This is a genomic window from Williamsia sp. M5A3_1d (genome assembly GCF_053345315.1).
The window spans coordinates 628,569-684,180 of record NZ_JBKEZX010000003.1; the positions used below are offsets into that span (position 1 = coordinate 628,569).

55 protein-coding genes (2 of these 55 only partly in view) are annotated in these 55,612 nt (G+C 69.3%); 30 read left to right on the forward strand and 25 right to left on the reverse strand.

The genetic code is table 11. The annotated features are described in order from the left end of the window. Window positions 1-573 carry the 3' portion of a class 1b ribonucleoside-diphosphate reductase subunit beta gene (nrdF, locus tag ACLBW1_RS15185; protein ID WP_447812638.1) on the forward strand. 432 nt of this gene lie to the left of the window's left edge, so only the last 573 of its 1,005 coding nucleotides appear in the window; the start codon falls outside the window, past its left edge; its stop codon occupies window positions 571-573. An 87-nt stretch (window positions 574-660) separates the two neighbouring features. Here the strand turns inward: nrdF and ACLBW1_RS15190 are convergent, their stop codons facing one another. Further along, a complete protein-coding gene (locus ACLBW1_RS15190; protein ID WP_447812639.1) occupies window positions 661-1,401 on the reverse strand; it encodes an SDR family oxidoreductase in 741 nt (246 codons plus the stop codon). 62 nt (window positions 1,402-1,463) lie between these two features. Here ACLBW1_RS15190 and ACLBW1_RS15195 point away from each other — a divergent pair, with 62 nt between their 5' ends. After that, a complete protein-coding gene (locus ACLBW1_RS15195) occupies window positions 1,464-1,904 on the forward strand; it encodes a MarR family winged helix-turn-helix transcriptional regulator (RefSeq protein ID WP_447812640.1) in 441 nt (146 codons plus the stop codon). Window positions 1,905-1,991: 87 nt separating this feature from the next. Here the strand turns inward: ACLBW1_RS15195 and ACLBW1_RS15200 are convergent, their stop codons facing one another. Continuing rightward, complete coding sequence (locus ACLBW1_RS15200) at window positions 1,992-2,483, reverse strand: beta-class carbonic anhydrase (RefSeq protein ID WP_447812641.1); 492 nt, start codon at window positions 2,481-2,483, stop codon at window positions 1,992-1,994. 100 nt (window positions 2,484-2,583) lie between these two features. Beyond that, window positions 2,584-3,564 (reverse strand): ABC transporter substrate-binding protein, encoded by a 981-nt coding sequence (locus ACLBW1_RS15205; protein ID WP_447812642.1) that lies wholly within the window; start codon window positions 3,562-3,564, stop codon window positions 2,584-2,586. Window positions 3,565-3,782: 218 nt separating this feature from the next. On the opposite strand from ACLBW1_RS15205, the gene ctaD reads away from it, so the two are divergent. From ctaD to ACLBW1_RS15235, 6 genes are all read left to right on the forward strand, one after another. After that, window positions 3,783-5,549 (forward strand): aa3-type cytochrome oxidase subunit I, encoded by a 1,767-nt coding sequence (gene ctaD / locus ACLBW1_RS15210; protein ID WP_447812643.1) that lies wholly within the window; start codon window positions 3,783-3,785, stop codon window positions 5,547-5,549. A 43-nt stretch (window positions 5,550-5,592) separates the two neighbouring features. Continuing rightward, complete coding sequence (serB, locus tag ACLBW1_RS15215) at window positions 5,593-6,816, forward strand: phosphoserine phosphatase SerB (RefSeq protein ID WP_447812644.1); 1,224 nt, start codon at window positions 5,593-5,595, stop codon at window positions 6,814-6,816. A gap of 19 nt (window positions 6,817-6,835) precedes the next feature. After that, window positions 6,836-7,606 carry an aminoacyl-tRNA hydrolase gene (locus ACLBW1_RS15220; RefSeq protein WP_447812645.1) on the forward strand — a complete coding sequence of 257 codons (771 nt, stop codon included), beginning with the start codon at window positions 6,836-6,838 and terminating at the stop codon, window positions 7,604-7,606. A gap of 13 nt (window positions 7,607-7,619) precedes the next feature. Continuing rightward, complete coding sequence (locus ACLBW1_RS15225; RefSeq protein WP_447812646.1) at window positions 7,620-8,078, forward strand: cupin domain-containing protein; 459 nt, start codon at window positions 7,620-7,622, stop codon at window positions 8,076-8,078. Window positions 8,079-8,152: 74 nt separating this feature from the next. Beyond that, window positions 8,153-9,028 carry an ABC transporter ATP-binding protein gene (locus tag ACLBW1_RS15230; protein ID WP_447812647.1) on the forward strand — a complete coding sequence of 292 codons (876 nt, stop codon included), beginning with the start codon at window positions 8,153-8,155 and terminating at the stop codon, window positions 9,026-9,028. Continuing rightward, a complete protein-coding gene (locus ACLBW1_RS15235; protein WP_447812648.1) occupies window positions 9,025-9,852 on the forward strand; it encodes an NUDIX hydrolase in 828 nt (275 codons plus the stop codon). Before ACLBW1_RS15230 ends, ACLBW1_RS15235 begins: the two co-directional genes overlap by 4 nt. A gap of 13 nt (window positions 9,853-9,865) precedes the next feature. Here ACLBW1_RS15235 and ACLBW1_RS15240 read toward each other — a convergent pair whose 3' ends face one another. The 3 genes from ACLBW1_RS15240 to ACLBW1_RS15250 form a co-directional block, all read right to left on the reverse strand. Continuing rightward, window positions 9,866-11,941 carry a M13 family metallopeptidase gene (locus ACLBW1_RS15240; RefSeq protein ID WP_447812984.1) on the reverse strand — a complete coding sequence of 692 codons (2,076 nt, stop codon included), beginning with the start codon at window positions 11,939-11,941 and terminating at the stop codon, window positions 9,866-9,868. Window positions 11,942-11,960: 19 nt separating this feature from the next. After that, on the reverse strand, window positions 11,961-12,962 hold the full coding sequence (ligD, locus tag ACLBW1_RS15245) for a non-homologous end-joining DNA ligase (RefSeq protein WP_447812649.1): 1,002 nt from the start codon (window positions 12,960-12,962) through the stop codon (window positions 11,961-11,963). A gap of 65 nt (window positions 12,963-13,027) precedes the next feature. Beyond that, window positions 13,028-13,930, reverse strand: coding sequence for an alpha/beta hydrolase (locus tag ACLBW1_RS15250; protein WP_447812650.1), 903 nt, complete (start codon window positions 13,928-13,930; stop codon window positions 13,028-13,030). 120 nt (window positions 13,931-14,050) lie between these two features. Between ACLBW1_RS15250 and ACLBW1_RS15255 the strand changes: the two genes are divergently transcribed. Both ACLBW1_RS15255 and ACLBW1_RS15260 read left to right on the forward strand, forming a co-directional pair. After that, complete coding sequence (locus ACLBW1_RS15255) at window positions 14,051-14,839, forward strand: enoyl-CoA hydratase/isomerase family protein (RefSeq protein WP_447812651.1); 789 nt, start codon at window positions 14,051-14,053, stop codon at window positions 14,837-14,839. 9 nt (window positions 14,840-14,848) lie between these two features. Further along, complete coding sequence (locus tag ACLBW1_RS15260; RefSeq protein ID WP_447812652.1) at window positions 14,849-15,814, forward strand: class I SAM-dependent methyltransferase; 966 nt, start codon at window positions 14,849-14,851, stop codon at window positions 15,812-15,814. Between the two features lie 86 nt (window positions 15,815-15,900). Here ACLBW1_RS15260 and ACLBW1_RS15265 read toward each other — a convergent pair whose 3' ends face one another. Continuing rightward, a complete protein-coding gene (locus ACLBW1_RS15265; RefSeq protein WP_447812653.1) occupies window positions 15,901-17,226 on the reverse strand; it encodes a PQQ-binding-like beta-propeller repeat protein in 1,326 nt (441 codons plus the stop codon). Between the two features lie 97 nt (window positions 17,227-17,323). Here ACLBW1_RS15265 and ACLBW1_RS15270 point away from each other — a divergent pair, with 97 nt between their 5' ends. Further along, entirely contained in the window at window positions 17,324-18,070 is a 747-nt protein-coding gene (locus tag ACLBW1_RS15270) for an acyltransferase (RefSeq protein WP_447812654.1), read from the forward strand. A gap of 28 nt (window positions 18,071-18,098) precedes the next feature. Here the strand turns inward: ACLBW1_RS15270 and ACLBW1_RS15275 are convergent, their stop codons facing one another. The 4 genes from ACLBW1_RS15275 to ACLBW1_RS15290 are packed head-to-tail and all read right to left on the reverse strand — an operon-like array spanning window position 18,099 to window position 22,776. Beyond that, window positions 18,099-19,160 carry an NAD-dependent epimerase/dehydratase family protein gene (locus ACLBW1_RS15275; protein ID WP_447812655.1) on the reverse strand — a complete coding sequence of 354 codons (1,062 nt, stop codon included), beginning with the start codon at window positions 19,158-19,160 and terminating at the stop codon, window positions 18,099-18,101. A gap of 34 nt (window positions 19,161-19,194) precedes the next feature. Further along, the gene (locus ACLBW1_RS15280; RefSeq protein ID WP_447812656.1) at window positions 19,195-20,451 is read right to left on the reverse strand and encodes a glycosyltransferase family 4 protein; all 1,257 of its coding nucleotides are present in this window, start codon (window positions 20,449-20,451) and stop codon (window positions 19,195-19,197) included. 13 nt (window positions 20,452-20,464) lie between these two features. After that, complete coding sequence (locus tag ACLBW1_RS15285; protein ID WP_447812657.1) at window positions 20,465-21,994, reverse strand: 1,4-alpha-glucan branching protein domain-containing protein; 1,530 nt, start codon at window positions 21,992-21,994, stop codon at window positions 20,465-20,467. Beyond that, window positions 21,991-22,776, reverse strand: coding sequence for a class I SAM-dependent methyltransferase (locus ACLBW1_RS15290; RefSeq protein WP_447812658.1), 786 nt, complete (start codon window positions 22,774-22,776; stop codon window positions 21,991-21,993). Before ACLBW1_RS15290 ends, ACLBW1_RS15285 begins: the two co-directional genes overlap by 4 nt. A 213-nt stretch (window positions 22,777-22,989) precedes the next feature. Between ACLBW1_RS15290 and ACLBW1_RS15295 the strand changes: the two genes are divergently transcribed. The 7 genes from ACLBW1_RS15295 (at window position 22,990) to ACLBW1_RS15325 (ending at window position 30,093) form a co-directional block, all read left to right on the forward strand. Continuing rightward, the gene (locus tag ACLBW1_RS15295) at window positions 22,990-23,775 is read left to right on the forward strand and encodes an electron transfer flavoprotein subunit beta/FixA family protein (RefSeq protein WP_434217487.1); all 786 of its coding nucleotides are present in this window, start codon (window positions 22,990-22,992) and stop codon (window positions 23,773-23,775) included. 36 nt (window positions 23,776-23,811) lie between these two features. Further along, a complete protein-coding gene (locus tag ACLBW1_RS15300) occupies window positions 23,812-24,768 on the forward strand; it encodes an electron transfer flavoprotein subunit alpha/FixB family protein (protein ID WP_447812659.1) in 957 nt (318 codons plus the stop codon). 161 nt (window positions 24,769-24,929) lie between these two features. Then, window positions 24,930-25,760 (forward strand): GNAT family N-acetyltransferase, encoded by an 831-nt coding sequence (locus ACLBW1_RS15305; protein WP_447812660.1) that lies wholly within the window; start codon window positions 24,930-24,932, stop codon window positions 25,758-25,760. A 14-nt stretch (window positions 25,761-25,774) separates the two neighbouring features. Next, window positions 25,775-26,689, forward strand: coding sequence for a lysophospholipid acyltransferase family protein (locus tag ACLBW1_RS15310; protein WP_447812661.1), 915 nt, complete (start codon window positions 25,775-25,777; stop codon window positions 26,687-26,689). Between the two features lie 88 nt (window positions 26,690-26,777). Then, on the forward strand, window positions 26,778-27,983 hold the full coding sequence (locus ACLBW1_RS15315) for a cysteine desulfurase family protein (protein WP_447812662.1): 1,206 nt from the start codon (window positions 26,778-26,780) through the stop codon (window positions 27,981-27,983). Then, on the forward strand, window positions 27,983-29,065 hold the full coding sequence (gene mnmA / locus ACLBW1_RS15320) for a tRNA 2-thiouridine(34) synthase MnmA (RefSeq protein ID WP_447812663.1): 1,083 nt from the start codon (window positions 27,983-27,985) through the stop codon (window positions 29,063-29,065). Before ACLBW1_RS15315 ends, mnmA begins: the two co-directional genes overlap by 1 nt. Next, window positions 29,062-30,093 (forward strand): vitamin-B12 independent methionine synthase, encoded by a 1,032-nt coding sequence (locus ACLBW1_RS15325; RefSeq protein ID WP_447812664.1) that lies wholly within the window; start codon window positions 29,062-29,064, stop codon window positions 30,091-30,093. The genes mnmA and ACLBW1_RS15325 overlap by 4 nt, the downstream gene beginning before the upstream one ends. A 24-nt stretch (window positions 30,094-30,117) precedes the next feature. On the opposite strand, the gene ACLBW1_RS15330 is transcribed toward ACLBW1_RS15325, so the two are convergent. Then, on the reverse strand, window positions 30,118-30,729 hold the full coding sequence (locus ACLBW1_RS15330) for a L,D-transpeptidase (protein ID WP_447812665.1): 612 nt from the start codon (window positions 30,727-30,729) through the stop codon (window positions 30,118-30,120). A gap of 36 nt (window positions 30,730-30,765) precedes the next feature. Further along, window positions 30,766-31,170 carry an MmcQ/YjbR family DNA-binding protein gene (locus ACLBW1_RS15335; RefSeq protein ID WP_447812666.1) on the reverse strand — a complete coding sequence of 135 codons (405 nt, stop codon included), beginning with the start codon at window positions 31,168-31,170 and terminating at the stop codon, window positions 30,766-30,768. A 10-nt stretch (window positions 31,171-31,180) separates the two neighbouring features. Here ACLBW1_RS15335 and ligA point away from each other — a divergent pair, with 10 nt between their 5' ends. After that, on the forward strand, window positions 31,181-33,406 hold the full coding sequence (gene ligA, locus ACLBW1_RS15340; protein ID WP_447812667.1) for an NAD-dependent DNA ligase LigA: 2,226 nt from the start codon (window positions 31,181-31,183) through the stop codon (window positions 33,404-33,406). On the opposite strand, the gene ACLBW1_RS15345 is transcribed toward ligA, so the two are convergent. Then, window positions 33,403-34,086, reverse strand: a complete 684-nt coding sequence (locus ACLBW1_RS15345; RefSeq protein WP_447812668.1) for an amino acid-binding protein — start codon at window positions 34,084-34,086, stop codon at window positions 33,403-33,405. The two genes, ligA and ACLBW1_RS15345, sit on opposite strands and share 4 nt — an antisense overlap. A gap of 43 nt (window positions 34,087-34,129) precedes the next feature. Then, entirely contained in the window at window positions 34,130-34,483 is a 354-nt protein-coding gene (locus tag ACLBW1_RS15350) for a YbjQ family protein (protein WP_434217135.1), read from the reverse strand. 38 nt (window positions 34,484-34,521) lie between these two features. Between ACLBW1_RS15350 and ACLBW1_RS15355 the strand changes: the two genes are divergently transcribed. From ACLBW1_RS15355 to gatA, 3 genes are all read left to right on the forward strand, one after another. Further along, window positions 34,522-35,118, forward strand: coding sequence for an antibiotic biosynthesis monooxygenase (locus ACLBW1_RS15355; RefSeq protein WP_447812669.1), 597 nt, complete (start codon window positions 34,522-34,524; stop codon window positions 35,116-35,118). A 70-nt stretch (window positions 35,119-35,188) separates the two neighbouring features. Next, entirely contained in the window at window positions 35,189-35,488 is a 300-nt protein-coding gene (gene gatC / locus ACLBW1_RS15360) for an Asp-tRNA(Asn)/Glu-tRNA(Gln) amidotransferase subunit GatC (protein WP_447812670.1), read from the forward strand. Continuing rightward, entirely contained in the window at window positions 35,485-36,975 is a 1,491-nt protein-coding gene (gene gatA, locus ACLBW1_RS15365) for an Asp-tRNA(Asn)/Glu-tRNA(Gln) amidotransferase subunit GatA (protein ID WP_447812671.1), read from the forward strand. The genes gatC and gatA overlap by 4 nt, the downstream gene beginning before the upstream one ends. Window positions 36,976-36,999: 24 nt before the next feature. Here gatA and ACLBW1_RS15370 read toward each other — a convergent pair whose 3' ends face one another. The 3 genes from ACLBW1_RS15370 to ACLBW1_RS15380 all read right to left on the reverse strand — a co-directional run bounded on the left by ACLBW1_RS15370 (window position 37,000) and on the right by ACLBW1_RS15380 (window position 39,892). Beyond that, entirely contained in the window at window positions 37,000-37,731 is a 732-nt protein-coding gene (locus tag ACLBW1_RS15370; RefSeq protein WP_447812672.1) for an SDR family oxidoreductase, read from the reverse strand. A 12-nt stretch (window positions 37,732-37,743) separates the two neighbouring features. Continuing rightward, window positions 37,744-38,859: an NAD(P)H-dependent amine dehydrogenase family protein gene (locus tag ACLBW1_RS15375; RefSeq protein WP_447812673.1), complete on the reverse strand. Its 1,116-nt coding sequence runs from the start codon at window positions 38,857-38,859 to the stop codon at window positions 37,744-37,746. A 166-nt stretch (window positions 38,860-39,025) separates the two neighbouring features. Further along, complete coding sequence (locus ACLBW1_RS15380; protein ID WP_447812674.1) at window positions 39,026-39,892, reverse strand: hypothetical protein; 867 nt, start codon at window positions 39,890-39,892, stop codon at window positions 39,026-39,028. A gap of 179 nt (window positions 39,893-40,071) precedes the next feature. Here ACLBW1_RS15380 and ACLBW1_RS15385 point away from each other — a divergent pair, with 179 nt between their 5' ends. Further along, the gene (locus tag ACLBW1_RS15385; RefSeq protein ID WP_447812675.1) at window positions 40,072-41,100 is read left to right on the forward strand and encodes a 6-phosphofructokinase; all 1,029 of its coding nucleotides are present in this window, start codon (window positions 40,072-40,074) and stop codon (window positions 41,098-41,100) included. A gap of 39 nt (window positions 41,101-41,139) precedes the next feature. Beyond that, on the forward strand, window positions 41,140-41,772 hold the full coding sequence (locus ACLBW1_RS15390) for a maleylpyruvate isomerase family mycothiol-dependent enzyme (RefSeq protein WP_447812676.1): 633 nt from the start codon (window positions 41,140-41,142) through the stop codon (window positions 41,770-41,772). Here the strand turns inward: ACLBW1_RS15390 and ACLBW1_RS15395 are convergent. Then, a complete protein-coding gene (locus ACLBW1_RS15395; protein ID WP_447812677.1) occupies window positions 41,756-41,965 on the reverse strand; it encodes a PspC domain-containing protein in 210 nt (69 codons plus the stop codon). The two genes, ACLBW1_RS15390 and ACLBW1_RS15395, sit on opposite strands and share 17 nt — an antisense overlap. Window positions 41,966-42,106: 141 nt before the next feature. Here ACLBW1_RS15395 and gatB point away from each other — a divergent pair, with 141 nt between their 5' ends. After that, on the forward strand, window positions 42,107-43,609 hold the full coding sequence (gene gatB / locus ACLBW1_RS15400) for an Asp-tRNA(Asn)/Glu-tRNA(Gln) amidotransferase subunit GatB (RefSeq protein WP_447812678.1): 1,503 nt from the start codon (window positions 42,107-42,109) through the stop codon (window positions 43,607-43,609). On the opposite strand, the gene ACLBW1_RS15405 is transcribed toward gatB, so the two are convergent. Next, the gene (locus ACLBW1_RS15405) at window positions 43,606-44,805 is read right to left on the reverse strand and encodes an MFS transporter (protein ID WP_447812679.1); all 1,200 of its coding nucleotides are present in this window, start codon (window positions 44,803-44,805) and stop codon (window positions 43,606-43,608) included. The two genes, gatB and ACLBW1_RS15405, sit on opposite strands and share 4 nt — an antisense overlap. Continuing rightward, complete coding sequence (locus ACLBW1_RS15410; protein WP_447812680.1) at window positions 44,802-45,590, reverse strand: alpha/beta fold hydrolase; 789 nt, start codon at window positions 45,588-45,590, stop codon at window positions 44,802-44,804. Before ACLBW1_RS15410 ends, ACLBW1_RS15405 begins: the two co-directional genes overlap by 4 nt. A gap of 101 nt (window positions 45,591-45,691) precedes the next feature. On the opposite strand from ACLBW1_RS15410, the gene ACLBW1_RS15415 reads away from it, so the two are divergent. Further along, window positions 45,692-46,042, forward strand: a complete 351-nt coding sequence (locus tag ACLBW1_RS15415) for a MerR family transcriptional regulator (protein WP_447812681.1) — start codon at window positions 45,692-45,694, stop codon at window positions 46,040-46,042. Window positions 46,043-46,068: 26 nt separating this feature from the next. Here the strand turns inward: ACLBW1_RS15415 and ACLBW1_RS15420 are convergent, their stop codons facing one another. Then, entirely contained in the window at window positions 46,069-47,208 is a 1,140-nt protein-coding gene (locus ACLBW1_RS15420; protein WP_447812682.1) for a PQQ-dependent sugar dehydrogenase, read from the reverse strand. A gap of 81 nt (window positions 47,209-47,289) precedes the next feature. Between ACLBW1_RS15420 and ACLBW1_RS15425 the strand changes: the two genes are divergently transcribed. Continuing rightward, window positions 47,290-48,408, forward strand: coding sequence for a DoxX family protein (locus ACLBW1_RS15425; RefSeq protein WP_447812683.1), 1,119 nt, complete (start codon window positions 47,290-47,292; stop codon window positions 48,406-48,408). Between the two features lie 9 nt (window positions 48,409-48,417). Further along, entirely contained in the window at window positions 48,418-49,110 is a 693-nt protein-coding gene (locus tag ACLBW1_RS15430) for a hypothetical protein (RefSeq protein ID WP_447812684.1), read from the forward strand. Between the two features lie 26 nt (window positions 49,111-49,136). On the opposite strand, the gene ACLBW1_RS15435 is transcribed toward ACLBW1_RS15430, so the two are convergent. Together ACLBW1_RS15435 and ACLBW1_RS15440 are read right to left on the reverse strand one after the other, a co-directional pair. Continuing rightward, the gene (locus ACLBW1_RS15435) at window positions 49,137-49,958 is read right to left on the reverse strand and encodes a crotonase/enoyl-CoA hydratase family protein (RefSeq protein WP_447812685.1); all 822 of its coding nucleotides are present in this window, start codon (window positions 49,956-49,958) and stop codon (window positions 49,137-49,139) included. Window positions 49,959-49,992: 34 nt separating this feature from the next. Further along, window positions 49,993-51,003, reverse strand: coding sequence for a zinc-binding alcohol dehydrogenase family protein (locus ACLBW1_RS15440; protein ID WP_447812686.1), 1,011 nt, complete (start codon window positions 51,001-51,003; stop codon window positions 49,993-49,995). 102 nt (window positions 51,004-51,105) lie between these two features. Between ACLBW1_RS15440 and ACLBW1_RS15445 the strand changes: the two genes are divergently transcribed. After that, window positions 51,106-52,464 (forward strand): LLM class flavin-dependent oxidoreductase, encoded by a 1,359-nt coding sequence (locus ACLBW1_RS15445; RefSeq protein ID WP_447812687.1) that lies wholly within the window; start codon window positions 51,106-51,108, stop codon window positions 52,462-52,464. Window positions 52,465-52,526: 62 nt separating this feature from the next. On the opposite strand, the gene ACLBW1_RS15450 is transcribed toward ACLBW1_RS15445, so the two are convergent. Continuing rightward, on the reverse strand, window positions 52,527-54,206 hold the full coding sequence (locus ACLBW1_RS15450; protein ID WP_447812688.1) for a GMC oxidoreductase: 1,680 nt from the start codon (window positions 54,204-54,206) through the stop codon (window positions 52,527-52,529). Between the two features lie 242 nt (window positions 54,207-54,448). Here ACLBW1_RS15450 and ACLBW1_RS15455 point away from each other — a divergent pair, with 242 nt between their 5' ends. Then, on the forward strand, window positions 54,449-55,612 hold the 5' portion of the coding sequence (locus ACLBW1_RS15455) for a family 1 glycosylhydrolase (RefSeq protein ID WP_447812689.1). 168 nt of this gene lie beyond the right edge of the window; only the first 1,164 of its 1,332 coding nucleotides appear in the window; it begins with the start codon at window positions 54,449-54,451; the stop codon falls past the right edge of the window.

The window sequence follows — 55,612 nt, forward strand, 5'->3', positions numbered from 1 at the left end:
AACGTCCAGCGCAAGGCCAACATCGTCATGGACTACTACCGTGGCGACGACCCGCTCAAGCGCAAGGTCGCCTCGACGCTGCTCGAGTCGTTCCTGTTCTACTCGGGCTTCTACCTGCCGATGTACTGGTCGAGCCGCGCAAAGCTCACCAACACAGCCGATCTCATCCGACTGATCATCCGCGACGAGGCCGTGCACGGGTACTACATCGGCTACAAGTACCAGCGTGCGCTGGAGGTGTGCACCCCCGAGCGTCGCCAGGAGCTCAAGGACTACACCTTCGAGCTGCTGTTCGAGCTGTACGACAACGAGACCGACTACACCGAGACCCTCTACGACGAGGTCGGGCTCACCGAGGACGTCAAGAAGTTCCTGCGCTACAACGCCAACAAGGCCCTGATGAACCTGGGCTACGAGGCGATGTTCCCGCGTGACGAGACCGACGTGAACCCGGCGATCCTCTCGGCGCTGTCACCCAACGCCGACGAGAACCACGACTTCTTCTCCGGGTCGGGCAGCTCGTACGTCATCGGCAAGGCCGTCAACACCGAAGACGACGACTGGGACTTCTGAGTTTCTACGACAAACGCTCCACTTCTGAAGAGACGCTCCGCTTGTAAGCGGAGCGTCTCTTCGTAACCGGAGCGTGTGTGACGCATTTCAGGCGACGCCACCGTTCACGCGGATGATCTGTCCACTGATCCAGCTCGCCTCCGGTGAGGTGAGCAGGGCGACGGCGTCGGCGATCTCGCCCACCTCGCCGAGTCGACCTGCGGGGGAGGCCTTCTCGATCGCCGCGAGCTGTTCGGGGGTCTTGCCGTCGGCGAACATCTCCGACCGCACGAGGCCCGGCGCCACCGCGTTGACGGTGATCCCGCGTGGGGCGAACTCTTTCGCCGCGACCCGGGTGAACGTCTCCACCGCGGCCTTCGCCGCCAGGTAGACGCCCATCCGCGGCGTGGTGACGGCGACGGCGGTGCTCGAGAGATTCACGATCCGGCCGCCGTCGGCGAGATGGCGGGCCGCCGAGCGCAACCCGGTGTAGGTACCGCGTGCGCTGACGTCGAAGACACGGTCGTAGGCGTCGTCGTCGAGGTCGGACAGCTCGCCCAGGACGCTGACACCGGCGTTGTTGACCAGGATCCCCACCTCGCCGAATTCCGTTCGTGCCGTGGCGAACAACTCCTCGGTGTCCGCGGCCGACGCGACGTCGCCCCGCGCCGCGATCGCCCTGCCGCCGGCCTCGACGATCGATCGCACCGTCTCGTGCGCTCCGGCCGCGTCGCGGGAGTAGTTCACCACCACCGGGTGTCCGTCACGGGCGAGGCGCTCGGCGATGGCGCGGCCGATCGATCGGGATGCTCCGGTGACTATGGCAGAGGTTGCAGGAGGGGTTGTCATGACAACCACAGTAGGCTCCGCGCGGTTGTCATGACAACCTACGGGCCGATACGGTGGCTCGTATGACGTCGCGCGCCCGCCTCACCACGGCCGAACTCGCACTGTGGCATCAGTTCAAGCTGGTGGGGGAGAAGGTGAACGCCGCGGTCGAGCGCGACATCCTCGCCGCATCCGACCTCACCGGACCGGAGTTCGGGGTGCTGACGCGTCTCGTCGATCTCGGCGACGGGACACTGCGTCAGTTTGAGCTCGCCACGTCGATGCGGTGGAACAAGAGCCGCCTGTCGCATCAGATCACCCGCATGGAGAAGCGGGGCCTGGTGACGCGGGGCACGGCCGAGGCGGCAACGGTCGCTGTCAGCATCACCGATGCCGGTCAGCGCGCCCTGGTACCGGCCCGACCGGCGCACGCGGAGTCGATCCGGTCGAACCTCACCGACAAGGTGACCGCGGATCAGCGCGCGGCACTCGCCTCGGCGTTCGAGTCACTCCTGGCCGAGTGAACGACAAGCGCTCCACCTATGCGGAGGCGCTCCGCTTGTAAGCGGAGCGCCTCAGCGGAAGTGGAGCGTCTGTGACGCGAGATGCGACTACGCGGTGACCTCGTTCAGCTTGCCCGTGGCGACGTCGAAGACGAACCCGCGTACCGAGTCCTTCTTCGGGATGAACGGGTTGGCCTTGATGCGGGCGATCGACTGGCGGACGTCCTCGTCGGCGTCGGGGAACGCCTCGGCCGACCATGCCGGTCGCAGGCCCGTGTCCTCGAGGATCGACTGCTTGAAGCTGTCGTCGGTGAACGTCACCATTCCGCAGTCGGTGTGGTGGATGAGGATGATCTCGCTCGTGCCCAGTAGTCGCTGGCTGATGGCGAGCGAACGGATCTCGTCCTCGGTGACCACGCCGCCGGCGTTGCGGATCACGTGGGCCTCGCCCTCGTTCAGGCCGAGGATGCGGTAGATGTCGAGCCGGGCATCCATGCAGGCGACGACGGCGACACCCTTGCTCGGCGGGAGGGGGAGGGGGCCGGAGAAGCCGGCGGCGTAGTCGGCGTTGTTGTTCAGCAGGTCATCGGTGACGGTCATGAGCTCATGCTGATGTGTGCATGTGTTCTGCGACACCCTTGGGCCCACCCGGGGTCAAAGGGTGTTCCAGCGCGTCACGCGCGCGAAGTGCGGTCTGCGTTCAGCTCGAGGAGTTCAGCGAGCGGGTCACATCGCCCAGCACGACCGCGGCCGCGGCGAGCCCGCCGGTGCCGAACCAGATGTCGTCGTCGACCACGAGGACACGGTTGTAGCCGGGAGCGCCCATGTCGAGCCACCGGTCGCTGCGCAGCACCGACGTGCCGTGTTCCTGCGCGGCCTTCGACCGGAAGCTCACGTAGATGAGGTCGGCGTCGGCGTCGGTGAAGTTGTCGTCGTTCACCGTGATGGCACCCGCGCCGCGTTGCGTCGCGGGCCGTTGGACACCCATCGCCGAGAGGATGGTGCCGGCGAACGACCCGGTGCCCTCGATGGTCTCGTCGTTCTCGCCGAAGCGGACCAGTCCGACCTGCGAGTGCGAGGCGTCGACACGGAGTCCGGCGCGTCGGGCCTGTTGGGCGAAGGTGTCGAGGCGTCGCTGTCCGGTCTCACCGCGGCCCAGGCCGTCGGCCACGGCGGCGAACTGTTCGCGCCAGCCCAGGTTGCGGTCGATGGTGACCGCCCGACCGCCGAACTCGGTCGCGCGCGCGGCGTCGTACCCGAGGACGACGTCGGCATCTGCGGCGCGCGCCGCGGCAGGGGTCGGATTCGTGCCGATGGTCGGCAGCGACAACACCGTGGGGCCGAGATTCCGCGCGATGGAACCGCGCTCGGCGGCGACGGCCACCACCTTCGATGCGATCCCGAGGGCGCAGACGGCGTCGAGGAGGGCCGGATCGGTCACCGCGATGCGGGCGACATCGGCCTGTCCGGCGTCGGGTGTCGACGGCGCACCGCAGGCGTTGTCGAAGTTGCGTTCGGGGGCGACGAGGAACGCGTTGGCGATCTTGGTGGTCGTGGTGGTGACATTGCCCTCGCCGGGCGGGGTACCGGTGTCGCCGCACGCCGTGACCGTCAGGGCTGCCGCGGTCGCGAGCGCAAGTGCCGACACGATCGTCGATCGACGCTTCAAAGTACCGTTCACCTGCAGTCTTCCGCTCCGGGCCCGAGGGTCGACCACCCCCATGTCGCCGCTCACGCTAGCACCGTGTCCGGATCGCTCCGTCGCTTCGCCACGCGGGTCACCGTCGTAGTACGACAGAACGTAGGACCCGCTCGGCTCAGAGGGGTCTGAGGGTTTACGATCAATCCAGTGCACTTTGTTGTCGCGGGCTCTCGGGCCGCGCGCAGGCAGGAGGATCTGTGACCGCCGTAGACCAGCCCACCCACGTGGCTCCGGTTAGGGCCTACCCCGACCGCACGGGTGCCAAGGGGTCGTTCATCTACAAGATGATCACGACGACCGACCACAAGGTGCTCGGCATCATGTACCTCGTCACGTGTTTCGCGTTCTTCCTGATCGGTGGCCTCATGGCCCTGCTGATCCGTGGCGAGCTGGCCCACCCGGGCATGCAGTTCCTCTCCACCGAGCAGTACAACCAGCTCTTCACCATGCACGGCACGATCATGCTGCTGCTGTACGCGACCCCCATCGTCATCGGCTTCGCGAACGTGGTGCTGCCGCTGCAGATCGGTGCGCCCGATGTCGCGTTCCCCCGTCTGAACGCCTTCAGCTACTGGCTGTTCCTCTTCGGTGGTCTCATCGTGCTGGCCGGCTTCATCACCCCCGGTGGTGCCGCCGACTTCGGGTGGACCGCCTACACCCCGCTGACCGACGCCATCCACTCCCCGGGTGCCGGTGCGGACCTGTGGATCATGGGCCTCGCCGTCGGCGGTCTCGGCACCATCCTCGGTGCGGTCAACATGGTCACCACCGTGGTCTGCCTCCGTGCACCCGGCATGACGATGTTCCGCATGCCGATCTTCACCTGGAACATCCTGGTGACCAGCGTCCTGATCCTGCTCGCGTTCCCGCTGCTCACCGCCGCGCTGATGGGCCTGGAGGTCGACCGACAGTTCGGCGCCCACCTCTACGACCCCGCCAACGGTGGCGTGATCCTGTGGCAGCACCTGTTCTGGTTCTTCGGTCACCCGGAGGTCTACATCATCGCGCTGCCGTTCTTCGGCATCGTGTCGGAGATCTTCCCGGTGTTCTCGCGCAAGCCGATCTTCGGCTACTCCACGCTGATCTACGCGACGCTCGCCATCGCGGCCCTGTCGGTCGCCGTGTGGGCACACCACATGTACGCCACCGGTGCGGTGTTGCTGCCGTTCTTCGCCTTCATGACGTTCGTGATCGCGGTGCCGACGGGCGTCAAGTTCTTCAACTGGATAGGCACGATGTGGAAGGGGCATCTCACGTTCGAGACACCGATGCTCTTCTCGGTCGGCTTCCTCGTGACCTTCCTCTTCGGTGGACTCACCGGTGTGCTGCTCGCCAGCCCGCCGCTGGACTTCCACCTGTCCGACAGCTACTTCGTGGTGGCGCACTTCCACTACGTCCTCTTCGGCACCATCGTGTTCGCCACCTACGCGGGCATCTACTTCTGGTTCCCGAAGATGACCGGCCGCATGATGGACGAGAAGCTGGGCAAGATCCACTTCTGGCTCACCTTCATCGGCTTCCACGCGACCTTCCTGGTGCAGCACTGGCTGGGCAACGAGGGTATGCCGCGTCGCTACGCCGACTACCTGCCGTCGGACGGGTTCACGACGCTCAACGTCGTGTCCACGGTCGGTGCCTTCATCCTCGGTCTGTCGACACTGCCGTTCCTGTGGAACGTGTTCCGCAGCTACCGCTACGGCGAGGTCGTGACCGTCGACGACCCGTGGGGCTTCGGCAACTCGCTCGAGTGGGCCACCAGCTGCCCGCCGCCGCGCCACAACTTCACCGAGCTGCCCCGGATCCGTTCGGAGCGTCCGGCGTTCGAGCTGCACTACCCGCACATGATCGAGCGGATGCACGCCGAGGCGCACGTCGGCCAGGTGAGCAAGCACATGGAAGAGGCCAAGCGCGATCCGGTCACCGTGGGCTCGCACGAGTCGTCCGCGGATTCCGACCCGACCTGACATGTCACCCGACCTCGCGTCGGGTGCCGATGGAGACACTTCGATGACGTCGCCGGGTACGGCCGTGCTCATCACCGTGACCGGTCCGGACCGCCGGGGCGTGACCTCGGTGCTGCTCGGAGCGCTGTCCCGCCACGGCGTCGACCTCCTCGACGTCGAGCAGGTCGTCATCCGCGGTCGGCTCACCCTGGGGGTGTTGGTGCTGTGCTCCGGCGATCCGGAGAGCCTGCAGGACACCGTCGAACAGGCGATGAGCTCGATCGACATGGATGTCAGCGTCGATGTCGGTGCTGATCCGGGCGTCCGGACGGTGTCGTCGCACGCGGTGGTGATGCTGGGCAACCCGGTGACCGCCAAGGCGTTCAGCGCCGTGGCCACCGATCTCGCCGCCCAGGGCGGGAACATCGACTCGATCCGCGGCATCGCCGACTACCCGCTGACCGGCCTGGAACTGCTCATCAGTGTCAGCCGCGACGACGTCGCCGCCGATGCAGCCCTGCGCAAGGGACTGGCCAAGATCGCCACGCGCCACGGCATCGACGTCGCCGTGGAACGCGCCGGACTGGCGCGGCGCGCCAAACGCCTCATCGTGTTCGATGTCGACTCGACCCTCATCCAGGGCGAGGTCATCGAGATGCTCGCCGCGAAGGCCGGTCGTGAGGCCGAGGTCGCCGCGGTCACCGAGGCGGCCATGCGCGGTGAACTCGACTTCGCCGAGTCCCTGCACCAGCGGGTGGCCGCCCTCGCCGGGCTCGACGCCGCGGTGATCGACGAGGTGGCGGCATCGCTGGAACTCACCCCGGGCGCACGGACCACCATCCGCACGCTGCATCGCCTCGGCTACCACTGCGGTGTGGTCTCGGGTGGGTTCCGTCAGGTGATAGACCCGCTGGCCCACGATCTCGAACTCGACTTCGTGCGTGCGAACACCCTCGAGATCGTCGGCGGCAAGCTCACCGGCCGGGTGGTCGGCGAGATCATCGACCGACCGGGCAAGGCCATCGCGTTGCGTGCGTTCGCCGATCAGGTCGGTGTCCCGATGGAGCAGACCGTCGCCGTCGGCGACGGGGCCAACGACATCGACATGCTGACCGTCGCCGGCCTCGGCATCGCCTTCAACGCCAAACCCGCGCTGCAGGAGGTCGCCGACGCCGCACTGTCGCACCCGTTCCTCGACGCCGTCCTGTTCATCCTCGGTGTCACCCGCGACGAGATCGAGGCCGCCGACGCCCTCGACGGCATGCTCCGCCGCGTCCCGCTCGCCTGAAACCGGACCCCTCGCCCCGATGAGCTTCGCCGACCGGTACCGCCTGGTGTCCCGACGGCATGGTGGCGCACCCGACCCCGCCGATCCGAGCCGGGTACTCGCGATGCCGATCGTGCTGCGCATCGAGAAGGGTGATCCGCCGCCTCGCCGCGACCTGCTCATCGCGGCCGCCCGGGCGAGCGTGCTGCTCTGCCTCGACGAACGCGTCGACCCGGCGTGGGATGCCGACGGCGACATCGGTCCCGGTCCGTGGCACGATCCCGTCGCCTCCTGGTGTGGGGCGAGGATCCGCAAGATCGCCCGTCGAGCGCGCGGCGCGCACTGGGTCGCGGCGCAGGAGGTCGACGGGTTGACCGTCACCGCCGGTACCGCGCAGGCCCGTGCGATCGTGCCGGGGCCCGTCGGCGATCTCGACCGCCGCATCGCGCGGTTGCAGATCGGTGGCACCGATGTCGACGGCGATCTCGTGTCGGGCACCACCGACGCCGAGGACCTCGTGCTCTGGGTCAACCCGCACCTCGACATGACCGTCGGCAAGCTCGCCGCGCAGGTGGGCCACGGTGCGATGCTCGCCGCCGCGCTGTACCTGGTGGAGGAATGCGAGCTGTGGTGGCGCGCGGGATGCCCGCTCACGGTCGCCGTCGCCCCGCCTGCCGACTGGTCTCGTGTCCTGCACGCCGACGGCCGCGACACCATCGCGGTCCGCGACGCCGGGTTCACCGAGGTCGAGCCCGGATCGGTCACGGTCGTCGCCGCGCGCCGCGATCGCGCCCTGACCCCAGCGGGATGAGAGGGTTCGGGGCATGAGCGAACTCCCCGACTGGGCCCAACACCTCGATCTGCAGCCCCACCCCGAGGGCGGCTGGTTCCACGAGACGTGGCGCAGCGACCTCGTGGTGCCCGAATCGGTCCTGGCCGCGGCCACCGGTCCCGGGGGATATGTCGGTGACCGCGCGGCCGGCACCGCGATCCTGTTCCTGCTGCCCGCGGGCGTGGAGTCTGCCTGGCACACGGTGCGCGGCGCTGAGATCTGGCTGCATCATCGGGGGGCGCCGGTCGAACTGGTGCTCGGTGGTGCGGGTGACGCGCCGGGGGATGCGACGGCCATCGTCCTCGGCCCCGACATCATCGGCGGGCAGACCCCGCAGTCCGTGGTCCCCCCGGGCGTCTGGCAGCGGGCGCGGTCCACCGACGACGAGGCCTCGCTGGTGAGCTGCATCGTGGTGCCCGGATTCGATTTCGCCGACTTCGCCCTCGCCTGACGCTTCCTGGGCGAAACCGTCGCCGATCCGAGTCGGAACCCGACACACGCGCCGCGGTGCGGCACGATGGGAACGTGTCAGACCCCGATGTGTCCGTGCCCGATCCCGATAGGCCCGATCCCGACAGGCCCGATCCCGATCTGCTCGTCGACTTCACCGACGTCACGCTCGTCCGTGGCGGGACGACGCTGGTCGGACCCATCACCTGGCAGGTGGAACTCGACGAACGATGGGTCGTCCTGGGCCCCAACGGCGCCGGGAAGACGTCGCTGATGCGGATGGCGGCCGCCGAGACCCACCCGACCTCGGGCACCGCGAACCTGCTCGGCGAACGCCTCGGCCGCACCGACATCCGCGACCTTTCGACCCGGATCGGTGTGACGTCGTCGATGCTGGCCGAACGCATCCCCGACGCCGAGGTCGTCACCGATCTGGTGATCTCGGCCGGCTACTCGGTCCTCGGCCGGTGGCGTGAGGACTACGAGGACGTCGACCGCTCGCAGGCCGTGGAGACCCTGGAGTCGATGGGCGCCGAGCACCTCGCCGACCGACGCTTCGGCACGCTGTCGGAGGGGGAGCGCAAACGGGTGCTCATCGCCCGGGCCCTGATGACCGATCCGGAGTTGTTGCTCCTCGACGAGCCGGCCGCGGGACTCGACCTCGGTGGACGCGAGGAACTCGTCGCCCGCCTCGGTGTCCTCGCCGCCGATCCCGACGCGCCCGCGACCGTCCTGATCACCCACCACGTGGAGGAGATCCCCGAGGGGTTCACCCACGCGATGCTGCTGTCGCAGGGCTCGGTGGTGGCGCAGGGACTGCTCGACGACGTGCTGACGGCGGAGAACCTCACCGCCGCCTTCAGCCAGACCATCGCCCTCGACCGCATCGACGGCCGATGGTTCGCGCGCCGCGCCCGGCGCGCCGGAGGTCATCGGCGGGCACGCGAATGAGCGGCACCGGCGACTTCCGACCCGTCGACGACCCCGAGTCGGTCCCGGTGCGCGACGCCGCGACCGTGGTCCTCGTCCGCGATGCGCCGGCCGACGACAGCCACGGACCCGGCATCGAGGTGTTCCTGATCCAGCGCGTGGCGCAGATGGCGTTCGCCGGCGGGATGACGGTGTTCCCAGGTGGTGGGGTCGACCCGCGCGACGCCGAGGCCGACATCGCGTGGACCGGGCCCCGACCCTACTGGTGGGCACAGCAATTCGGCTCCGACGACACCGAGCCGTTGGCGCAGTCGCTCGTGTGTGCCGCGGTACGCGAGACGTTCGAGGAGTGCGGTGTGCTGCTCGCCGGGTCGGGCGCGCACGACGTGCTGTCGGACACCTCCGCCCACGATCCGGCCCGCGCCGACCTGGTCGACAAGTCGATCTCGCTGGCGGGTTTCCTGCGGGACAACGGCCTCGTGCTCCGGGCCGATCTCCTCGCCCCCCTGGCGCACTGGATCACCCCGCTGGGGGAGCGGCGCCGCTACGACACCCGATTCTTCCTCGCCGCGCTGCCGCAGGGCCAGGTGGCCGACGACCACACCACCGAGGCGGCCTCGGCCGGATGGCACCGCATCGATGCCGTCATGGCGAGATGGCGTGCCCGCGAGGCATTCCTGCTGCCGCCCACGTGGGCCCAACTCGACCACCTCGCGGGTTTCGACACCGTCGACGATCTCATGGCCGCACCCCGCACGATCGAGACCATCACGCCGACCCTCATCTCCGACGGTACCGCGGTTCGTATCGAGTTCGACGGGTCGGACCGCTACGGCGACCTGTGACGCCGCGTGCGGCTCACCAGATCCGAACCCGCTGCGCCTCGGGCAGATACAGCGCGTCGTTCGGGTTCACGCCGAACGTGGAGTAGAAATCGGGGAGGTTGCGCACCACCTGGTTGCAGCGGAACTCCCCGGGTGAGTGCGGGTCGGTGGCGAGCTGTTCGGCCAATGCCGCGGGCCGGTCCTTGCTCCGCCAGATACGTGCCCACGACAGGAACACGTCGGTGCGGTCGAAGTTCTTCTCACCGCCCTTCTCCGCGGCGATCGACGCCGCCGACAACGCGATCGACAACCCGCCGAGATCGGCGAGGTTCTCACCGACGGTCAGGGCGCCGTCGACATGCTGATCGGGTTTCAGTCCCTGGGGCACCAGCACGTTGTACTGGGCGATCAGGGCATCGGACTTCTTGGTGAACGCCGCGCGATCGGCGGCGGTCCACCAGTCACGCAGGTTGCCGTCGCCGTCGTACTGCGAGCCCTGGTCGTCGAAACCGTGTCCGATCTCGTGTCCGATGACCGCGCCGATGCCGCCGTAGTTGACCGCGATCTCGGCGTCGGGACTGAAGAACGGGGACTGCAGGATCGCCGCGGGGAACACGATCTCGTTGAACGTCGGGTCGTAGTAGGCGTTGACGGTCTGCGGCGTCATCTGCCAGTCGTCCTTGTTGACCGTGGTCCCGAGCTTGGCCACCTGACGCTTCGATTCGAAGGCGTAGCCCTCGCGGTAGTTGGCGATGATGTCGGTGCGGCTGATGGTGACGTCGGAGTAGTCGCGCCACTTGTCGGGGTAGCCGATCTTGACGTTGATCTTGCCCAGCTTGGTCAGCGCCTCCTTGCGGGTCGCGTCGCTGAACCAGTCGATCTTCTCGAAACTGCGCTTGTAGGCCTCGAGCAGGTTGCCGACCAGCTCCTTGGCGTCGGATTTCGCGGTCGACGAGAAGTGTTGCTTCACATACTTCTTGCCCAATGCCTCGCCGAGGAGGCTGTCGACCACGGTCACGCCGCGCTTCCAGCGCTCGGGTTGCTGCTCGACGCCGTTGAGTGTCTTGCTGAAGAAGTCGAACGACGCGTCGGCGAACGCCGGCGACAGGTAGCGGGCGTAGCTGCGCAGCACGATCATGCGGATGTAGTCGCGCAGGGTGTCGATGGGGGTGTCGCGCCACACCGTGCCGACCGTCGCACTGACCTTGTTCCCCGTCAGCACGACGCGCGAGAACTGCTGCTCGGTGGCACCGAGTCCCGAACGCCACGCTTCCCAGTCCATCCCGGGCGCCTCGGCGGTGAACTGCGCCCACGTCTTCGGGTTGTAGGTCGCCTTCGCGTCGCGGCTCTCGACGGTCGTGAGATGTCCCTTCGCGACCGCGGTCTCGACGGACATGGCGCGGGTGGCGACGCCACCGGGATCGGACAGCCCGGCCTCGCGGGCGAGGGTGGTGAGGAACTCGACATACTGCGTGCGGGTCTGGGCGTAGCTGTCCTCGCGGTAGTACGACTCGTCGGGTAGTCCGATGCCGGACTGGACGATGTTGGCGACGTAGCGGGTGGCGTTCTCCTGGTCGGGCGCAACGTAGAAGTCGATGATCCCGGACCCGCCGGCGGTCGACAGGGAAGCGAGTCCCTGTGTCAGTTGCGTCTTGGTCTGCGCCGCGGAGACCGCATCGAGCAGTGGCCGTACAGGCCTCACCCCGGCCGCGGTGATGGTCGCGGTGTCCATGTAGCTGGCGTAGAGGTCACGCACCTTCGCGTCCTCGCCGGTGGCCGAGGCGGGGATCTTCTCGATGATGGCGCGCAGCTGTTCCCGCGCGGTGTCGTCGAGTTCGGTGAACGTCGCGAAACCCGCTTTGTCGGCGGGGATCTGGTAGGTCTTCAGCCAGCTGCCGTTGACATGGCGATAAAGATCGTTCTGGACGCGCACGGCGTTGTCGGCGCCGGACAGGTCCGGGGTGATCTTCGGACGTGGCGCGGGGTCGTCACCGCACGCGGCCAGGAAGCCCGCGGCCACCACGCCGCCCACGGAGGCGAGGAAAGCCCTGCGTCCCAACAGCAACGGGTCGTGCAGGGGTGTGGGCGATCGGTCGGCGCGGGGGTGCATCACGGGTGGTGTTCTCCGTTCACTTGGACGTGCTGTCGGATGGATCCGGTTCTGCATCGGGGTCGCCGGACGACGGCGAATCGGCCGTGACGCCGTCGCGGTCGGCCCACTCGAGGAGCGTGTCGAGGCGATGGGCGACGTCGTCGATCTCGGCATGCAGGTCACCGAGACGTCCGAACCTCTCCGGCACGGTGGCGATGGTGAAGTCCCGCGGGTCGACATCGTCGACCTCCGACCACTCGATGGGCGTCGAGACCGTCGCGTCGGGGTTCCCCCGCACCGAGTAGGCGGCGGCGATGGTGTGGTCGCGGGTGTTCTGGTTGTAGTCGACGAACACCGCGGTCGGGTCGCGGTCCTTGCGCCACCAGGTGGTGGTGATGTCGGTGGGGTTGCGGCGCTCCACCTCTCGGGCGAAAGCGAGGGCGGCGCGGCGGACGTCGGTGAACGACCACTGCGGTTCGATCCGGACGTAGATGTGCAGTCCCGACCCGCCCGAGGTCTTGGGGAACCCCCGGATGCCGAGTTCGTCGAGGACCTCGTGGGCGACATGCGCGGTGCGACGGACTCTGTCGAAGTCGCAGTCGGGCATGGGGTCGAGATCGATCCGCCATTCGTCGGGCTTCTCGGTGTCGAACCGGCGTGAGTTCCAGGGATGGAACTCCACGGTCGACATCTGCACGGCCCAGGCGACGCTCGCGAGTTCGGTGACGCACACCTCGTCGGCGGTCCGGCCGAAGCGCGGGAAGTAGATCTCGACCGTCTCGAGCCAGTCGGGAGCGCCGGCCGGGATGCGCTTCTGGTGCACCTTCGGCCCCGCGACGCCCTTCGGGTAGCGGTGCAGCATGCATGGACGGTCACGAAGGGAGCGGACGATCCCGTCACCCACCGACAGGTAATACATGACGAGATCCAGCTTGGTCTCGCCGCGGGTGGGGAAGTAGACGCGGTCGGGGCTCGAGACACGCACCGTGCGGTCACCCACGGTGAGCTCGACGGGAGAGCCGGCGGATTCGGCTGCCATGGATCGACCCTAGGCGACCGCGACGAGCGCCGAGGGGCGACGCGCGAGATCGTGACCGTCCCGAACTACCCCAGTACCCGACGCACGGCCGCGATCTGGGAATCGACGAACGCGCGCGCGACCGCGGTGCGGGCCCCGACGACGTCGAAGGCGTGGAACGCACCGGGGACGACCTCGGTCTCCACCGGGACCCCCGCATCGGCGAGGCGGCGGGCGTAGGCGAGGTCCTCGTCGTGGAACAGGTCGTGGGTGCCGACGCCGATCCACGTGGGCGGCAGGCCGATGAGGTCGGGGCGACGGGCCGGTACCGCCGCGGCTCGGTCGGCGTCGCCGAGGTAGGCCGACCAACCGAAGACGTTGCTGCGCGCGCTCCACAGGTGATGCGAGCTCGCGTGTTCGGGCGGGCAGTCGACGGTGCGGTCGTCGAGCATCGGGTAGACGAGGAGTTGGAACGCCGGGGCGACCTCACCCCGGTCGTGGGCCAGATTCGTCAGTGCGGCCGCGAGACCGCCGCCGGCACTCGCCCCGGCGATGACGATGCGTGTGGGATCCACGGTCGGTTGCCCGGCCAGCCACGTGAGCGCGGCGTAACAGTCCTCGAGACCCGCGGGGTAAGGGTTGTCGGGCGCCAGCCGGTACTCCACCGACGCCACCAGCGCCCCGAGGCGCTCGGCGTACGTGCGGCAGATCGTGTCGTCCTGACGCGCCGTGCCGATCACGTAGCCACCGCCGTGCATCCACACCAGGGCAGGGGTGGTCGTCCCCGGGGTGCGCGCGCCGAACAGTCGCACCGATGCGGTCTCCGACACCGCAACGGTCTCCACGTGGCGGTCCGGGATGAGCTTGACGAGCCCTGTCGCGGCACGGATGAGGCGGCTCGACGTCGGCCCGATCGGGTTGGCGGGCAACACGCGCGTCCACCGGGGCAGATCGGGGTGCGTGGAGGTGGTCTGCGAGGGGTTCGACATCGGGCCATCATCGCTGCTGGGGCGCCGTCTCGGGTCGGGTTCGGCGACGTGCCGTCGCGACGTCGGTGGGCGCGCCACCCGACCACGTCGAACCGGTTGCACTACCGGTAGCCTGCGTCCATGCCTGAATTCGTCACCCTCGAGACCAGCGCCGATCACCCGGGAGTCGGGACGATCCTGCTCAACCGGCCGCCGATGAACGCACTCAACCGGCAGGTCCAGCAGGAGCTCGCCGACGCCGCGCTCGCCGCTACCGAGGACGACGCGATCAAGGCCGTCGTCGTGTACGGCGGCCCGAAGGTGCTCGCCGCCGGCGCCGACATCAAAGAGATGAACGACATGACGTTCGCCGAGATGAGCAAGGTCGCCGGGCGGTTGCAGGCGGGCCTCGGGGCGATCGCCTCGATCCCGAAGCCGACGGTCGCCGCCATCACGGGCTACGCCCTCGGCGGTGGACTCGAGGTCGCCCTCGGCGCCGACCGTCGCATCGCCGGCGACAACGCCAAGCTCGGCGTCCCCGAGATCCTGCTCGGAGTGATCCCGGGTGGCGGCGGCACACAGCGCCTCGCGCGTCTCATCGGTGCGCCCCGCGCCAAGGACATGGTGTTCACCGGACGCTTCGTCGGTGCCGAGGAGGCGCTGCAGATCGGTCTGGTCGACGAGGTCGTCGCGCCCGACGAGGTCTACAACGCCGCGCTCGCATGGGCGTCGAAGTTCTCCGGTGGTGCCAGTGTCGCGCTGGCCGCGGCGAAGGCCGCCATCGACGAGGGCCTCGACACCGACCTCGACACGGGCCTGAAGATCGAGGCGCACCTCTTCGCCTCGTTGTTCGCGACCGATGACCGTGCGATCGGCATGAAGTCGTTCGTCGACAACGGGCCCGGCAAGGCCGAATTCACCGGGAAGTGAGCTGACCCCATGACCGCATCTCCGATCGACCCCGCGCCCAACCCACACGCCTCCGAGGCCGAGGTGAAGGCGGCGTTGCAGGACACGAAACTCGCCCAGGTGCTCTACCACGACTGGGAGGCCGAGACCTACGACGACAAGTGGTCGATCTCCTACGACGAGCGCTGCATCGACTACGCCCGTGGGCGGTTCGACGCCGCCGGCGCCACCGAGTCCCTGCCGTATGGCCGTGCCCTCGAACTCGGTTGCGGCACCGGCTTCTTCCTGTTGAACCTCATGCAGTCGGGGGTCGCCGAACGCGGTTCGGTGACCGACCTCTCGCCGGGCATGGTCAAGGTGGCCCTGCGCAACGGCAAGAATCTCGGTCTCGATGTCGACGGCCGTGTCGCCGACGCCGAGACCATCCCGTACGAGGACGACACCTTCGACCTCGTGGTCGGACACGCTGTACTGCACCACATCCCCGACGTCGAGAAGGCGCTGCGCGAGGTGCTCCGCGTGCTCAAGCCGGGTGGTCGCTTCATCTTCGCCGGCGAGCCGTCGACCATCGGTGACTTCTACGCGCGCTGGCTCAGCCGGGCCACCTGGGCGGCGACGACCACCGTCACCAAGTTGGGGCCACTGCAGGCGTGGCGACGCCCGCAGGCCGAACTCGACGAGTCCTCGCGCGCCGCGGCACTCGAGGCCGTCGTCGACATCCACACCTTCGATCCGGCAGCGCTGGAGTCGATCTCACGCAGCGCGGGCGCCGTGGAGGTCTCGACCACCACCGAGGAGTTCGCCGCGGCGATGCTCGGCTGGCCGGTGCGCACCTTCGAGGCCGCTGTACCGCCGGAGAAGTTGGGGTGGGGCTGGGCGCGGTTCGCCTTCGGTGGCTGGAAACGCCTCACCTGGCTCGACGAGAACGTGCTCCGCAAGGTCGTTCCCCCGAAGTTCTTCTACAACATCGTCATCACCGGTCGGAAGCCTTCGTAGCTGCGACGAAACCGCGCACACTCGACGAAGGTTTTTGGCACGGTCGGCGGTGGTGGAGGCCGAGCACCTCGGCGGCGTGAGAGAACTCAGCCCTTGGGTGCGTCGAAGAAGTAGACCTCGCCGAGGTTGGTGGCCGTGGCCACGCGACCTGACGACGACACCGCGACACCGGTCGCGAACCCGACCGCCTGCGGGAGATCGAGTGTCCGCTTCGTGGTGCCGTCGGTCGCGGACACCTCGAGGAGCTTCAGGGCCTTGTCGTCCCCGGCGCGGACCACCGTCCAGAGCGTCTTCGCCGACGTCAACGCAGACAGGCTCACGGTCTGCAGATCGTTGCGCTGCCATGCGGCCTCGGCCCGATCACCACGGTCACGGATGGCCCGCAGCGGCGACCCGATCACCCCGGTGGGCACGATGGTCCCGTCGGGCGACACCGTCATCGTCCCGAAGCCGTACCCACCGATGAAGTAGTCCCACTTGCGTTTCCCGGTCGCGGCATCGAGGGCATAGACACTGCCCAGTCGGTCGAACACGTACAGCGTCTTGCGATCGGACGACAGCGTGGGTGTGCCGATCACGCCGCTGGGGATCTGCGTCGTCCACGCATCCCGCAGCGCGCGGTCGCCGTTGACCTCGCTGTAGCTCAGCGACCGCACCTCCGAGGCGATCGCGCCCTGCGGCCAGAAATTGAGATAGAACCGCTGCGCCTGTTCGTCGACCGCGGGACTGGCCCCGATCGCACAGTTCGGGCCGGCCGAGACGCAGTCGCCGAGACCGAACGACGGCTGCGACGCGTCGGCGTCGGGCCGCAACGACACCCCCGGCGCCACCGCCTGGCCGGTCTGCGAATCCAGCAGCAGCACCTGTCCCTGGGTCGTCGTCACCAGCACGGTGCCGGGCCCGGCGAACTTCGCCGACACGGGCACCCCGACGGTGGGGAAGCGCCACCGGATCCCGCCGCTGCCGGTGTAGGCCAGGAACAGCCCGGCCTCACCGAGGTACACGTTGTCGTACTGGTCGACGAGCATCGAGTTCAGCTCGACCCCGGCGGTCATCCGCTTGCAGAAGTTCTTCCGACCGGCGCGTGAATCGAGCACGAAGACATTGCAGCCGTTGTCGGTTCGCGACGTGACACCGACGTTCTGGCGACCCGAGATGGTCAGCGGCGCCGAGATCGGGCCCCCGGTCGGGCGGGTCCACGACAACTCGAGATCGTTTGGCGACGTCGGGTAGGCGAAGTTGGAGTTCGACGCGTTGCCGCCGTAACTCGACCACCCTGCGCTCGGGATCGACCGCACGTCGTCGGTACCGTCGGAACAGGAGCTGACGGCGACCGCTGCGATCGCGAGCACGGCTGCGACGCGGGCCACTGCTGCGGTCCGGACGGGCCGTCGCGTTCGGGTGCGTCGCATGGTGCTCCTTTGCGGTGATCGATCGACGGTGAGCCTATCGCGAGGTGGGTCGGCCCCGGCTCAGGCGGTGACGCGGCTGGAGTTAGGGTGTGAGCCCATGACGAGCATGTGGAACGCCTCGCTGCGTTCGCGGCGACGCGCCGCCCGTCGTCGCGACCCTGCTCAGACGCGATTCGTCACCCTCGATTCACTGCGCTGGGTGATCACACACCGCGCATGGACGCCCTGGTACCTGGTGCGATACGTCCGCCTGTGGCGTTTCCGGATGGCCAACCCGCACATCGTGTTGCGCGGCATGGTGTTCCTCGGCCGCAACGTGGAGATCCATGCGACGCCGGAGCTGTCGCGGATGGAGATCGGTCGGTGGGTGCACATCGGCGACGGCAACTCCATCCGCTGCCACGAGGGATCGCTCCGCATCGGCGACAAGGCCGTGTTCGGCGCGAACAACGTCGTCAACGCCTATCTCGATGTCGAGATCGGCGCGTCGACGCTGATCGCCGACTGGTGCTACATCTGCGACTTCGACCACCGCATGGACGACATCACCGTCCCCATCAAGGATCAGGGCATCGTGAAGGGCCCGGTTCGCATCGGCCCCGACACGTGGATCGCGGCGAAGGTGTCGGTCCTGCGCAACACCATCGTCGGCCGCGGCTGCGTCCTCGGTTCGCACGCCGTGGTCCGCGGTGTGGTCCCCGACTTCTCGATCGCGGTCGGTGCACCGGCGAAGGTGGTGCGCAACCGCGCCGAGGCGTGGGAGCAGGGAGCGCAGCAGCGCGCCGAGCTCGAACGCGCACTCGCCGACATCGAACGCAAGAAGGCTGCCGCCCGCTCCTCCTAGGCGCGCAGGCTCTCGGTCCGTCGATCGCTCAACGGAGCAGCTTGATCTGACCGGCGTCGAGCATCGATCCGAACATCTCCTCCAACGATTCCCGCATCGGCCGGTACGAGATCCCCAGCGCGGTGCGACTCTTCGAGCTGTCGAGGCGCAGCGGGCGCCCCGAGCAGCGCTTCACGAAACGTCGATCGCGACCCACGAACGGTGCGACGGCCACCAGCACCGGGATCGGCAGCGGGAAGCGGGGGAGCGGACGGCGGCGACCGAAACGGGGCAGCAACGCCTTGCCCATCTCGAGCAGGTCGGTGTCGGCGGCCGACAGGATGTGACGACCCTTCGCCTCGGGCGCGAACGCGGCGCGCACGTGTGCCGTGGCGACCTCGCGGACGTCGACGACACCGATCTTGATGCGCGGCGCCCCCAAGGCCATCATCCCGTTGCCGAGCTGGCTGACGATCGCGAAACTCTCCGACGTCGGGTTCGGTCCGATCGCGGGCCCGATCACCAACGACGGGTTGATCACCACCAGGTCCCATCGCGACTGCGCCTCGGCGATCTCCCACGCCTTCTTCTCGGCGAGGGTCTTCGACAGGTTGTACGGCTCGTAGTCGAGCGTCGCCGAGGTGTTCCAGTCGTCCTCGGTGAGGGTCCCGCCGGCGCGCTCGCAGTCGACGGCGTCGGTGTAGATCGCGGCCACCGAACTGGTGAGCACCACCCGACGGACCGACTCGGTGCGGTTGGCCGACTCGAGCACGGTGCGCGTGCCCTCCACCGCCGGGTCGACGAGTTCGCGCTGCGGGTCCTTCACATCGGTGGTGAACGGCGACGCGGTGTGGAACACGACGGCACATCCGGCCATCGCCTCGTCATAGGAGCCGTCCCGCAGCAGATCGGAGGCGAAGAAACGGATCTCGCCGGGTGCGTTGTCGGCCAGTCGCCGCAGGTGCGCGGTCTTGCGCTCGTTGTCCGGATCACGGACCGCGGCGTGCACGGTGACCCCGGCGTCGAGCAGATCGGAGATCAGCCACCCGGCGACATATCCGGTGGCCCCGGTGACCAGAACGGGCGAGGTGGTGTCGATGTCGAGTTCCATGCGTGCAGGCTAACCGCCCGTGGTGGACCGACGACTACGGCTTCTCGACATCCCGATCGGGTAAGGGACGTTCCACAATCGTCGGACGGCCCAGGTTGTGACGGATCCGGCGCTTGGCCCCGGTCAACACCTCCGCGGTGCGCTCGGCGATCAGCGGCCACGAGAACTCCTCGGTGAGCCGATCGCGCGCGTTGCGGGCCCGCCGCTGCGCCGCGACCGGGTCGTCGAGCACCGCGCGTACCGCCGCCGCCAACCCGGCGATGTCGCCCGGTCGGAAACTCGAACCGGTGAGGCCGTCGGCGACGGCCTCACCGAGCCCGCCCGCGGTCGATGTCACCAGTGGAGCGCCGGTCGCCGCGGCCTCGAGCGCAACGATCCCGAACGGCTCGTAACGGCTCGGCAGGACGATGGCGTCGCACGCCTGCATCAGCGTGATCAGACCGTCGTGGCCGACCGGACCCGCGAACGACACCGCGCGAGAGATACGGTGGCGACGTGTCAGATCCCGCAGCCACGCCTCCTGGGTGCCGTCGCCGGCGATGGTCAGCGTGGTCCCCGGATGCGTGCGCCGGATGCGTGGCATCGCCGCGATGAGGTCCTGTATTCCCTTCTCGTATTCGAGGCGCCCGGCGAAGAGCAGCGTCGGGGGACCTCCGCCGGGTCTGCGCGGTGCGAACGGCCACGTGGTGATGTCGATGCCGTTGTGGATGGTGTGGATCTCGGCGAGGTCGGGCCCGAACAGTCGCGTCACCTCGTCGTGCATCGACGCCGAGCAGGTGATGAGTGCGTCGGATTCCCGTGCGAGCCACCACTCCACCGAGTGCACCTGACGGTTGATGGTGCCGCTGACCCATCCGCTGTGGCGACCGGCCTCGGTGGCGTGCACGGTAGCCACGAGCGGGACGTCGAAGAACTCGGCGAGGGCGATCGCGGGGTGCGCGACGAGCCAGTCGTGGGCGTGTACGACATCGGGCCGCCAGGCCTCTCCGTCGCGAGACCGGATCCGCAACCCGGCGCGGATCATGCTGTGGCCCATGGCCAGTGTCCAGGCCATCATGTCGTCGGCGAAGTCGAAGGCGGGTGGGTCCTCGGCGGTGGCGATCACGCGCACGCCCTCGGCCCACACATCGGTGGGCGGGTGGCTGACCGCGTCCGAGCCGGTCGGGCGCCGCGTCAGCACGACGACGTCGTGACCGGCGGCGGCCAACGCGACACTGAGCTGGTGGACATGGCGTCCCAGCCCGCCGACCACCACCGGCGGGTACTCCCACGAGACGACCAGGATCCTCATCGCGGCCCCGTGGTCATCGGGTCAACCGCCGTGCGTCGAGACCGCCGAACAGGCTGTCGGCGCGGTGCCAGTCGTCGGCCAGGCGTGCGGCGAGCCGTTCGCGCCCGGTCGCCGCCGCGCGGGCGATCTCCCGGGTCGCGTGGGCGTGCTTGTGCGCGCGGTCGCGGGCGTAGTCGGCGGCGGAATCCTTCGACACCATGAACGCCCAGTCCGAGGCCACCGTCATCAACGCCTCACGCAGGATCTGATCCGACACCCGGTCGCGGGTTCCGCGGGAGGCGTCGAGTCGTTTGTCGACGGTGTCGAGGGCGGTGCGGACCACGTCGCGGTTGAGCTCGACGAGGTCGGTGACCGCGGGGCCGTCCCACACGCGCCAGTCCTTGCCCGACCCCCACGACGACGGGCCGAGATCGACCGGGACGCCGACGAATCCGCGGGCCCGGGCGTCGGCGAGGGTACCGACACGGACACCGATCTCGGGGAGCCGCCGCAGCACCGCCTCGAGCCACTGCGGTCCCTCGTGCCACCAGTGTCCGAACAGTTCGGTGTCGAACGCGGCGACCACGAGCGCCGGTCGGCCGATACGTGCGGACTCGTCGATCAGCCGCTCGCGGACGCGCTTCGCGAAATCCTCGACGTGGACGGCGATCGCGGCCTGTGCCCGCTCGGGGTCGTAGGGGGCCTTGTCCGGCCCGGCGACACCGCGCCCGGTGACGCGGGCGGGCTTGAGTCCGAAATCGTGATCGTAGGTGTGGAAGTCGCGGTAGGCGGCGTGGCCGGGATATCCCGAACGTGGCGACCACACGCGGTAGCTGATGTCGAGATCGCGGCCGAACGCGACGACGTCGGAACCGTGCACGGGACGCCCGAGGGCGGTGTCGCCGTGCAGCGCCGGTCCGTCGACCATGAAATGCGTGACGCCCGCGGCGTCGTACTCGGCCGCCATCCCCGGCGCGAACGCGCACTCGGGCGCCCAGATCCCCTGCGGCGTCGAACCGATACGCGCGCGGGTGTCGGCGAGGCCCTCGGCGAGGGTGAACCGGCGCATGCGGGGATCGAGCAGCGGCGAGAACGAGTGTGCGAGCGGCCCGCCGAGCACCTCCACGGTGCCGGCGTCGGCCAGGGCGCGCAGACCGCCGGATCCGCCGTGGCGCCAATGGGTCTCGAAGTCGGCCAGCGCGTCGGCGGCGGCGCGGAACTCACGTCGGCCCAGGGGCGCCGACGCCGGGCCCGCGGTCGCGGCCTCGGCGGCGCGCAACTGCCACGACGCCAACCATTCGTGCATCGCCGCCAGGCAGTGGGGGTCGTCGAGTGCGGCGGCCAGCACCGGGGTGACCCCCAGACTCATCTGTCCGGCGAGACCGTCGGCGGCCAACCGGCGCAACACCGCTAACAACGGCTGATACGACCCGGCCCATGACTGGTACAGCCATTCCTCGCCCACCGGCCATCGGCCGTGGTTGGCCAACCACGGCAGATGGGAGTGGGCGACGAGGGTGAACTGTCCGGGGACCTCATGTGCCCCGGACCCGGGCGTCGTCACCGGGCAACGGCGACCACGAGGAGATCCAGGCTGGCCTCGATGTCGTCGGGATGGATCTCGAAGTCGCCGGTGCGGATGCTGCCGACGTCGGCGGTCAACGCGGCCGGCCACGGCTCGCCGGCGAGTGCGCGGTCGATCTGGGCGTCGATGAACGAGCCGTTCCAGCGTTTGTCGAGTGCGCGCAGGGCCGGTCCGTGATGGACGCCGAGCATCGAGGTGATGTCGAAGCCGTTGTCGGTGAGCAGCTCGCCCAGCTCGGTGGGGTCGAGTTCGCGGGTGTGGAACGGGTTGAGCGGGGTGTCGCGCCCGGGGGAGAAGGTGATGCGATTGGGCGTGCTCATGAACAGCTTGCCGCCCGGACGCAGCACCCGGGCGCACTCGCGGACGAACAACGGTTGATCCCAGAGGTGCTCGATGACCTGGAAGTTGACGACGGTGTCGACGGAGTCGTCGGGCAGCGGCAGGTCGACGAGATTGCCGCGATGCACCGTCAGGCGCGGGTAACGGGCGCGGGCGTGCTCCACCGCGGTCGCGTCGTAGTCGACGCAGATGACCTCGGTGGCGACGTCGGCCAGCATGTCCGCGCCGTACCCCTCACCCGATCCCGCCTCCAGCACCGTCGCGCCCGAACACGCGTCGAGGACGTGGGCATAGGCGACCTCGTGGCGGCGGAACCAGTAGTTCTCCTCGGCGATGCCGGGCGCGGTGCGCTCACCGGTGAGCACCATGGTCTGGGCGCCGGGGCTCACGTCCTCGGTGTTCGTCATCGGGGCATTCGTCATTCGGGGGAGCCTAGTGGCATCCACTCCGGTGGCGTCGTGAGTGTCCCGGTCGCCGGTGATGTGAGCGATGTCATGGACCACCGCCCGACCTGCTACTACGCGGTGTCCTACAGGGCCGGATATGGGGATACAGTGGAGGGGAAAGCTTTACCTTACCGGGCAGTAAGTTTACGGTGAGTACACGCATTTCCGAGCTGGAGGTCGATGAGGACCATGACGAACATCGTCGTTTTGATCAAGCAGGTTCCGGACACCTGGTCCGAGCGCAAGTTGTCCGATGGCGACTACACGCTGGACCGCGAGGCCGCCGACGCGGTGCTCGACGAGATCAACGAGCGCGCCGTCGAGGAGGCGCTCCAGATCAAGGAGTCCAGCGGTGGCGAGGTGACCATCCTGTCCGCCGGTCCCGAGCGCACCACCGACGCGATCCGCAAGGCGCTGTCGATGGGTGCCGACAAGGCCATCCACATCAAGGACGACCAGATGCACGGCTCCGACGCCGTGCAGACGGCCTACGTCCTGGCGCGTGCCCTGGGCACCGTCGAGGGTGTCGAGCTGGTCATCGCCGGTAACGAGGCGACCGACGGCCGCGGTGGCGCGGTGCCGTCGATGATCGCCGAGTACCTCGAGCTCCCGCACCTGACGCACCTGCGCAAGCTGACCGTCGAGGGCGACACCCTCACCGGTGAGCGCGAGACCGACGAGGGCATCACCCACGTCCAGTCGCAGCTGCCCGCCATCGTCAGCGTGAACGAGAAGATCAACGAGCCGCGCTTCCCCTCGTTCAAGGGGATCATGGCCGCGAAGAAGAAGGAAGTCCAGGTCGTGAGCCTGGCCGAGATCGGCGTCGAATCCACCGATGTGGGCCTCGACAACGCGGGTTCGACGGTCACGTCGTCGGTCCCCAAGCCGCCGAAGACCGCGGGTGAGCGGGTCACCGACGAGGGCGACGGTGGCACGAAGGTCGCCGAGTACCTCGTCGGCCAGAAGATCATCTGACCCACCGACACCCGAATCACACAGGAGCGTAAGAACATGGCAGAAGTACTGGTACTCGCCGAGCTGGACGCCGAGGGTGCTCTGAAGAAGGTCACCTCCGAGCTCATCACCGCGGCCCGTTCGATCGGCAGCCCGTCGGTCGTCGTCGCGGGCAAGCCCGGGACCACCGACAGCATCATCGACGGTCTGAAGGAGGCGGGCGCCGAGAAGGTGTACGTCGCCGAGTCCGACGACGTCGAGGGCTACCTGATCAGCCCCAAGGTCGACATCCTCGCCGCGGTCGCCGAGCAGGCGTCGCCGGCCGGCATCATCGTCGCGGCCAACGCCGACGGCAAGGAGATCTCGGGCCGCCTCGCGGTGCGCCTCGGCTCGGGCATCCTCTACGACGTCGTCGAGATCAAGGACGACAAGACCGGCGTCCACTCCATCTTCGGTGGCGCGTTCACCGTCGAGGCGCAGCCCAAGGGCGACATCCCGATCTACTCGATCCGCCCCGGTGGCGTCGAGGCCGCACCGCAGGCCGGCGCCGGCGAGCGAGTCGACGTCGAGGTGCCCGCACCCGCGGCGAACGCCGTCAAGATCACCAAGGTCGAGCCCATCGTCGGTGGCGACCGCCCCGAGCTGACCGAGGCGTCGATCGTCGTCTCCGGTGGCCGTGGCGTCGGCAGCGCCGAGAAGTTCTCGGTCGTCGAGGAACTCGCCGACTCGCTCGGTGCCGCCGTCGGCGCCTCGCGCGCCGCCGTCGACTCCGGGTACTACCCGGGACAGTTCCAGGTCGGCCAGACCGGCAAGACCGTGTCGCCGCAGCTGTACGTGGCGCTCGGCATCTCCGGTGCCATCCAGCACCGTGCCGGCATGCAGACCTCGAAGACCATCGTCGCGGTCAACAAGGACGAAGAGGCACCCATCTTCGAGATCGCCGACTACGGCATCGTGGGCGACCTGTTCGACGTCGCGCCGCAGCTGACCGAGGCGGTCAACAAGCGCAAGTGATCACCTGATCACCGTTCTCTCCAGATGACCCCCGGCCACCGGCCGGGGGTCATCTGCATGTCAGGCCTCATTCACCCTGGTCGGGCGAGTTCATCGGGTCTCCATCGACACGACACTCCCGTGGTGCTGCCGTGTCCGGTTCGGCCACTACACCTGTGGCCATGGGCAATTCACCGATCTCCACCCTGAGGCGACCGGACCGCGGAACGGCGCAAACCCTGCTCACCGGGACGCGCTACACGCTGTCGGTGTCGTCGGCCCCCGAGGACGTCGAGGCCGCTCAGCGCCTGCGCCACACGGTGTTCTCGACCGAACGGGGCTTCGAGGGCTCCATGGACCGCGCCGTCGGCGGACGCGACATCGACCGCTTCGACGACCACTGCGACCACGTCGTCGTCCGACACACACCCACCGGCGACGTCGTCGGGTGCTACCGGATGCTGCCGCCACCCGGCGCCGTCGCCGCCGGCGGTCTCTACACCGCCACCGAGTTCGACCTGCGTGCCCTCGACCCGATCGCCGCCGAGACCGTCGAGATGGGGCGGGCGTGCGTGGCGCCGGCCCACCGCTCGGGCGCCGTGATGTCGCTGATGTGGTCGGGCATCCTCCGATACCTCGACCTCGCGGGCTACCGCTTCGTCATCGGCTGCACATCGGTACCGGTCGACCCCGGCGACGGCACCGCGCCGGCCGCGGTCGTGCGCGCGGTCCGCGATCTCGTCCTCGCGCGCCACCGCGCACCGTGGCAGGTGCATCCGCTACGGCCGGTCGTGATCGACGGCCGCGCCCTCGACGACATCGCCCCGGCGGTCGGAGCCCCCACACCACCACTGCTGTCGGGATATCTGCGCATCGGGGCGCAGATCTGCGGCGAACCGGCCCACGACCCCGATTTCGGGGTCGCCGACTTCGTCACCGTGCTCGACACCACACGGGCCAACACCCGGTATCTCGACCGACTGCGGTCGGCCGCCGACGCCGCCCAGGCGTGAGCAGAGAGGCAGTCATGACAGACATCACCGTGACGTCGACGACCGCGGGGGCGGTGGCCCCACCGTCACCCGACACCGCCCGGCATGCCTGGTTCCCCTCGAGCCCCTGCGGCGCGAGGTGCATCACCGCCTCACCCGCCACCCGGGGCGTCGGCGCCATCGGCCTGCGGATCGCCGCGGTGGCGGCCACCGTGGGGTGGTTGGTTCCCGTCGGTACGATGGTGCAGCTGCTCCCGCGTCCGCTGCGACGACGGTTCATCCGGCTGGCGGCACGGTCGTTGCTCGCTGCGCTGGGCATCGCGGTCGAGATCGACGACCGCCGGCCGTTTGTGGGCCGGGGAGCCGGGCTCGTCGTCGCCAACCACACCTCGTTCCTCGACATCGTCGCCATCGCGACCGTCGTCCCGGCCCGCTTCGTGGCGAAATCCGAACTGCAGGGCTGGCCGGTGATCGGCGGATTGGCCCGCCGTCTCGGGGTGATCGGCATCCGCCGTGAGTCGTTGCGGCAGTTGCCCGGTGTCCTCGATCAGATGGTCGAGGGACTCCACGCCGACGACGCCGTGGGTGTCTTCCCCGAGGGCACCACCTGGTGCGGCCGGTCGGGTGGCCGGTTCCGTCCCGCGCTGTTCCAGTCGGCCGTGGACACCGGCGCGTCGGTTCTGCCGGTCCACGTCGGCTTCCGCGCCGGCGGGGTCGACGTCTCCACCGTGCCGGCGTTCATCGGCGACGACGACCTGCTCGACACGCTCCGTCGCATCCTCACGACGCGTGATCTCACCGTCTGCGTGCGCCTGCACGAACTGCAGTTCCCCGGGACCGACCGACGAGAACTGGCGCGACGTTGCGAACGTCTGGTGTTCGGACCGGTGCCGTTGCCGCCGGCCGCCGCCGAGCTCGAGCGGGCACATGCGCTGACCCTGGCCGGCTGAGCCCGCGGCACCCGCGAGCCGTTGGTGGCCCTCGGCACACCGACGGGCGAAATGTTCGGGGCCTGGGCACCGTTATCCTTGGACGACCATGCCCACATCCGGTGACGATCCCGTCTACCTCGACAACGCCGCCTCGACAGCCATGCTGCCCGAGGCCGTCGAGGCGATGACTCGGATCATGGCCGATCCCGGCAACGCCTCGTCTCTCCACGGATCGGGCCGTCGCGCCCGCCGCCACCTGGAAGAGGCTCGCGAATCGGTCGCCGCCTCGGTCGGTGCGCGACCGTCGGAGATCATCTTCACCGCGGGCGGCACCGAGAGCGACAACCTCGGCATCAAGGGCATCTTCTGGGCGCGGCGCCGCGCCGACGCGCGCCGTCGACGCATCGTCATCTCCGCCGTCGAACACCACGCGGTGATCGACCCCGCGCAGTGGCTCGCCGACCGCGGCGACGCCGACCTGGTGCTCCTGCCCGTCGACGCCGACGGGGCCGTCTCGCCCGCGGCCCTGCGCGCCGAACTGGCCGCCCACCCCCACGACACCGCGCTGGTGTCGGTGATGTGGGCGAACAACGAGGTGGGCACCATCCAGCCCGTCGCCGATCTCGCCGCGATCGCCGCCGAGTTCGGGGTCCCCATGCACTCCGACGCGATCCAGGCCGTCGGTCACATCCCGGTCGACTTCACCGCCGCGGGCCTGAGTGCCATGAGCATCGCGGCCCACAAGTTCGGCGGTCCCCATGGCGCGGGTGCCCTCGTTCTCCGGCGCGATGTCGAGTGTGTGCCGCTGCTGCACGGTGGCGGTCACGAACGCGACATCCGGTCGGGGACACCCGACGCCGCTGCAGCGGTCGGGATGGCCACCGCGCTGCGTGTCTCGGTCGCCGGGCTCGAGGAATCGACGGTGCGGGTCGCAAGCTTGCGCGACCGTCTGCTCCACGCGCTGTCGGGCACCGAGGGGTGCATCGTCAACGGCCCGCTCGGCGACCGCAGGTTGCCCGGCAACGCCCACGTCGCCTTCCGCGGCTGTGAGGGGGACTCGCTGCTGATGCTCCTCGACGCCCACGGCATCGAGTGCTCGACCGGATCGGCATGCACCGCGGGTGTCGCCCGCGCGAGCCACGTCCTGCTGGCGATGGGGATGTCGACACCCGACGCGCGCAGCAGCCTGCGCTTCTCGCTGTCGCCGTCGACGACCACCGCCGACGTCGACCGTGTCGCGGCGGTGATCGACGAGGTCGTCGACCGCGCCCGCACCGCGGGCATGGCCAGCGTCTCGGCGGGGGAGTACTGATGCGTGTCCTGGCCGCCATGAGCGGTGGGGTCGACTCGGCCGTCGCCGCCGCACGTGCGGTCGAGGCCGGCCACGACGTCGTCGGGGTCCACCTGGCGCTGTCGACCGCGCCCGGCACCCTGCGCACCGGGAGTCGCGGTTGCTGCTCGAAGGAGGACGCCGGCGATGCCCGTCGCGTCGCCGACATCCTCGGGATCCCGTTCTACGTCTGGGACTTCGCCGACCGGTTCAAAGAGGACGTCATCGACGAGTTCGTCGGCGCCTACGCCGCGGGCGAGACCCCGAACCCGTGCCTCACGTGCAACGAGAAGATCAAGTTCTCGGCCCTGTCCGAACGCGCCGAGGCCCTCGGTTTCGACGCCGTCGCGACCGGGCACTACGCCCGCCTGGTCGACGGGGAGCTGCGTCGCGCGGTCGACGAGGACAAGGACCAGTCGTACGTGCTGGCGGTGCTGACCGCGCGGCAGCTGGCCCGCGCGATGTTCCCGATCGGCGACACCCCCAAGAGCGAGATCCGGGCCGAGGCGGCACGCCGCGGTCTCGCCGTCGCCGACAAACCCGACTCCCACGACATCTGCTTCATCCCCTCGGGTGACACCCGCGCGTTCCTCGGGGCGCGGATCGGGGTCCGCACGGGCAAGGTCGTCGATGCCGTCACCGGTGAGTCCCTCGCCGACCACGACGGTGTCCACGGTTTCACCATCGGCCAGCGCAAGGGCCTCGGTGTCGAGGCACCCGCCGCCGACGGGTCCCCGCGCTACGTCACGGCCATCGACTCCGCGACCGCCACGGTCACCGTCGGTCCCCGCGACCGTCTCGACGTGTGGTCCATCGACGCGCAACGCGCCGTGTGGACCCGCGGCACCGTGCCCGAGGGGGACATCGACTGCGTCGTGCAGGTCCGTGCGCATGGCGGACTGGCGCCGGCACGGGCGCGCGCCACCGCCGACGGCACGGCGTTCACCGTCGAGCTCGGCGAACCGCTGACCGGTGTCGCACGCGGCCAGGCCGCGGTGCTCTACCGTCCCGACGCCGCACGCGGCGACGAGGTCATCGGCTGCGGCCGCATCGTGCGCGCGTGAGCGCCGCCGAGGCGCCCGGTCCCCCCACCGGGGTGGCCACCGGGGTCGGCTCGATGCCCGGACGCGACCCGCGCGCCGCGGCCGAGATCGTCGCCGGCGAGGTCGAACTCGTCGCGCTACCCGAACTGCCCGACCGCGGTGTCGGCTCGGACATCATCGGCCGCTGCGCGGCCCTTCTCGTCGGTATCCCGATGGACACCAGCGCATCGGGATACCGTCTCGCGACCGGGACGTCGATGATGGCCCGCCGTGCCCGCGACATGCTCAGCGCCGATCTCGACGCGATCGAGGAGATCTGGGAGACGCGCGGACTCGGCGGCGACCGCCCCTGGGTCAAGGTGCAGATCTGTGGGCCGTTCACCCTCGCGGCATCGGTGGAGATGGCCAACGGTCACAAGGCGTTGCACGATCGCGGGGCGTGGCAGGATCTCGTCGGCTCCATCGCCGAGGGCGCGGCGAACCATGCCGCGGAACTGCGACGTCGCCTCGGGGCCGACGTGATCGTGCAGATCGACGAGCCGCTCGTCGACCGGGTCATCGAGGGCAGCATCACCCCGCTCTCACGCCTCGACGTCATCGATCCGGTGCCCGCGGCGACGGTCGCCGAGCATCTCGACGCCCTCGTCGACGTCGTCGGCGGACCGGTGATCCTGCACCACTGCGGGCGCCGGTTCCCGTGGCAGGTCGCCGCCCAGACCCGCCTGTGGGGCGTCTCGCTCGACATCGACTCGATCGGTGTGCGCCGCGGCTCCACGGTGGACCTCGACGGCTTCGGCGAGCTGATCGACCGGGGCGCGGTGGTCGCGCTCGGCGCCGTCCCCAGCACCCGGCCGACGCCCGAACGTCATGTCGAACACGTGGTGGACGCCGTGACCGCGCTCGTCGACACCATCGGGATCTCCCACGACGTGTTCACCGAGCAGATGATCATCACCCCGACCTGCGGGCTGGCCGGTGCCGACACCGAGTGGGCGCGTGCCGCGTTGACGCTCGCCACGGACGTCGCCGAGGCACTGCCCCAGCAGTGACGTCCCGCCGCGCGGACACCGTGTTCAGGCGCGGATGGTGACCGTTGTCCCGACGCCGGCCCACCGGTAGAGCGACGCCATCGTCGCCCCCGGGACATGTACACATCCGCGCGAGCCGTTCGTGCGGTATCGCGGGCTGCCGTAGTCGAAGTTCTGCCACGGCGAGTCGTGGAAGCCGAAGTCCCCGAAGAACGGCATCCAGTAGTGGACGAACACCCGGTAGTCGGCGCCGACGAGATACCGGTCGGTCTCCTCGGCGACGATCTTCCACGTCCCGGTGGGGGTGCGGTCGGTGCGGTTGTCGATCCCGGTGGTGACGTAGGACGCCTCCACGAGCGACGACGTGTCACACATCCGCATCCGCTGCTCGGAGATGCTGACCACGATCGACTTGCCCCGGACGCCGTCACGGCAGGCGGCGGTGTCGGCCGCGTCGATCGCGGCGGCGGTCGGTGTGGAACCCGTGGGGGGCGCCGAGGTGACGGCGGCGGTCACCGCCCGCGGCGATGGCGTCGTCGAGGAGAACGACACCGCCACCAGGACACCCGACACGACCAGCGCCACCGGCACCACGATCAACGCCCACCAGTAGTCGCGTGACCACCCCGTGAGGTCGTTGCGCGGGCGAAGGGGCATGGCGACCAGGATGGCACAGACGACGGTCTGCAGATGTCAGCGCTGGTCGAGCTGCCGCACGAGTCGCGCGGGTGCGATCCGGCGGTAGCTGGTGTCGACCAGCTCGCCGACCTCGACCCAGTCCGGTGCGTCCCCCGACAGCTCCGCCACCCCCGACAGATCGAGGCCCAGCCACCCCGCCGGACCGAGGTAGGCGGGTACGAACACCCGCGTGTCGGCCCGCAGCGCCTCGGCCTCGGCAGGGTCGGGGAGGACCAGGATCGACTGCTCCTTGCGCTCGCCGCCGCGGATCGACCCGCCGTAGTGACAGAACACCCGGCCGCAGCGGAACGTCGGGCGGCCGTGGGCGATGACCTCGGTGGCCTCGGGGAACGCCAGCGCGATGTCGCGGACCCGGGCCAGCACCGGGTCGTCGTCGTCGAACATGATCGGGTGCGGCACGCCGTCGACGATGGCACATCACACCCCTCGCGCGCGGCCGGTCGAGGCGCCCGGGTTGTCGGTGCCGTCGACTAATCTCACGCAGGTGGACGACAGCACCCAGGGCACTGCTCCTTCGAGCGATGCGGACGTGCGTACGAAGTGGTCGGAGTTGGCCGACGAGGTCCGCGAACACCAGTTCCGCTACTACGTGAAGGACTCGCCGGTCATCACCGACGGCGAGTTCGACGCCTTGCTGGGTCGTTTGCAGCAACTCGAGGCCGAGCATCCCGAACTGGCCACCCCCGACTCGCCGACCGCGCTCGTCGGCGGCGGCTTCGCCACCGAGTTCGCCGCCGTCGACCACCTCGAGCGGATGCTGTCGCTGGACAACGTCTTCGACGCCGATGAGATGCGCACCTGGATCGACCGCGTGGAGGCCGACGCCGGCACGGGCCTCGACTACCTGTGCGAGCTCAAGATCGACGGTGTCGCGCTGGCGTTGGTCTACGAGAACGGCGTCCTGGTACGCGGCACCACCCGCGGCGACGGTCGCACCGGCGAGGACGTCACCCTCAACGCGAAGACCATCGACGACATCCCGCACCGGCTGACCCCCAGCGACGACCACCCCACGCCGGAGATCCTCGAGGTCCGCGGCGAGGTCTTCTTCCGGGTCGAGGATTTCGAGGCCCTCAACGCCTCGCTGGTGGCCGAGGGGAAACCCCCGTTCGCCAACCCCCGCAACTCCGCCGCGGGCTCGCTGCGGCAGAAGAACCCGCAGGTCACCGCGCGGCGTCGCCTCGGCATGATCTGTCACGGCATCGGCAAGCTCCAGGGGTATTCACCCGAGTCGCTGCACGAGGCCTACCTCGCGCTGGGGGCGTGGGGGCTACCGGTGTCGGCGCACACCACGAAACTCTCGGGCGCGCAGGAGATCCTGGACAAGATCGACTACTGGGGCGAGCACCGCCACGACGTCGAGCACGAGATCGACGGCATCGTCGTCAAGGTCGACACCACGTCGCTGCAGCGACGATTGGGATCCACCTCACGTGCGCCTCGCTGGGCCATCGCCTACAAGTATCCGCCCGAGGAGGCGACCACCACGCTGCTCGACATCGAGGTCAACGTCGGTCGCACCGGACGGGTCACCCCGTTCGCGAAGATGGCCCCGGTCCTCGTCGCGGGGTCGACGGTGTCGATGGCGACGCTGCACAACGCCTCGGAGGTCAAGCGCAAGGGCGTGCTCATCGGCGACACCGTCACCATCCGCAAGGCCGGCGACGTGATCCCCGAGGTCCTCGGGCCCGTGGTCGACCTCCGTGACGGCAGCGAGCGGGAGTTCGAGATGCCCACCCACTGCCCCGAGTGCGGCACCGAACTCCGGCACGAGAAAGAGGGCGACGCCGACATCCGCTGCCCGAACAGTCGATCGTGTCCGGCGCAGCTGCGCGAGCGACTGTTCCACCTCGCCGGGCGGGGATCGTTCGACATCGAGGCGCTCGGGTACGAGGCGGCCACCGCGCTGCTCGCCTCGGGGGTGTTGGAGAACGAGGCCGACCTGTTCTCACTGACCGCCTCCGACCTCACCACGGTCGGGTTGTTCACCACCAAGGCGGGAGCGTTGTCGGCCAACGGGTCCCGTCTGCTCGCCAATCTCGAGAAGGCGAAGGACGCACCGCTGTGGCGGGTGTTGGTCGGTCTGTCGATCCGCCACGTCGGACCGTCTGCGGCGCGCGCCCTGGCCAACGAGTTCGGCACCCTGGAGGCGATCGCCGACGCCGACGTCGAGGCGCTGGCCCAGACCGAGGGGATGGGGGCGACGCTCGCGCAGAGCGTGGTCGACTGGTTCGCCGTCGACTGGCACCGCGAGATCGTCACCCGCTGGCGCGACGCGGGCGTGCGGATGGCCGACGAACGCGATTCGTCGACGCCACGCACGCTGACCGGACTCAGCATCGTGGTCACCGGATCGCTCGAGAACTACTCCCGCGACGGCGCGAAGGAGGCCATCCTCGTGCGCGGCGGCAAGGCGTCGGGATCGGTGTCGAAGAAGACGAGTTTCGTGGTCGTCGGGGAATCGCCGGGCACCAAGGCCGAGAAGGCCGAGCAACTCGGGGTGCCGATCCTCGACGAGGAGGGTTTCACCGCGCTGCTGCGCGACGGGCCGCCTCCGGTCCCGGACGACGAGACCGAGACGGCCACCGACACCGAGAACGAAAAGGCCACCGAAATCGACACAGACGGCGGCTAGGACAGGGTCAGCACCGTGGTGACGATGCGGGATAGATAGCCGATCCGGGCGATCTCCGACGGCCGGAAGTCGGGTCCGCCCGACCGTCCGAGGAGCAGCGCCTTCGTGGTCACGCCGTCGGCGGACACCCCGACCGGCGCGGCGGCCATACGTGTGTCGGAATCACGCCACGACTGGGGCACCCACGCGGCGTCGGGGTCGAGCGCGGTGGCGGCACCGATCGGGAGGAAGTCGACCCGGGTCAGCCGGGTCTCGGGCGCGCTCGAACTGGCGAACAGCTGGATGACCCCGTCACCGCCGGCGGTGATGATCGTGCTCCACGACACCCGCAGCACGCGCGGGGCGTTGTCGACGAGGACCTGCAGGCGCCGCGGGCCGGCGGCCGACGCGATCTCGTCGACCAGTTCGAGTTCGCGATGGGTCTCGAGGACGCCGGTGTAGGGACGGATGGAATCGACGCGGACACCGTCGACGTTCTCCGCGGCGGTGATGAGGGTGTCGGGCAGCGATCCGCGGGCGACCTCGACGACGATGTCGTCGACGGCGTAGCCCTCGCCGCGCTCGACGACGTCGAGGGAGAGGATGTCGGCGCCCACCGATCCCAGGGACACCGCGAGCAGGCCGAGGCTTCCCGGACGGTCGGCCAGGTAGACCCGCAACAGATACGACACGTCTGACATTGTCACACCGCAGTCGTGGCCCCGCTGGTCGCGAGGGGGGTGCTCAGGCAGGCGGGACGCGGCCGGGTTGCGCCGGATCGAGGGGCTCGATGCCCACGGCGGTGCCGTACGCACACACCTCGATACCGGTCCCGCCGAACTCGGTGGTCTCGAAGCGGAACGCGACGACGGCGTTGGCGCCCTTCTGCTGGGCCTCGGCGGCCAGGCGCGACAACGCCTCCTGGCGGCAGTCGTGCAGCAACTGGGTCACGCCCTTGAGCTCACCACCGGCCATGGCCTTGAAACCTGCGCCGATGTTCGAGCCGATGTTCCGCGACCGCACGGTGAGTCCGAACACCTCGCCGAAGGTGAAGCCGATGCGATAACCCGGGATCTCGTTGCTGGTGACGATGATCATGGGAAGAGGGTAGGCCGTTTCGGTGCGACGATGGGGTCATGTCATCGGTGCACGAGGAGTCCGCCCCCGACCCGGGAGACGCCGGTGGCGACGCGACGCACGTCACGACGTCGGTGGCACGGCGGATCGAACCGGGCCGCGAACACGATTTCCTCGCCTGGACCGATGCGGGGATCGCCCTGGTGCGTACCTTCCCCGGATTCCTGGGGGGAGGCTGGCTGCGGTCGCCGTCGGATCCGTGCGAGTACTACGTGGTGTACCGGTTCGCGACCGAGGGCGACCTCGAGGACTGGATGGCGTCACCCGTCCGGCGTGCCTGGCTCTCGCGTGGCGAGGGTGTCGCGGTCGAGCGGGTGGTCCATCGACTCTCGGGGGTCGAGGGTTGGTTCGAACCGCAGTCGACGCTGACCCATGCGGTGCGGGTCGTCGGCGCGCCGCCGCCGCGCTGGAAGCAGGCCATCACCATCTGGCTCGGGTTCTTCCCGCTGAGTCTCGCCATCAACTTCGGTGTCATCGCCCACCTCGACGGTGTCCCGCTGGCGGCCAAGACCCTGATCGCGACCCTGATCAACACCCCGCTCATGGTGTACCTGGTGTTGCCGTGGATCACCGCCCGTCTCCGGCGCTGGTTGTAGCGGCCACTACTCTTGAGCGGGCTGCGACCGCGGGTCGTGGCGTTTCGTTGTACGTGGAAGGGATCCATCGGTGTCTGCCATCTCCCGGGACGAGGTCGCCCACCTGGCGCGGCTGTCGCGCCTGACCCTGCCCGACTCCGAGCTCGATCAGTATGCGGGCCAGATCGATTCGATCCTCAGTCACGTCGCGCAGATCTCCGAGGTCGACGTCTCCGGTGTCGAGACCACCGCCCATCCCGCGGGCCTGTCCAACGTGCTCCGTCCCGACGTCGTGGTGCCCGGTCTGTCGCCGGAGGAGGCGCTGTCGGGTGCCCCGTCGGTCGAACAGGACCGCTTCGCCGTCCCGCAGATCCTGGGGGAGGACCAGTGACCGCGATCCGTCCCGCCGGTCCCATCACCGGGCTGTCCGCAGCCGACCTCGCCGACAAGATCCACTCGCGCGAACTGTCGTCGGTGGAGGTCACCCGCGCCCACCTCGATCAGATCGCCGAGATCGACGGTGATCTCGGCGCGTTCCTCCACGTGACGTCGGACGCCGCGCTCGCCGCGGCCGAGGCCGTCGACGCCTCGATCGCCGCCGGCGAGACCCCGGCATCGTCGTTGGCCGGCGTGCCGCTCGCCCTCAAGGACGTGTTCACCACCACCGATGCGCCGACCACGGCCGGGTCGAAGATCCTCGAGGGGTGGATCCCGCCCTACGACGCCACCGTCACCCGGCGACTGCGCGAGGCGGGCATCCCCATCCTCGGCAAGACCAACATGGACGAGTTCGCGATGGGCAGTTCCACCGAGAACTCCGCCTACCAGCTCACGCGTAACCCGTGGGACACCACGAAGATCCCCGGCGGATCGGGCGGCGGCAGCGCCGCGGCACTCGCATCGTTCCAGGCGCCGCTGGCCATCGGCACCGACACGGGCGGGTCGGTCCGCCAGCCCGCCGCGGTGACCGCGACGGTCGGTGTGAAGCCGACCTACGGCACGGTCTCGCGCTACGGACTCATCGCCTGCGCCTCGTCACTCGATCAGGGTGGACCCTGTGCGCGAACGGTTCTCGACACCGCCCTGCTCCACGAGGTGATCGCAGGGCACGACCCGCGGGACTCCACCTCGATCGACGCCCCGATCCCCGACGTCGTCGGTGCGGCACGTGCCGGTGCGCGGGGCGATCTCGCCGGGGTCCGGGTCGGTATCGTCACCGAACTGCAGGGCGACGGGTATCAGCCCGGCGTGCTCGCCTCGTTCACCGCGGCCGTCGACGCGCTGCGTGAGCGCGGCGCCGAGATCGTCGAGGTCTCGTGCCCGCACTTCGGTTACGCGCTCGGCGCGTACTACCTGATCCTGCCGTCGGAGGTCAGTTCCAACCTCGCCCGCTTCGACGCGATGCGGTACGGCCTGCGGGTCGGCGACGACGGGACCCATTCCGCCGACGAGGTGATGGCGTTGACCCGTGCGCAGGGTTTCGGCCCGGAGGTCAAGCGCCGCATCATGATCGGCACGTACGCGCTGTCGGCGGGATACTACGACCAGTACTACGGGCAGGCGCTGAAGGTGCGCACCCTCATCGCCCGTGACTTCGCGACCGCCTTCGAATCGGTCGACGTGTTGATCTCGCCGACCACGCCGCAGACCGCGTTCGCGATCGGCGAGAAGGTCGATGACCCGCTGGCGATGTACCTGTTCGACCTGTGCACGCTCCCGGTGAACCTCGCGGGCAACTGCGCGATGAGTGTGCCGTCGGGGCTGTCGGCCGACGACGGACTCCCGGTGGGTCTGCAGATCATGGCGCCGTCGCAGGCCGACGATCGCCTGTACCGCGTGGGCGCGGCCTACGAGGCGGCCCGCGGCGACATCGCCTGACTCTCCTGCTGTGTCGCCGGTCGGTCAGAACTTGTGCGGGATGTTGGTGATCACACCGCCGTCGACGACGAACTCCGAACCGGTGGCGTAGGACGACTCGTCGGAGATCAGGAACAGGACGAACGACGCGATCTCCTCGGGTCGGGCCGGCCGCCCGAGCGGGATCGTGAGCATGTCGTCGGGAATCCCCTCGGTCATCGGTGTGCGGATCAGGCCGGGATGGATCGAGTTCACCCGCACGTGCGGGGCGAGTTCGGCGGCAACGGATTTCGTCAGTCCGCGCACGGCCCACTTGGTGGCGACGTAGCCGTGCGCCCACGGGGTGCCGCGCATCCCCTCGATCGACGAGATGTTGACGATCGAGCCGTTCTGCGAGGCGATCAGCGCGTCGGCGGCAGCCTGCATGCCGAGGAACGTGCCGGTGAGGTTCACGTCGATGATCTGTTGCCACTTGTCGAGTCGGAACGCCTGCAGCGTCGAGCCGTTCGCGATGCCGGCGTTGTTCACCAGGCCGGTCAGCGAGCCGTAGGTGTCGACGGCGGCGTCGACCGCCGCGGCCCAGTCGCCGGGGCTGGTGACGTCGAGGTGGACGTAGGTGGCCGCGTCACCGAGTCGTTCGGCCACCGCCTGTCCCTCGTCGAGGATGTCGCCGATCACCACCGACGCGCCTTCGGCGACCAGCGCAGCGGCGTCGGCCGCGCCCATCCCGCGGGCGCCGCCGCTGATCAGGATCACCTTGCCGTCAACACGTCCCATGGTCTGTTGTCCTCACTGTCGGATGTGGTCGTCGTTCGTCGGGGGCCGTCGCGGTGCAGATCGATACACCCCTCGGCTGGTGACCAGGGGGAGGTCGAGCGTGGTGCGCAGCCCGGGCGGAGCCGCGATCACCGCGGGGATGGCGTTCACGATGCGACCCGCCGCGGCGACGATGGCGGCGTGGTTGTGGTCGCCGTGGACGCTGGTGGGACAGATGTCCACGACGTAGGACGGTTCACCGGTGATCTCCACCCGGTAGGAGCCGCCCGGTTGGGCGGACTGTGCCCAGTCGGGCCGCAGGTCGGGTCGCAGTCGGGTGACGTGTTCGACCACGATCGCCGGGTGGCCGTCGACCATCCCGATGATCTCGAACCGCACGGCCGCGGTGGTTCCCTTGGCGATCGGCCCGGCGGCGACCGTGAAATCCTCTGGCGCCGGCTCGCGCTCGTTGCGGTCGACGATCTCGTCGAGCGTGACCCCGAGTGCGTCGGCCAACTGCCGGATCGCCGATCCCCAGGCGAGGCTCAGCACGCCGGGTTGTAGGAAGAGCGGCGGGTCGTCGACAGGGGATCCGAAGCCCATCACGTCGTAGATCACCTCGGGGCCGTCGTAGGTGGCGTAGTCGGCGATCTCCATGCAGCGGATCTGCGTCACCTGCTGACAGGTACCGGCCAGTGCGATGGGCAGGAGGTCGGTCGCGAACCCTGGGTCGACGCCGGTGACGAACATGCTGACGTCATGGGCGAGGGCGGCCTCCTCGATGCGCTCGATGAGCTTGTCGGGCATCGTCTTCCACGGGTATTGGAACGGCACCGGCGACGACCCCACCACGTGGATGCCCGCGGAGAGGATGCGCAGACAGTCCCGGGTGGCGTCACCCATGCGGGTGTCGCCCATGGCGCAGTGGACGACGCAGTCCGGGGCCGCGGCGATGACGGCGTCGAGGCCCTCGGTCGCGCTCACACCCGTCGTCACGTCGAGTCCCGCCAGGTCCCCGGCGTCGCGGCCGATCTTCTCCGGTGTCACGACCCCGACGGCGACGAGCTCGAACCGTGGGTCGGTGATCAGTTGCCGCAGCGCGAGCCCACCGACATTGCCCGTCCCGACGAGGGCGACGCGGATGGTCATCGGCTTCTCCTGATCGCCGGGGCGGGGTGAACAACAGATCAGACACTAGTCCAGACAGCTGATTGGTCAAGGCCTGACGGGAAACGCGGAGCTGAGCGGGTGGTACGAGACGTGCGGAACGCGTGTGCGGCATCCGACGACCCGGACCCCGGACGCCGCGGCGGGCTCAGGAGGTGGTGTTCGCCTCGGAGAAGGGTGCCCGCCGAACGCCGCCCGACGTCACGCGACGACGGGTGATGGCCGACCACATCTGGGACAACGTGCCCCGTGGCGACCAGGGGCCGGCCGACAGCGGACGAGATCGGCGTCGCAGGTGGATCGCGACCAGGGCGATCAGAGCGGCCACCGCCGCCCGGCCCGGCGCGGTCCCCAGTACGCCGGCCGCGTGCGAGACCGGCTGCCAGATCATCCGCAGGGTCGAGGTGACGATCTGCGACCGACTCTCGGTGACCGGCACACCCTCGCCCTGCCGACGGGAGTTCGCCGCGACACCGGCGTCGGCGAGGTCGGCGGCGGTCTGGCATCCGTCGTCCACACAGCTCGCGTGCATCCGGGCCGACAGCTGCCCGTCGAGTGACTGTCGCGCCCACGGTCCCAAAGGGGTGCCGGTCAGGTCGCCGTAGCGCAGCAGGTCGTAACCCAGGTCGTGGGTCTTGCACGGTGCGTCGAACGACATCGGCAGCCCGATGGGTGATGAGCAGCCACCGTCGGGGTTGGCCGGGACACCGTCGATGAGCACCGGTCGGTATCCCATCTCGTCGGCGAACCCGGACGGGATCAGGGCCATCGCGTCGGCCGGGCGGGGACCGGTGAGGGCGGCCACCGCGGCTCCGGTGGGGGTGTCGGCACCGAGGTGCACCGAATCGACGTCCGGGGCCGCCGACGCGGTCGGTGCGGTGAGTGCCGTGGTCATCATCGGCGCCGAGGAGGTGGTCGACAGCGACGCGATGACCACCCCGGCCGCGATGATCACCGCCGACACCAGGAGACGGCCGAACCACGCCCGCAGGGTGTCGAACCGGCCGGTGGTCATCGGACCGACTCTACCGCTGGTATCGAAACCCGCCCGGATCGAAACCCGCCCCGGGATCCACACCACCGGGTCGGCCGTCGCGCGCCGAGGCCGCCGATTACCTAGATTGTGAGTGCACGCAGGTGTTGGGGCGGGCCACACGGTCCACCGCCCGCTGCGGGCTGAAGGGACACCCACACGTGAGCAAGTTCGGCATCCTCACCTCCGGAGGTGACTGCCCCGGCCTCAACGCGGTCATCCGCGGGGCCGTCCTCAAGGGCGAGACCGTCTACGGACAGGAGTTCGTCGGCTTCCGTGACGGGTGGCGAGGGCTGATCGAGGGCGACACCATGCCACTCGATCGCAGCTCCGTGCGCGGTCTGTCCCGCGAGGGCGGGACCATCCTGGGGACGAGCCGTGTGGGTCCGTACGCCGACCACGGCGGCGCCGACATCGTGAAGGCGGTGCTGGCCGACCTGGGCATCGACGGGGTGATCGCGATCGGCGGCGAGGGCACCGCGTCGGCCTCGAAGCGCCTCTACGAGGACGGGATCAACATCGTCGGGGTGCCGAAGACGATCGACAACGACCTCGACGCCACCGACTACACCTTCGGGTTCGACACCGCCGTCGAGATCGCCACCGAGTCGATCGACCGCCTGCGCACCACCGGCAACTCCCACAAACGCTGCATGGTGCTCGAGGTGATGGGCCGCCACGCCGGCTGGATCGCCCTCTACTCGGGTATCGCCGGCGGCGCCCACGCCATCCTCATCCCCGAACAGCCCGAGAGCCTCGATCAGATCTGTGCCTGGGTCACCAGCGTGAAGAACCGCGGACGGTCGCCGATGGTGGTCGTCGCCGAGGGCTTCCGTCTCCCCGACATGGATGTCGCCCACTCCAGCAAGGGACTCGACGGGTTCAACCGTCCCCGCCTCGGTGGTATCGCCGAGGTGCTGGCGCCGCTGATCGAGGATCGGACCGGCATCGAGACGCGCGCGACCGTGCTCGGCCACATCCAGCGCGGCGGGTCGCCGACCGGGTTCGACCGGGTGTTGGCGACACGCCTGGGCATGGCGGTGACCGACCTCATCGCCGACAAGAACTGGGGCCACATGGTGGCGCTGCGGGGAACACGCATCGTGCGGGTCGATTTCGGCGAGGCACTGGCAAACCACAAGACCGTGCCGCAGGACCAATACCAGGAGATACGCGTCATCTTCGGGTGAGGCGCCGGGCGCCGGTGTCACCGAACATCAGGAGGGTCGATGAACCGCGACGCGTTGTTCGCCGCGATCGCCGACGAACGCCGGGAACTGGCCGACGTGCTCGACGGTCTCGACGACACCGCGTGGGCGACGCAGTCGCTGTGTTCGGAATGGTCGGTGCGAGATGTGGCCGGCCACCTGGTGATGCCTCTGATCACCGGTCCGACGGCGATCGCGCGCACGGTGATCCGTGCCCACGGGAACCTGTCCCGCGCCAACGTGATCTCGTCGCAGCAGGTCGCTCGAGACCACCGAGACGAGTTGCCGACACTGCTGCGTGAGCACGCGCAGAGCCGTTTCACGCCGCCGTTCGGCGGGCCCCGGGCGCCGCTGACCGACCTGCTGGTCCACGGTCAGGACATCCGCAGGCCCCTCGGTCTGGACCGCGAGTTCGATCCTGCGCGGCTGACGGCGGCGCTCGACTTCCTCTCCACGCGGGGCGCATTCGCGTTCGGGGCGACCCGGTCCGATGTCGCGTGGGTGGCCACCGATCTCGACTGGCGTGCGGGCCGTCGGGGCGCGCCCGAGGTCCGGGGGTCGGCGGAGGCGGTGCTGCTGGCGCGGGCCGGGCGCCGCGTCGCCCTCGCCGACCTCAGCGGTGACGGCGTCGCCCGCATCAGTTCCGCGGGATGACGATCCACAGCGCCAGATAGACCAGAACCTGCGGGCCGGGCAGCACGATCGACAGGACGAACAGCAGTCGGACGAGTCCCGCGCTCATGCCGAGACGCTCGGCGATGCCTCCGCAGACCCCGCCGATCCAGGAGTCGGTCGTCGACCGCCGCAGGCGGCGAGGCGGGGTCGGGACGGGTGCGTGGTAGCTCATGGTTCTCCTCGGGGTCGTCGAGTTCGTCGGGCCTGCGCGGTTCGCCGGCCTCGGACTCCCGACGGTAGGGACGCCGCCGCGCGACGGCATCGGGGTTCACCCCGGCTTCGACCCTGGGATCGCGGGCCTAAACTGGGGCCCATGACCACTGCGACCGTCGACCTCGTCGACTACGACGACGTGATCCGCGATTTCGATCCCGTCCTGGGCCTCGAGGTCCACGTCGAACTCGGCACCGAGACGAAGATGTTCTGCGGATGCCCCACGGCGTTCGGGGCCGAGCCGAACACCCAGGTCTGCCCGGTCTGTATCGGCCTGCCCGGTGCCCTCCCGGTCGCCAACGCCGCTGCGATCGAGTCCGCCATCCGCATCGGCCTCGCGCTGAACTGCTCGATCCGCGAGTCGAGCCAGTTCGCCCGCAAGAACTACTTCTATCCCGATCAGCCGAAGAACTACCAGATCTCGCAGTTCGACGAGCCGATCGCCTACGACGGGTATCTCGACGTGGTCCTCGGGGACGGCACCATCTGGCGGGTCGCCATCGAACGCGCCCACATGGAGGAGGACACCGGCAAATCGCTGCACATCGGCGGCGCCGGACGCATCCACGGTGCGAGCCACTCACTGCTCGACTACAACCGGGCGGGCGTCCCACTGGTCGAGATCGTGACCCGCCCCATCACCGGCGCGGGCGAACGCGCCCCCGAGGTCGCCCGCGCCTACGTCGGCGCATTGCGTGATCTGCTCAAGGCGCTCGGCGTGTCCGACGTGCGGATGGACCAGGGGTCGCTGCGATGCGACGCGAACGTGTCGCTGATGGCCAAGGACGCAGCCGAATTCGGGACGCGCACCGAGACCAAGAACGTGAACTCGCTGAAGAGCGTCGAGGTCGCCGTCCGGTACGAGATGCGTCGACAGGCCGCGATCCTCAACGCCGGCGGCGAGATCATCCAGGAGACAAGGCATTTCCAGGAGGTCGATGGCACCACCTCGGGAGGTCGACGTAAGGAGACCGCCGACGACTACCGGTACTTCCCCGAGCCCGATCTCGCACCGGTCGCACCCGAACGGGCCTGGGTCGAGCACCTCGCGACCACGCTGCCCGAGTTGCCATGGCTGCGTCGCGCGCGCATCCAGTCCGAGTGGGGGGTGTCGGACGAGGTGATGCGTGATCTCGTCAACGTCGGTGCCATCGACCTCATCATCGCCACCGTCGACGCCGGTGCGCCGGCCGAGACCGCGCGCAGCTGGTGGGTCAGCTTCCTCGCCCAGCAGGCGAACTCGCGCGGCGCGGAGTTGGCCGATCTGGCGATCACCCCGGCGCAGGTGGCGACCATCATCGGCCTCGTCGAGGCGGGCAAGCTCACCACCAAGTTGGGTCAGCAGGTCGCCGTGGCGGTGCTCGACGGCGAGGGCGAGCCCGAGCAGATCGTCGCCGACCGCGGGCTCGAGGTCGTCCGTGACGACACGGCACTGCAGTCCGCCGTCGACACTGCACTGGCCGCCAACCCCGACATCGCCGACAAGATCCGCTCCGGCAAGGTGGCGGCGGCGGGCAAGATCGTCGGCGACGTCATGAAGGCGACACGTGGACAGGCCGACCCGGCGCGGGTGAAGGAACTCGTCCTCGCCGCCTGCTCCTAGACCGCTCCGGTTGCGGTGGTCGGCGGACGCACGGTCACGATCACCGCTGCGGCCGCCACTGCGACCGCGATGAGGCCGGTCGGCGCCAGCCACTCCACGCCGGCGGTGGCGAGGATGCCGCCTCCGGCCCACGAACCGCCGGCGATCCCGAGCTGGAACGCCAGCACGTACACCGCGGACGCCGCCAGCGGGTCGGCGCGGGGGTCGAGGTGCGACGCCCGCAGGACCGCACTCTGTAGTGCCGGTGCGGCGCACGCGAACGCTGCGCCCCAGAGGATCACGGCCAGGGCGAACGCAGCGGTTCCGCCCATCACGATCATCGTGAGGGCGATGGTCATCCCGCTGAGCACCGCGGCCAGGACGGTGCGTAACCGGTCGTCGAGGAATCGACCGACGAGTGACACCGACACCAGACCCGCAGCGCCGTAACCGATCTGCAGCGCCGACAGCGATGTCGACCGGATGCCGGTGTCGTCGGCGAGCACCGAGAGGTAGGTGTACGGGATGTAGCACGCCGTCACCACCGCCACCGTCGCCGCGCTGATGCCGAACACCCGGGCGGGGATCGACGGGAGTCGGCGTGTCCGTCGGTCGTGCGGTCCGACCGACCCGACGCGGGGTCGCGCCCCGCCACTTGGGAGGGTCGCACGGACCGCGACCGCGAGCACCGCGGCTGACACCCCCACCGCCATCGCCGTCGGCCGCCAACCGATCACCCCTGTTGCCGCGGTCACCGAGGGCGCGCCCACGACGAGACCGAGTGCCCCGCCCACGAACACGCGCGCCGTCGCCCGCCCCGGGGCGTTCGGATCGAGCGATGCCGCGACCGTGGGCACCACGGCCCACAGCAGTCCGTGCGGGATGGCGGCGACAGCGCGGGCGGCGTACGCCCACCACAGGTTCTCGGCGAACGCGAACGCCACCTGCGACACCGCGAGGACCAGGAGAGACGCCACGATGAGACGACGCCGGTCCACGTGCCGCGCCAGCGCGACGACCGGGAGGATCGCGACGCCGGCGACGATCGCGTAGACGGCCAGCAGGGTGCCCGCGGCGGCTCGGGAACAGTCCAGTCCGTCGGCGAGTTGGGGCACGATGCCGACGGGGAACATCTCAGCGGTCATGTAGACGAACAGCGCGCCGGTCAGGGTGATCGTCGCGCGGTTCCATCCCGCGTCTCCGGTCGCGCCGCTCACAGGCCGTGCATGTGGAGGAAGTCGCCGATGTCGTCGATCCAGTTCGAGGTCTCCGACGGGGTGAAGATGTGGCCCGCGTCGGGGTACTCGAGGACCTTCGCGCCGGTGATCGTCTGCGCCAGTGCGCGCGTGGTGGCCGGGAGCACGATGCGATCCTGTCCTGCCACGACGACGGTCGTCGGGACGGCCACGGCCGAGGCGGCGACCGTGACGTCGACCGTCGACGCGAGAAGGGCCTGATCGGGTCCGCCGTCGGGAAGTGTCGACACCGTGTCGGTGATCGCGCGTTCGGTGGCTGCCGGGTCGAGGGACGCCAACACGTCCGGCGACGCCAGCATCACCAGGAGCCGGGCCAGCATCGTCGGATCGGTGTCCGCGAGATGCCGCCACACATCGACCACGAGGCGGATCTGCGCGTCGGCGCGGGCGAAACCCACGGTGAGGAACAGCCCGGACACCCGGTGTGGATGCCGATACGCGGCGGTGATGGCCACCGCGCACCCCAGCGACAGGCCGAGGACGGGGAAGCGGTCGTGCCCGTCGGCCACGGCGGCGGCCACCAGGCCGTCGGCGAGCTCCTCGAGTTCGAGTGGACGTGTCTGCCGTGGCGTCGCCCCCGATCCCGGGTAGTTCATCCCGACGAGGCGACGCCGCGGGGACAGCGACTCGATGACCTGACCGAAATTGGTGGCCACTGCGCCCCCGGCGCCGTGGGCGAGGACGAGTGGATCGCCGTGCCCGGCGACGATCACGTCGGGGGCGTGGATGTGTGCTGCGCGTGTCATGGTGACCGACGCTAAACTCTGACACCGGTGTGAAGGTCAAGTGTTCACCGTGCATCGGCGCGGAGGATGTGGCCGGGCGAGACCCGCGGGAGGGCGGCGTGATGAGAATCGGTGAGGTGGAACGTCTCACAGGCGTCTCGGCGCGATCCTTGCGCCACTACGACGCCCACGGACTGTTGGCGACGACCCGTCGCGGCAACGGTTACCGCGACTTCGCCGACGGCACGGTCGCGCAGGTCCTGCGCATCAAGCGCCTCATCGAGGCCGGGTTCACCCTCGAGACGATTCGCGACGTGCTGCCCTGTGTGAACGGTGACCGTGTCGACATGTGTCCGGAGGTGGCCGCGGTGATCCGGGACGAACTGTCCGAGATCGACGACGCCATGGCCGATCTGGCGCGCCGTCGGGATCTCGTCACCTCGATGCTGGTCGGGCAGCGACTGTCGCGCTGACACCTATCGGCGCGTAGGCGTACGGGTCAGACGTTGCTCTGGGAGCTGGTCGGCGGGAGGAAACGCACGACACGGTCGTCGGTCGCCACCGGGCGTCCACCCTGCTTGTTGATCGTGCCGACCTGGAACAGCCCCGACGGCAGGGCCGTCATGCGCCCCAACGCTCCGTAGCGCTTCTCGAACACCACGACCGGTGGCGACACGGTCGGCTTCTCGCGCGTCGGCTCGCCGAGCAGCTCGACCCGCTGGGTGCGCGCGGTGGACACCAGCACGCTCGATCCGGCTGCGGCGCAACCGGATATCTGCGGACGATCGGGCCACGTCCACAGCGGGCGCAGGGTGCCGGTGGTGTCGATGATCTGCAGGCGGTCTTCGGTCGGCGCGCGATCGGTGAGGTAGAGCTGACCGCTGCTCACGTTCGCGCAGATCGTGGCGTTGGCGCCCAAACCGGAGGCGAGCACGCGCGGGGCGGCGGTGCTCCCCGAGTTCAGCGCCGTGACCGACAGCAGCTTGCCCGCCAACGAATTCGGGTCACCGGCGGCCGCGGGGTCTCCCGCGTCGCCCGTCGCCACCAACAGCTCGGTGGGGGAACGGAAGTGCAGCGACCCGACGTTGCCCGTCGCACCCTTGGGGATCCCGGTCAGGATCGGCTTGGGGGTGTCGCCGGGCGCGATCCGGACCACCCGATTGTCCGAGGCGGTCGAGATGTAGGCGTAGATCAGGCGGTCCTGGTCATAGGTGGGGGACGGGGCGAAGTCCATCAGGCCGCCGTCGCCGTCGGCGTCGACGGGGATCGTGGTGAGCACACGCTTGGGCCCGTTGCGGCGGGTCTGGATGATCTGTCCGGTCGTCCGTTCGGCGACGACCGTCGACTCGCCCTGGGCGTCACCGCCGGGCATCACAGCGCTCGTCGCACCCAGACAGGTGGCGATGACGGCCGGGTCGGGATCCACACACGGCCCCGTCGGCGGAGGCCCCTCCTGCGGGGACTGGCTCGGTGGGGTCGGTGTGGGGACGGCCGGCGTCACCGTCTCGGAGGAGAAGTCGCCCGCCGCCCGTGCACGGTCCTGCTCGTCGAAATCCGCGCAGCCGCCCAGCAGCGTGGCGACGATCAGCATCGCCGTCGCCACGACGGCGATACGTGTGCGGCGCGCTCGGTCGGGCATGCGCCCCAGGGTAGGTGATCGGCGCGACGCGGCGGTGTCACGTCACCGGTGAGCGACCCTCGACCACCTAGGGTGAGACAGGTGAGTGAACGAGATCGTGAGCAGCGTCCGCAGGGTTCCAGCCCATACGACGAGCCGACCGAGACCTTCCGTATGCCGCAGAGCCAGCCGGATCCCGACGAGACCTCGACCGGCGTGCACGGGTATCAGCCGTACCGTCGCGACGGCGACGACGCCGAGAGCCACGACGCGGCGACGACCGCCATCCCGGCCGCCTCTGCATCGTCGGGGTCGGCGCCCGAGACCGCGGCCATACCGGTCGATCGCGATGCGTTCCACCGCGAGCACAACCGACGAGCCGCCTACGCCGACGACGACGCCGTCGCGACCCGCCGCGCGGACCGGCTCACCGACGACGATCTCGACGGCGATGCGATCGACACCGATGACATCGACGCCGACGATTCACGGACCCGTGCTCTCGACACCACCGGCCGTGACGAACTCGACGACCCGGTGTCGGATCGCCGCGCCCGCCGGTTCTCCCGATCGGGACGCAGGTCGGACCCCGAGCGGGTCGACCGTGACGCTCTCGACGAGGAACTCGCCGCGGCGCAGGCCGCGCGTCGCCGCGGGACGACCGATCTCGGGTTGCTCGCGCTACGGGTGGCGGTCGGTCTCATCGCGATGGCGCACGGCGCGCAGAAGCTGTTCGGCTGGTGGAACGGTCCGCGACTGAGTGGGTTCGAGGACTTCCTCCTCAACTCGCCCAACACGAACATCGGGTTCTCGGCCGATGCCGCCAAACCCCTCGCCATCGTCGGCGCGCTGTCGGAGTCGCTGGGCGGCCTGATGCTCGTGCTCGGCCTCCTGACCCCGATCGCCGGGTCGGCGGTGCTCGGCGTGATGATCATCGCCGCCACCTACAAGGCGACCCTGGCCGGCGGGGTCTGGTTCTTCGCCTCCGGCCCGTCGGGGCCGGGCATCGAGTACGAACTGTTCCTGGGCATCGCCGCGGCGTCGATCATCCTCGCCGGACCGGGTCGCATCTCGCTGGACTTCGGACGCGGCTGGGCGACGCGTCCCTTCGTGGGATCGATCGCGTGGCTGGTGGTCGGCATCGCGGCGCCGGTCGCGATCTGGATCCTGTTCAACGGGACCAATCCCTTCCAGTCCCCGGGGAATCCCTCGACTGGCTAGTTTGGGGTGATGGGCGGCGTCGGGGACATCATCGGCAACTACTGGTGGCTGGTGTTCGTGATCGGCGGACCGGTGGCCGGCGGGGTGAAGGCCGTCGCAGCGGCGAACGAACGGCGCGCTGCGCGCCGACTCGAGCGCTACCGCATCAAACAGCAGGCCAAGATCGCCGCGGCGCAGGCCCGAGGTGTGCAGCGCGTCGACCGTGAACGGGACCTCCGGGCGATCGCGAAACTGCTGTCCGAACACGACGACACCGACGCCCGGTGGTTCGCCTACGAGACCGACGTCGTCAACCTCCTCGAGTTCCCCATGATCACCGACATGCGGGAGCCGCTGACCGCCGCTTTCCACCGCGCCAAGCGCACCGCGGATTCGTTGCGTCCCGACAGCGCCGAGGATCTCGTCGGTCTCGGCGACGCGCAGGAGGCATACCGGGCGGCGGTGCACGATTACGCCGTGGCGTTCGACACCGCCGAGTCGGAGGCTCGGCGGCGGCGTCGCGGCGACTTCTCCGAACCCGAGCAGCGTCGCCTCGTCCGCGCGCAGGGGTTGCTGCGCATGGCGATGGACACCGCGTCGACACCGGCTGAGCGTCAGTCGGCCTACCGCCGTGCCCGCGAGGAACTCGACGGGTTGGTGTCGTTGCCGACGGTCACCTACGCCCAGCTCGAACGCAGCGTGTCCGGCGAACTCGAGGCGTGAGCGGGCGGGCGGTCACCCCGCGCGGATCACTCCCCGCGGAAGTTCGCCGGGCGCTTCTCGAACACCGCGGTGATGCCCTCGGTGAGATCCTCCGACGGCAGGAAGGCCGCGTTCCAGGCGGCGACGTAGCGCAGACCCTCGGCCACCGTCGCCGCGCGCTCGCGGTCGAGGACGTCCTTGACGCCCTGGACCACCAGCGGCGGGTTCGCCGCGATCTCGGCGGCGGTCGCGCGGGCGGCGGACAGTGCGGCGTCGGCGTCGGGCAGGACGTCGTTGACCAGGCCGATGGAAGCCGCGCGGGAGGCGTCGATGTCCTTGCCGGTGTAGGCGAGTTCGCGCAGGTGGCCCTCGCCGATGATCGCGGGCAGTCGCTGCAGTGAGCCGATGTCGGCGACGATGCCGATCTTCGCCTCACGCACGCTGAACTTCGCGTCGGCGCTGGCGTAGCGGATGTCGGCGGCGGCGATGAGATCGACGCCGCCACCGATGCACCAGCCCTGGATCGCGGCGATGACGGGGGTGCGGCTGTCGGCGACCGCGGTCACCGACGCCTGCATCGCCTTCACCAACGTGTGGAAGCGGCTCCGGGGTCCCGCGAGAGCACGTTCGGCGAGCAGGGGAGCGAAATCGCCACCCATCTCGGCGAGGTCGAGACCGAACGAGAAATGCTTGCCGGATGCGGCGAGGACCACCGCGCGGACCTCCGGGTCGGCGTCGAGCTCGGCGAACACCTGGGGCAGTTCGGTCCAGAATGCGCGGCCCATCGCGTTGCCCTTGCCCGGTCCCAGGAGGGTCACCTGAGCGACGTGGTCGGAGATGTCGACGGAGAACGCTGTCCATTCGGTCATGGGGAGCACCATAGCGAGACCGCGCGCCCACCGATCATCCCCGGGTGAGCACCACCTTGCCGATGACCGACCCCGACTCCGAGCGGGTGTGCGCGTCGCGCAGGGTGTTCGGGTCGATGGGTGACAGCGTGGTGGTCGCCGTCGTCCGGATCCGGCCCGCATCGACGAGGTCGGCGATCTCGGTGAGGATCCGGTGCTGGCTGTCGTCGGTGGGTCGATACAGAGGAACCGAGAACATCAGCTCCCAGTGCCAGCTCTGTGACCGCGATTTCAGCGGCAGTGTGTCGAGTCCCTCCGGTTCGTCGATCGCGACGACGGCACCGCCGACGGCCATGATCTCGGCGTAGGTCTCGACGTTGCCCGCAGAGTAAGGCGAGAAGATGTGGTCGACGCCGTCGGGGGCGATCTGCGGCACGGCGGTCGCCAACTCGCGTGGGTGCACCACGTGGTGTGCACCGAGGTCACGCACCCAGCGCTCCGACTCGTCGCGACTCGCCGTGGCGATCACGGTGACGTCGGTGAGGGCGCGGGCGAGCTGGATCATCATCGATCCGACCCCGCCGGCGCCGGCGACGACCAGCAGGGTGCCCGAGCTCTGCGCGGTCAGTCCCAGACGGGCGAACAGCGATTCGTGCGCGGTGATCGACGTCAGCGGCAACGCTGCGGCGTCGGCGAACGACAGAGAGGTGGGTTTGCGGCCGACGATGTGTTCATCGACGAGCTGATACCGCGCGTTGCTGCCGGGACGGTTGATGACGCCGGCGTAGAAGACCTCGTCGCCCACACCGAAGCGCGACACCGAGTCGCCCACCGCAACAACGGTTCCCGCCGCATCAAACCCCAGGACACGGGGCGCGTCGGCGGCGTCGAAGCTCGACCGCACCTTGTGGTCGACGGGGTTGACCGACACCGCCGCGACCTCCACGAGCAGGTCGTGCTCGCCGATCGGGTCGAGGGCGACCTCGACCTCGACGAACGAGTCGGGTGCGTCGACCGGGCCGGGGGCCGCTGCGGCGATGGCGTGGGTGGAGGTGGGGATGCTCATCGGTCCACCGTAGCGCCGTGGCCGGAGAGGATTCGAGAGTCGTTGCGCCCTCGATGATCGCAAGCGTTGTCGCCCTCGACGGGCGGCCGTAGAACTTGCGGCATGCCTCGTCAACTGCACCTCGGCGGATTCCAGATCGCCTCGCATGTCACCCATTCGCACGCCGCCTGGCGCCATCCCGGCTCCGACCCGGGCTTCCTGACCCCGGAGTACTACCACCGCATCGGCCGCACCCTCGAGCGCGGGACGTTCGACTTCGTCTTCTTCGCCGACCTGCTGGCCACTCCCACCAACTACGGCAGCGGGATCGACATCGCCCTGAGTCGCGGCACCCAGGCCAGTGCAACACTCGACCCGTCGGTGGTCGCGGCGAGCATCGCCGCGGTGACCACCCGGCTCGGCATCGCGATCACGAAGTCGACCACCTACTTCCATCCGTATGAGGTCGCGCGGATCTTCGCCAGCCTCGATCACCTGTCCCGCGGTCGCGTCGCCTGGAACATCGTGACGTCGTTGTCGAGCGCCGAGGCCGTGAACTTCGGTGCCGTCGAACACCTCGAACACGACCTGCGGTACGTGCGCGCCCAGGAGTTCCTCGAGACCGCGCTCGCGCTGTGGTCGAGTTGGGATGCCGACGCCCTGGTGCAGGACAAGGACGCCGGATTCTTCGCCGACCCGGAGAAGGTGCACGCCATCCACCACGACGGCGAGTTCTTCCGCGTGCAGGGCCCGCTCAACGTCCCGCGGTCGCCGCAGGGGCGACCGGTGCTGATCCAGGCCGGATCGTCGGACAAGGGAAAGGATTTCGCCGCCCGGTGGGCCGAGGCGATCTTCGAGATCGACCCCACCCCCGAGGGTCGGCGCGCCTACTACGACGACGTCAAGTCGCGCGCGGTCAATTTCGGCAGACGACCCGAGGACGTGAAGATCCTCCCGTCGTTCATCCCGTTCGTCGCCGAGACCGCATCGATCGCCCGGGAGAAGCAGGCGTTCCACAACGAACTGGCCGACCCGATCTCCGGCCTGATCACGCTGTCGGTACACACCAACCATGACTTCTCGACCTACGATCTCGACGCGCCCGTCGAAGACATCGCGGTCAGCGGCACCCAGGGCCTCTTCGACGTCGCTCGACGACTCTCCGAACGGGACAACCTGACCCTGCGCGACATCGGCAAGCTCTACGCCCAGGGCGTGCTGCTGCCCCAGTTCGTCGGCACCGCAAGCGATGTCGCCGACGAGATCGAGGCTGGGTTCACCGGGGGAGAGGCCGACGGTTACATCCTGTCCGCGGCGCAGTCACCCGGGACCTTCGACGACTTCGTCGACCACGTCGTCCCCGAGCTGCGTCGCCGCGGACTGTTCCGGACCGAGTACACCTCCGACACGCTGCGCGGACACCTCGATCTCGCGCCGGTACCCGCCCACGAGACGAGTGCGGGCCTCGTCGGCTCCCGGTAGGCCGCTCTCGAATCAGCCTCCGGCGGTTGAATCCGATCAGCCTCCGGCGGTGAAGACCCGAATCAGCCTCCGGCTGAGATGATCTCGGCCATGTTGCGCTCGGCGAGGGCGGTGATGGTCAGCGACGGGTTCGAGGCGCCGGCCGATCCGGGGAGCATCGACCCGTCGAGCGCATAGAGGTTCTTGTACCCCGCGACGCGGCCGAAGGAGTCCGACGCGCGACCCAGGGTGGCCCCGCCGCACATGTGGCCCCACAGGACGTCGGGTTCGTAGACGACGGCCTCCACCGGGAAGTCGGCGTGTGCCGCGAGCCGATGCCCGATACGCAGACAGTTGTCGTCGACCCGGCTGTTGCCGTTGCCCGGCCAGTCGAGGATGACGCGGTCGTTCTTCGCGTGGTACTCGAACTTCCCGCGCGTCGGGTCGATGGATGTGATGCCGGCCTTGAACACCGACGTGTTCGCCTTCGCGAGAACAGGATCGAGGGGACCGAGGCCGTTCGAGCCGTTCACGACCACGCGGGCCAGGGGGCCGGAGGTGTCGTAGAAGGCGACGGTGCCCACCGCCGACTGGGGGCCCTTCCGGCTGCGGCCCACCCCGACGTCGATGTTGCCGTTGCCGTTGTTGCCCCAGCCGGTACCGATGTACTCGTTCAGATTCGGCAGGGTGCCGGTGTCGCGGGCCTTCACCAGCAGCCGGTTGGTGCCCAGCGAACCTGCGGCGAGCACGAGGCGGTCGGTGGACAGTGTGCGCCGCGCGAGGACGTCGCCGTAGGGGCTGACGTAGTCGACCTCGAGCACATAGCGACCCGACCGTTCGACGTGGATGCCCTGCACCACGTGGCGCGGGTGGATCGTGGCCTTCCCGGTCGCCTCGGCGCGCGGGAGGTAGCTGAATGCCAGGGAGTTCAGCGATCGGTTGGAGTTGTAGGCGGCGCCGGTGATCGTCTGCGGAGCTGCACGGCCGGCGATCTCGTCGCGCACCACGTCCCAGTTCCAGTTGCCCTCGGCCTTGTAGGGCGAGTAGCCGGCCGCCTTCGCGACGCGGGTGAAGTCGCGTCCGTTGTCGAAGTGACGGTCGGCGTAGACGTCGTCGGGGACGACCGTCGCCCCGAGACCGGCCATGGCCTTCGGATACCAGACGCGGCTCATCTCGTCGTGGTCGACGAGACCGCGGAACACCGCGTCGAAGCCCTCACGACGAGAGGCGACGGTGATGCCGATGTAGATGTTGGATCCGCCACCGACGGCGGCGGCGCAGATGAGCCCCGCATTGTGGTGCCAGCTGATCTCGGCCAGCCCGCCGAAGTCGTCGATCCCCTGCATGGCGCCGATCGCCTGCCCGTAGGCGGGGATGGTGAGCGACGACGGCCCCTTCGGGCCGAGCGAATCGTCGGCGAGCGACTGCGGTGCGTGCCAGTACTGGCGGCCGTCGCCGCCGAAGATCTCGCGTCGCGGGTCATGCGGCCAGCGGCTGCCGCGTTCGAGGACGGTGGTCTGGATACCCGCCTGGGCCAGGCGCAACGCGCTCACCGCGCCGCCGAATCCCGATCCGATGACGATGGCCTCGGAGTGCTGGCGGGGCGCGGGGACCGGGCGGAAGATCTCGGGGACGAGCTTCTCGTAGCGTCCGTACCGGCGGGGCGCCGCCGAGGCGGGACCCGCGAGCGACGTCGCGAGCGCCGGGATTCCCGCTGCCGCCATCGATGCAGCGGACAGCTTCATGAACGAGCGCCGATCCATACCGATTCCCCCCACAGGAATGTCAGTTCGCCGCAGTCCCCCCGGGCGAAACCGTTCGAAGCCGATGTGACCAGGGTCGCACCGCTCCACTGCCGCCAACTCGGCGTTCAGCATGTGACACCTTACCGTCCCGATCAACGATCTGCGGACGGTGGGAGCGATAGTGTCCCGGTGTGACCGGTGTGTCCTCTTCGCGAAGTATCCGTCCCGGGTCGAAAGCCGTGCTGCGAACACGATCACTCATGGGCAGGTGGGGTCGCTCCGTCTGTCTGCTGGTGGTCGGCGGGCTGTTCGCCGGTGTATCCGTCGGCGCACCGTCGACGGCGACCGCGACACCGTCCCCGGGAACCTCTCTCGCGCAACTCGCTTCGGGTTTCCGCTTCGGGGTCGCCTCGTCGGGGTTCCAGTCCGAGGGCTACAACCGCGATTCGAACTGGACGCGGTACGGAGCCCGTGGGCAGGTCCCCGAGCCGGTCGGGAATGCCGTCGACTTCTTCCACCGCCACCCCGAGGACATCGCCCACGCCCGGGCGCTGGGGGTGGCCGTCTACCGCGTGTCGGTCGAGTGGTCGAGGGTGGAGCCCGCCCCGGGCCGCTTCGATCCCGCCGGCTGGGCGTTCTACGACAGGGTGATCGGCGCGATCGTGGCGGCGGGGATGACGCCGATGATCACCCTGAACCACTGGGTCCACCCCGGATGGGAGGTCGACCTCGGTGGATGGAACCGGCCGGGTATGGCCGATGACCTGATCGGGTTCGCGAAACGGGTGGTTGACCGCTACGCCTGGGCGCGTCCGTCGTGGGTGACGTTCAACGAACCGACGGAGTACGTGCGGCGTGAACTCACCTTCGGCGGCGTCCGCCCGGAGAACGTGAACCGGATGGTCGACGGCATCGTGCGCGCCCACCGCGTGCTCTACGCCCACATCCACGCCGTGCAGCCCGACGCGCAGGTCACCTCGAACCTCGCCTACTTCCCGATCCCGGGTGTGCAGTCGTTCCTCGAGGGTCTGTTCCCGAGGAGGATGGCGGGCACGCTCGACGTGATCGGTGTGGACCAGTACTACTCGGTCTCGCTGCTCGACTACAGCACAGTGTCGAGTGCGACAGGGGATTTCGCGCGCAGCAGTCAGGCGCCCGAGTCGATCTACTACGTCCTGCGTCACGTCGCCCGCGAGTTCCCGGGTGTACCGGTGTACGTGGTGGAGAACGGGCTGGCCACCGACGGTGCGGGGCGACGACCCGACGGCTACCGACGCGCAGACCATCTGCGCGACACCGTCTACTGGATCCAACGGGCCGCGGCCGACGGCGTCGACGTCGTCGGTTACAACTACTGGAGTCTCACCGACAACTACGAATGGGGCGACTACGCAAACCATTTCGGTCTGTACACCGTCGATGTC

Coding starts and splice junctions, on each gene's coding strand:
- ACLBW1_RS15260 (WP_447812652.1), top strand. CDS start 14,849: ATGACCGCATCTCCGATCGACCCCGCGCCCAACCCACACGCCTCCGAG.
- ACLBW1_RS15310 (WP_447812661.1), top strand. CDS start 25,775: ATGACAGACATCACCGTGACGTCGACGACCGCGGGGGCGGTGGCCCCA.
- ACLBW1_RS15265 (WP_447812653.1), bottom strand. CDS start 17,226: ATGCGACGCACCCGAACGCGACGGCCCGTCCGGACCGCAGCAGTGGCC.
- ACLBW1_RS15300 (WP_447812659.1), top strand. CDS start 23,812: ATGGCAGAAGTACTGGTACTCGCCGAGCTGGACGCCGAGGGTGCTCTG.
- ACLBW1_RS15250 (WP_447812650.1), bottom strand. CDS start 13,930: ATGTCGAACCCCTCGCAGACCACCTCCACGCACCCCGATCTGCCCCGG.
- ACLBW1_RS15305 (WP_447812660.1), top strand. CDS start 24,930: ATGGGCAATTCACCGATCTCCACCCTGAGGCGACCGGACCGCGGAACG.
- ACLBW1_RS15240 (WP_447812984.1), bottom strand. CDS start 11,941: ATGCACCCCCGCGCCGACCGATCGCCCACACCCCTGCACGACCCGTTG.
- ACLBW1_RS15235 (WP_447812648.1), top strand. CDS start 9,025: ATGAGCGGCACCGGCGACTTCCGACCCGTCGACGACCCCGAGTCGGTC.
- ACLBW1_RS15450 (WP_447812688.1), bottom strand. CDS start 54,206: ATGGATCGGCGCTCGTTCATGAAGCTGTCCGCTGCATCGATGGCGGCA.
- ACLBW1_RS15200 (WP_447812641.1), bottom strand. CDS start 2,483: ATGACCGTCACCGATGACCTGCTGAACAACAACGCCGACTACGCCGCC.
- ACLBW1_RS15225 (WP_447812646.1), top strand. CDS start 7,620: ATGAGCGAACTCCCCGACTGGGCCCAACACCTCGATCTGCAGCCCCAC.
- ACLBW1_RS15435 (WP_447812685.1), bottom strand. CDS start 49,958: ATGACCGAATGGACAGCGTTCTCCGTCGACATCTCCGACCACGTCGCT.
- ACLBW1_RS15440 (WP_447812686.1), bottom strand. CDS start 51,003: ATGAGCATCCCCACCTCCACCCACGCCATCGCCGCAGCGGCCCCCGGC.
- ligD (WP_447812649.1), bottom strand. CDS start 12,962: ATGGCAGCCGAATCCGCCGGCTCTCCCGTCGAGCTCACCGTGGGTGAC.
- ACLBW1_RS15290 (WP_447812658.1), bottom strand. CDS start 22,776: ATGACGAATGCCCCGATGACGAACACCGAGGACGTGAGCCCCGGCGCC.
- ACLBW1_RS15420 (WP_447812682.1), bottom strand. CDS start 47,208: ATGCCCGACCGAGCGCGCCGCACACGTATCGCCGTCGTGGCGACGGCG.
- ACLBW1_RS15280 (WP_447812656.1), bottom strand. CDS start 20,451: ATGAGGATCCTGGTCGTCTCGTGGGAGTACCCGCCGGTGGTGGTCGGC.
- ACLBW1_RS15390 (WP_447812676.1), top strand. CDS start 41,140: ATGAACCGCGACGCGTTGTTCGCCGCGATCGCCGACGAACGCCGGGAA.
- ACLBW1_RS15370 (WP_447812672.1), bottom strand. CDS start 37,731: ATGGGACGTGTTGACGGCAAGGTGATCCTGATCAGCGGCGGCGCCCGC.
- gatB (WP_447812678.1), top strand. CDS start 42,107: ATGACCACTGCGACCGTCGACCTCGTCGACTACGACGACGTGATCCGC.
- ACLBW1_RS15190 (WP_447812639.1), bottom strand. CDS start 1,401: ATGACAACCCCTCCTGCAACCTCTGCCATAGTCACCGGAGCATCCCGA.
- ACLBW1_RS15345 (WP_447812668.1), bottom strand. CDS start 34,086: ATGTCAGACGTGTCGTATCTGTTGCGGGTCTACCTGGCCGACCGTCCG.
- ACLBW1_RS15315 (WP_447812662.1), top strand. CDS start 26,778: ATGCCCACATCCGGTGACGATCCCGTCTACCTCGACAACGCCGCCTCG.
- ACLBW1_RS15295 (WP_434217487.1), top strand. CDS start 22,990: ATGACGAACATCGTCGTTTTGATCAAGCAGGTTCCGGACACCTGGTCC.
- ligA (WP_447812667.1), top strand. CDS start 31,181: ATGGCACATCACACCCCTCGCGCGCGGCCGGTCGAGGCGCCCGGGTTG.
- ACLBW1_RS15430 (WP_447812684.1), top strand. CDS start 48,418: ATGGGCGGCGTCGGGGACATCATCGGCAACTACTGGTGGCTGGTGTTC.
- ACLBW1_RS15220 (WP_447812645.1), top strand. CDS start 6,836: ATGAGCTTCGCCGACCGGTACCGCCTGGTGTCCCGACGGCATGGTGGC.
- ACLBW1_RS15195 (WP_447812640.1), top strand. CDS start 1,464: ATGACGTCGCGCGCCCGCCTCACCACGGCCGAACTCGCACTGTGGCAT.
- ACLBW1_RS15330 (WP_447812665.1), bottom strand. CDS start 30,729: ATGCCCCTTCGCCCGCGCAACGACCTCACGGGGTGGTCACGCGACTAC.
- ACLBW1_RS15270 (WP_447812654.1), top strand. CDS start 17,324: ATGACGAGCATGTGGAACGCCTCGCTGCGTTCGCGGCGACGCGCCGCC.
- ACLBW1_RS15395 (WP_447812677.1), bottom strand. CDS start 41,965: ATGAGCTACCACGCACCCGTCCCGACCCCGCCTCGCCGCCTGCGGCGG.
- ACLBW1_RS15410 (WP_447812680.1), bottom strand. CDS start 45,590: ATGACACGCGCAGCACACATCCACGCCCCCGACGTGATCGTCGCCGGG.
- ACLBW1_RS15350 (WP_434217135.1), bottom strand. CDS start 34,483: ATGATCATCGTCACCAGCAACGAGATCCCGGGTTATCGCATCGGCTTC.
- ACLBW1_RS15275 (WP_447812655.1), bottom strand. CDS start 19,160: ATGGAACTCGACATCGACACCACCTCGCCCGTTCTGGTCACCGGGGCC.
- ACLBW1_RS15415 (WP_447812681.1), top strand. CDS start 45,692: ATGAGAATCGGTGAGGTGGAACGTCTCACAGGCGTCTCGGCGCGATCC.
- ACLBW1_RS15380 (WP_447812674.1), bottom strand. CDS start 39,892: ATGACCACCGGCCGGTTCGACACCCTGCGGGCGTGGTTCGGCCGTCTC.
- ACLBW1_RS15255 (WP_447812651.1), top strand. CDS start 14,051: ATGCCTGAATTCGTCACCCTCGAGACCAGCGCCGATCACCCGGGAGTC.
- ACLBW1_RS15355 (WP_447812669.1), top strand. CDS start 34,522: ATGTCATCGGTGCACGAGGAGTCCGCCCCCGACCCGGGAGACGCCGGT.
- mnmA (WP_447812663.1), top strand. CDS start 27,983: ATGCGTGTCCTGGCCGCCATGAGCGGTGGGGTCGACTCGGCCGTCGCC.
- serB (WP_447812644.1), top strand. CDS start 5,593: ATGACGTCGCCGGGTACGGCCGTGCTCATCACCGTGACCGGTCCGGAC.
- ACLBW1_RS15375 (WP_447812673.1), bottom strand. CDS start 38,859: ATGACCATCCGCGTCGCCCTCGTCGGGACGGGCAATGTCGGTGGGCTC.
- ACLBW1_RS15445 (WP_447812687.1), top strand. CDS start 51,106: ATGCCTCGTCAACTGCACCTCGGCGGATTCCAGATCGCCTCGCATGTC.